The sequence below is a fragment of the Chryseobacterium sp. SIMBA_038 genome, assembly GCF_046535115.1.
GTDB lineage: Bacteria > Bacteroidota > Bacteroidia > Flavobacteriales > Weeksellaceae > Chryseobacterium.
In genome coordinates this window covers 115,344-173,014 of the sequence record NZ_JAWRXH010000002.1, presented here as the reverse complement: position 1 = coordinate 173,014, position 57,671 = coordinate 115,344, and the positions used below count along the sequence as shown (strand labels likewise).

The 57,671-nt window shown below is 34.1% G+C and carries 45 protein-coding genes and 2 riboswitches (2 of these 47 cut by a window edge); of the genes, 28 read left to right on the top strand and 17 right to left on the bottom strand.

The window, feature by feature from the left end:
• The 13 genes from SB689_RS06970 to SB689_RS06910 all read right to left on the bottom strand — a co-directional run.
• Positions 1-318, bottom strand: partial view of a glycosyltransferase family 2 protein gene (locus SB689_RS06970; protein ID WP_410691413.1) — the 5' end (the start) only. It extends 708 nt beyond the left edge of the window; 318 of the gene's 1,026 nt are visible here — the first part of the coding sequence; it begins with the start codon at positions 316-318; its stop codon lies beyond the left edge, outside the window.
• Between the two features lie 3 nt (positions 319-321).
• Positions 322-1,221, bottom strand: a complete 900-nt coding sequence (locus SB689_RS06965; RefSeq protein WP_410691412.1) for a glycosyltransferase family 2 protein — start codon at positions 1,219-1,221, stop codon at positions 322-324.
• Between the two features lie 8 nt (positions 1,222-1,229).
• A complete protein-coding gene (locus SB689_RS06960) occupies positions 1,230-2,330 on the bottom strand; it encodes a DegT/DnrJ/EryC1/StrS family aminotransferase (RefSeq protein WP_410691411.1) in 1,101 nt (366 codons plus the stop codon).
• A gap of 45 nt (positions 2,331-2,375) precedes the next feature.
• Complete coding sequence (locus SB689_RS06955; RefSeq protein ID WP_410691410.1) at positions 2,376-3,881, bottom strand: hypothetical protein; 1,506 nt, start codon at positions 3,879-3,881, stop codon at positions 2,376-2,378.
• A 23-nt stretch (positions 3,882-3,904) separates the two neighbouring features.
• Positions 3,905-4,843, bottom strand: coding sequence for a glycosyltransferase (locus tag SB689_RS06950; protein ID WP_410691409.1), 939 nt, complete (start codon positions 4,841-4,843; stop codon positions 3,905-3,907).
• A 21-nt stretch (positions 4,844-4,864) separates the two neighbouring features.
• Positions 4,865-5,425, bottom strand: coding sequence for an acyltransferase (locus SB689_RS06945; protein WP_410691408.1), 561 nt, complete (start codon positions 5,423-5,425; stop codon positions 4,865-4,867).
• Entirely contained in the window at positions 5,415-5,837 is a 423-nt protein-coding gene (locus tag SB689_RS06940; RefSeq protein WP_410691407.1) for a sugar 3,4-ketoisomerase, read from the bottom strand. Before SB689_RS06940 ends, SB689_RS06945 begins: the two co-directional genes overlap by 11 nt.
• Positions 5,827-6,228: a sugar 3,4-ketoisomerase gene (locus SB689_RS06935; RefSeq protein WP_410691406.1), complete on the bottom strand. Its 402-nt coding sequence runs from the start codon at positions 6,226-6,228 to the stop codon at positions 5,827-5,829. The genes SB689_RS06940 and SB689_RS06935 overlap by 11 nt, the downstream gene beginning before the upstream one ends.
• A 1-nt stretch (position 6,229) precedes the next feature.
• Positions 6,230-7,483: a polysaccharide ABC transporter ATP-binding protein gene (locus tag SB689_RS06930; protein WP_410691405.1), complete on the bottom strand. Its 1,254-nt coding sequence runs from the start codon at positions 7,481-7,483 to the stop codon at positions 6,230-6,232.
• 40 nt (positions 7,484-7,523) lie between these two features.
• Entirely contained in the window at positions 7,524-8,372 is an 849-nt protein-coding gene (locus tag SB689_RS06925; protein WP_410691404.1) for an ABC transporter permease, read from the bottom strand.
• A gap of 175 nt (positions 8,373-8,547) precedes the next feature.
• Positions 8,548-9,408, bottom strand: a complete 861-nt coding sequence (rfbA, locus tag SB689_RS06920; protein ID WP_410691403.1) for a glucose-1-phosphate thymidylyltransferase RfbA — start codon at positions 9,406-9,408, stop codon at positions 8,548-8,550.
• 9 nt (positions 9,409-9,417) lie between these two features.
• The gene (gene rfbB, locus SB689_RS06915) at positions 9,418-10,497 is read right to left on the bottom strand and encodes a dTDP-glucose 4,6-dehydratase (protein ID WP_410691402.1); all 1,080 of its coding nucleotides are present in this window, start codon (positions 10,495-10,497) and stop codon (positions 9,418-9,420) included.
• Between the two features lie 4 nt (positions 10,498-10,501).
• Positions 10,502-11,815 (bottom strand): UDP-glucose dehydrogenase family protein, encoded by a 1,314-nt coding sequence (locus SB689_RS06910; RefSeq protein ID WP_410691401.1) that lies wholly within the window; start codon positions 11,813-11,815, stop codon positions 10,502-10,504.
• A 217-nt stretch (positions 11,816-12,032) separates the two neighbouring features.
• Here SB689_RS06910 and rimP point away from each other — a divergent pair, with 217 nt between their 5' ends.
• The 11 genes from rimP (at position 12,033) to pckA (ending at position 30,906) form a co-directional block, all read left to right on the top strand.
• On the top strand, positions 12,033-12,500 hold the full coding sequence (gene rimP, locus SB689_RS06905; RefSeq protein WP_410691400.1) for a ribosome assembly cofactor RimP: 468 nt from the start codon (positions 12,033-12,035) through the stop codon (positions 12,498-12,500).
• A gap of 16 nt (positions 12,501-12,516) precedes the next feature.
• Positions 12,517-13,752, top strand: coding sequence for a transcription termination factor NusA (nusA, locus tag SB689_RS06900; RefSeq protein ID WP_066753336.1), 1,236 nt, complete (start codon positions 12,517-12,519; stop codon positions 13,750-13,752).
• 78 nt (positions 13,753-13,830) lie between these two features.
• On the top strand, positions 13,831-16,848 hold the full coding sequence (gene infB, locus SB689_RS06895) for a translation initiation factor IF-2 (RefSeq protein ID WP_410691399.1): 3,018 nt from the start codon (positions 13,831-13,833) through the stop codon (positions 16,846-16,848).
• A gap of 307 nt (positions 16,849-17,155) precedes the next feature.
• Positions 17,156-20,020 carry a SusC/RagA family TonB-linked outer membrane protein gene (locus SB689_RS06890; protein ID WP_410691398.1) on the top strand — a complete coding sequence of 955 codons (2,865 nt, stop codon included), beginning with the start codon at positions 17,156-17,158 and terminating at the stop codon, positions 20,018-20,020.
• A gap of 29 nt (positions 20,021-20,049) precedes the next feature.
• Positions 20,050-21,618 carry a RagB/SusD family nutrient uptake outer membrane protein gene (locus tag SB689_RS06885; protein WP_410691397.1) on the top strand — a complete coding sequence of 523 codons (1,569 nt, stop codon included), beginning with the start codon at positions 20,050-20,052 and terminating at the stop codon, positions 21,616-21,618.
• Between the two features lie 137 nt (positions 21,619-21,755).
• Positions 21,756-23,693, top strand: coding sequence for a putative porin (locus SB689_RS06880; RefSeq protein ID WP_410691396.1), 1,938 nt, complete (start codon positions 21,756-21,758; stop codon positions 23,691-23,693).
• 15 nt (positions 23,694-23,708) lie between these two features.
• Positions 23,709-25,295: a bacillithiol biosynthesis cysteine-adding enzyme BshC gene (gene bshC / locus SB689_RS06875; RefSeq protein WP_410691395.1), complete on the top strand. Its 1,587-nt coding sequence runs from the start codon at positions 23,709-23,711 to the stop codon at positions 25,293-25,295.
• Positions 25,296-25,333: 38 nt separating this feature from the next.
• Entirely contained in the window at positions 25,334-27,292 is a 1,959-nt protein-coding gene (locus tag SB689_RS06870) for a LysM peptidoglycan-binding domain-containing protein (RefSeq protein ID WP_410691394.1), read from the top strand.
• A 70-nt stretch (positions 27,293-27,362) separates the two neighbouring features.
• Positions 27,363-28,238 (top strand): ACP S-malonyltransferase, encoded by an 876-nt coding sequence (gene fabD / locus SB689_RS06865; protein WP_410691393.1) that lies wholly within the window; start codon positions 27,363-27,365, stop codon positions 28,236-28,238.
• Between the two features lie 15 nt (positions 28,239-28,253).
• Positions 28,254-29,159, top strand: coding sequence for a GYDIA family GHMP kinase (locus tag SB689_RS06860; protein ID WP_410691392.1), 906 nt, complete (start codon positions 28,254-28,256; stop codon positions 29,157-29,159).
• A 127-nt stretch (positions 29,160-29,286) separates the two neighbouring features.
• The gene (pckA, locus tag SB689_RS06855; protein ID WP_410691391.1) at positions 29,287-30,906 is read left to right on the top strand and encodes a phosphoenolpyruvate carboxykinase (ATP); all 1,620 of its coding nucleotides are present in this window, start codon (positions 29,287-29,289) and stop codon (positions 30,904-30,906) included.
• 171 nt (positions 30,907-31,077) lie between these two features.
• Here the strand turns inward: pckA and SB689_RS06850 are convergent, their stop codons facing one another.
• Positions 31,078-31,485, bottom strand: coding sequence for a type II 3-dehydroquinate dehydratase (locus tag SB689_RS06850; RefSeq protein ID WP_410691390.1), 408 nt, complete (start codon positions 31,483-31,485; stop codon positions 31,078-31,080).
• A 242-nt stretch (positions 31,486-31,727) separates the two neighbouring features.
• Positions 31,728-31,824, top strand: a riboswitch (SAM riboswitch).
• Between the two features lie 83 nt (positions 31,825-31,907).
• Between SB689_RS06850 and SB689_RS06845 the strand changes: the two genes are divergently transcribed.
• Together SB689_RS06845 and SB689_RS06840 are read left to right on the top strand one after the other, a co-directional pair.
• Positions 31,908-34,817 carry a SusC/RagA family TonB-linked outer membrane protein gene (locus SB689_RS06845; protein WP_410691389.1) on the top strand — a complete coding sequence of 970 codons (2,910 nt, stop codon included), beginning with the start codon at positions 31,908-31,910 and terminating at the stop codon, positions 34,815-34,817.
• A gap of 18 nt (positions 34,818-34,835) precedes the next feature.
• Complete coding sequence (locus SB689_RS06840; protein WP_410691388.1) at positions 34,836-36,329, top strand: RagB/SusD family nutrient uptake outer membrane protein; 1,494 nt, start codon at positions 34,836-34,838, stop codon at positions 36,327-36,329.
• 151 nt (positions 36,330-36,480) lie between these two features.
• On the opposite strand, the gene SB689_RS06835 is transcribed toward SB689_RS06840, so the two are convergent.
• The 3 genes from SB689_RS06835 to SB689_RS06825 form a co-directional block, all read right to left on the bottom strand.
• The gene (locus tag SB689_RS06835) at positions 36,481-38,076 is read right to left on the bottom strand and encodes a T9SS type A sorting domain-containing protein (protein WP_410691387.1); all 1,596 of its coding nucleotides are present in this window, start codon (positions 38,074-38,076) and stop codon (positions 36,481-36,483) included.
• A gap of 32 nt (positions 38,077-38,108) precedes the next feature.
• Positions 38,109-38,960, bottom strand: coding sequence for a cell wall anchor protein (locus SB689_RS06830; RefSeq protein WP_410691386.1), 852 nt, complete (start codon positions 38,958-38,960; stop codon positions 38,109-38,111).
• Positions 38,961-39,120: 160 nt separating this feature from the next.
• A complete protein-coding gene (locus SB689_RS06825) occupies positions 39,121-40,344 on the bottom strand; it encodes a protein O-mannosyl-transferase family (protein WP_410691385.1) in 1,224 nt (407 codons plus the stop codon).
• Positions 40,345-40,546: 202 nt separating this feature from the next.
• Here SB689_RS06825 and SB689_RS06820 point away from each other — a divergent pair, with 202 nt between their 5' ends.
• The 15 genes from SB689_RS06820 to SB689_RS06750 form a co-directional block, all read left to right on the top strand.
• Positions 40,547-40,870 (top strand): DUF6660 family protein, encoded by a 324-nt coding sequence (locus SB689_RS06820; RefSeq protein ID WP_410691384.1) that lies wholly within the window; start codon positions 40,547-40,549, stop codon positions 40,868-40,870.
• Between the two features lie 257 nt (positions 40,871-41,127).
• Complete coding sequence (locus SB689_RS06815) at positions 41,128-45,492, top strand: CusA/CzcA family heavy metal efflux RND transporter (protein WP_410691383.1); 4,365 nt, start codon at positions 41,128-41,130, stop codon at positions 45,490-45,492.
• A 1-nt stretch (position 45,493) separates the two neighbouring features.
• Positions 45,494-46,717 (top strand): efflux RND transporter periplasmic adaptor subunit, encoded by a 1,224-nt coding sequence (locus SB689_RS06810; protein ID WP_410691382.1) that lies wholly within the window; start codon positions 45,494-45,496, stop codon positions 46,715-46,717.
• A gap of 12 nt (positions 46,718-46,729) precedes the next feature.
• The gene (locus SB689_RS06805) at positions 46,730-47,149 is read left to right on the top strand and encodes a Fur family transcriptional regulator (RefSeq protein WP_073296074.1); all 420 of its coding nucleotides are present in this window, start codon (positions 46,730-46,732) and stop codon (positions 47,147-47,149) included.
• 45 nt (positions 47,150-47,194) lie between these two features.
• The gene (locus SB689_RS06800; RefSeq protein WP_410691381.1) at positions 47,195-49,147 is read left to right on the top strand and encodes a heavy metal translocating P-type ATPase; all 1,953 of its coding nucleotides are present in this window, start codon (positions 47,195-47,197) and stop codon (positions 49,145-49,147) included.
• Positions 49,148-49,373: 226 nt separating this feature from the next.
• The gene (locus SB689_RS06795) at positions 49,374-49,736 is read left to right on the top strand and encodes a hypothetical protein (RefSeq protein WP_410691380.1); all 363 of its coding nucleotides are present in this window, start codon (positions 49,374-49,376) and stop codon (positions 49,734-49,736) included.
• A gap of 206 nt (positions 49,737-49,942) precedes the next feature.
• Entirely contained in the window at positions 49,943-50,218 is a 276-nt protein-coding gene (locus SB689_RS06790; protein WP_410691379.1) for a YHS domain-containing protein, read from the top strand.
• Positions 50,205-50,888, top strand: coding sequence for an SCO family protein (locus SB689_RS06785; protein WP_410691378.1), 684 nt, complete (start codon positions 50,205-50,207; stop codon positions 50,886-50,888). The genes SB689_RS06790 and SB689_RS06785 overlap by 14 nt, the downstream gene beginning before the upstream one ends.
• Before the next feature lie 119 nt (positions 50,889-51,007).
• Entirely contained in the window at positions 51,008-51,682 is a 675-nt protein-coding gene (locus SB689_RS06780) for a superoxide dismutase (protein ID WP_072407306.1), read from the top strand.
• A gap of 3 nt (positions 51,683-51,685) precedes the next feature.
• On the top strand, positions 51,686-52,054 hold the full coding sequence (locus tag SB689_RS06775) for a hypothetical protein (RefSeq protein WP_410691377.1): 369 nt from the start codon (positions 51,686-51,688) through the stop codon (positions 52,052-52,054).
• Positions 52,055-52,306: 252 nt separating this feature from the next.
• A complete protein-coding gene (locus tag SB689_RS06770; RefSeq protein ID WP_410691376.1) occupies positions 52,307-53,131 on the top strand; it encodes an MbnP family protein in 825 nt (274 codons plus the stop codon).
• Positions 53,124-54,167, top strand: a complete 1,044-nt coding sequence (locus SB689_RS06765; protein WP_410691375.1) for a cytochrome-c peroxidase — start codon at positions 53,124-53,126, stop codon at positions 54,165-54,167. The genes SB689_RS06770 and SB689_RS06765 overlap by 8 nt, the downstream gene beginning before the upstream one ends.
• Positions 54,168-54,169: 2 nt before the next feature.
• Positions 54,170-55,111 carry a transporter gene (locus SB689_RS06760; protein ID WP_410691374.1) on the top strand — a complete coding sequence of 314 codons (942 nt, stop codon included), beginning with the start codon at positions 54,170-54,172 and terminating at the stop codon, positions 55,109-55,111.
• Between the two features lie 99 nt (positions 55,112-55,210).
• Positions 55,211-55,397: riboswitch (cobalamin riboswitch) on the top strand.
• A 165-nt stretch (positions 55,398-55,562) separates the two neighbouring features.
• Positions 55,563-57,527 carry a TonB-dependent receptor gene (locus SB689_RS06755; protein WP_410691373.1) on the top strand — a complete coding sequence of 655 codons (1,965 nt, stop codon included), beginning with the start codon at positions 55,563-55,565 and terminating at the stop codon, positions 57,525-57,527.
• On the top strand, positions 57,524-57,671 hold the 5' portion of the coding sequence (locus SB689_RS06750) for a YncE family protein (RefSeq protein ID WP_410691372.1). 986 nt of this gene lie beyond the right edge of the window; the window shows 148 of its 1,134 coding nt (coding positions 1-148); its start codon is at positions 57,524-57,526; its stop codon lies off the right edge, out of view. The genes SB689_RS06755 and SB689_RS06750 overlap by 4 nt, the downstream gene beginning before the upstream one ends.

Below are 57,671 nucleotides of genomic sequence, written 5' to 3'. Positions count from 1 at the left end.
AGAAATAAAGGTTTGAATAGCCTGATTGTTTGTTAAATGATCATCAGAATCCAAAAAGAATAAATATTCTCCCTTTGAAATTTTCATTCCTGCATTTCTTGCGGAAGATAAACCTCCATTTTCTTTATAAAGATATTGAAAACGGCTATCTTTTTCTACCCATATTTTTGCAACAGCTTCTGTATTATCTTTAGATCCGTCATTTACAATAATACATTCCCAGTCCTGAAAAGTTTGTTCAAGAACCGTCTGCAAACATTTATCAAGAAATGAAGATTGATTATAGCAAGGGACAATGATGGAAACTTTTGTACTCATTTTTTAAAATATTTTATTTAAAAATTTATACAATGAGACCGGAAGATGATATTTTAATGCAAAACCAAGTCTTTTTATATGAAAAGGATAGTTGTTATATAATTTCACATATTCTTTAGGAAGCTTACTCCCTGAAAAATATTGCCTTTGTGTACGGTCATTAATTCTAGACTTTGCAACTCCTTCTTTATCAAATTCTATTTGAAGTGTAAGTGTTTCAAATTCTATTCTTTCTGATTTTGCTTTTGAAATATTTGAAGAATGTATTCTATAGTAGGTAAGTTTTTCCGAAATATAGGCTATTAAATATTTTTCATTTATTTTCAACCATCTTTGATAATCTTCTACAAGAACTTTTGCATCATACTTTCCGGTTTCCTGTAAAGCTTTTGTTCGCATCAAAACAGTTAATGCAGCAATACGGTTTCCTTTGATAAGTTCTGTCCTGAAAGCTAAAGAGTCCATATTGCCCGTTGTTTCATAATCAGCAATATCAGCAATAATATTTGAGTTGTCATCAATAGCGTAAGTGTCTGTGAAAGCCATTCCATACTCGTCCCCTAAGTCTTCTAGTTTTGTGACACACTTTTCTATAGATTCGGGATGAAGAAAATCATCGGCTGCAATAATTTTCACATATTTACCTTCTACAAGTTCAATACATTCATTAAGAACAGTTGCCAGTCCTGTGTTTTTTTGATGAAAATGGGTAATAGCAGGATAATTGTTTTCTGTCAACCAATTTTTAAAAACATCAACTGAATTATCTGGCGAAGCATCATCAGCAACAATTAACTGAATATTAGGGTAGGTCTGCGACTTAATACTATCAAGGCATTCCTCGATATATTTTCCTTGATTGTAGCTACAAACGATTATACTTACTAAGTCTTTTTTTTCCAAAATATTGATTAAAAATTATTTAAAACATCTATAACTTTTGAGACTTCCTCCAAAGTCATTACCGGAGATATAGGTAAACTTAAAACTTCGTCATGGATTTTCTCGCTAATAGGAAAAGAAAGTGCATTCCATTCTTTATATGCTTCTTGTTTGTGGGGTGGAATAGGATAATGAATAATTGTTTGTATTCCGTTCTCCGTAAGATATTTTTGAAGTATATCCCGCTTTTTACTTCTGATAACGAAAACATGCCACACGTGCTCTTCTTCACTTTCAGGATACTCAGGAAGTATTATTTCGGGATTAGTGATTTCACTGATAAAACGTTTGGCGATAAGCCTTCTTGTTTCATTTTCTGTATCGATATATTTTAATTTTACATCCAATACAGCAGCCTGAATTTCATCTAATCTTGAATTCAAGCCTTTATAAATGTTGACATATTTTTGGCTAGAACCATAATTTGCTAAAGTTCTAATCGCTTTTGCCAACTCATCATCGTTAGTTGTTACAGCTCCTGCATCGCCTAAGGCTCCTAAATTTTTACCAGGATAAAAACTAAAACCTGCTGCATCTCCTAAGTTTCCAGATCTTATGCCATTCCATTTTGCTCCGATGGTTTGTGCATTATCTTCAATGATTTTTAAATTATGTTTTTGCGCTATTTCTTTCAATTCATTAGAAAAAACAATTCTTCCTTGAAGGTGTACAATAAGAATACCTTTAGTTTTAGAAGTTGTTTTTTCTTCTATTTTAGCGATGTCTATATTATATGTATTGATATCCGGTTCTACTAAAACGGGAACTAAACCATTGTCGGAAATTGCCAATATAGAAGCAATATATGTATTTGAAGGCACAATTATTTCGTCTCCGACATTCATGACTCCCATCTCAATATATGCTCTTAAAATAAGGCGTAATGCGTCTAGACCATTAGCAACACCAATAGCGTGCTTAGCTCCAATATAGTTGGAAAGATTTTTTTCAAAGTTTGCCAGTCTTTCTCCCATAAGATACCATCCGGAACGGAAAACTTCTAGAAGTTGGGTTTCAATTTCTTGTTGATATTGTAAATTTATTTTTTGTAAGTCAAGAAACTTTATCATTTGATGTATTTTTATTTAGTTTAAAAGTGTTTATAAATATATAAATTATTCAGAATCCTTAATCATAGTAATATTTTGGGGCTCGACAAGATAAAGCTTTAATATTTTTCTAAATATGATATAAGTAATTAATAAAATCCCGCCGTATATCATTGAATTATTCGTTGATAGCCAAGGCCCCTGGAATTGGAAATATCGCTGTGAGGGAAATTCTAAGAAATTTGGCCCAGGAAAAGCGTTGTTTAAAAAACCTTCTGGAGAATTAATAGTGTACCAAAAACGTGACCAGACCAATTGAAATGCAAATATGCCTATCAGTAATTTGATGTTAAATTTATATTCTTTAATAGAGTCTAAAAATAAAATAACAACAAAAGGGTATAGCTGTAAAAATTGTCTAGTTTCTGTTCCTAAAGAGAAAAGAATGAATATAATTAGTATAATTTTTTGAAAAGAATCTGTTTTTCTCATGTAGGAAAAAAAGATTCGGTGAAAGTATAGGATAAAAATTATAAAGATTCCATAGTATATAAAGTGGGTTATTAAAAACTTTAAGGGAAATGAGGTCGCCTGTTGTGCTATATTAAATAAGAATTTTTCTAACGAAAGTGTATTTTGCCCATGGAAATTAAAACTTAAATATTTACTAACTAGGAAATAGGTAACTAATATACCAACAGGGAAAATAAACATTGAAGAGGAGTAACCTTTTAAATTTAAATAGATTTTATCTAATAAAGGTAAAATATATTTCAGCGCGAGAAAAATAAAACCACCCAGTAAGAATATTGTAATTGGGATTAGTCCTGCTGCAGACTGTATACTGAAATCAGATGCCGTTTTTAGAATCAACAGGTCATAATTATGGTAATAAAAGTATAGTAATGATAAAATAATAGGAATAAATATAACTAGCCTATAAGTTTTGATATGTTTTTTAATTTCAATACCTTTTTCATTAAAAACAATAAAATTAGCCGTAATTAGAGCCAAAACAATAAGAATTGTTGTTGGAAAAATAAACATGAAAATCAATAAGGAAGTATAAAACTTAACCTTATTTTTAGCGAGATAGTAATAATATAATATTAAGCCGGATGTGAAGCCAAAAACATCCATTAAAATTGGATAAAAATTAGAAAATTTTAAAATAAAAAAATTAACAAATAAAAAGCAGAAACCAAGAATAGTCGTGCTTTGCGAATATTTTTTTATTTGAGCTATTTTAAAATAATAATAAATTGCAACTATAATACTTAAAAAATTTAATGCTAAAAATACAGCTTCAATATTAGTTAAAGTATATTCAATATTTAAAATCCGGAATAGACAATGACCTATTGTAGGAATTAATAGTCTTGAATTGTAATACGGTGTAAAAGTTTGAGAACGAAGAAGATGAGAGAAGTTTTTTACGATCGCGACGTAATTTTTTTCATCAAAAATGTCGGCATATTTAAAGGGAAGAGTGTCCATACTTATAAAAGCATATAATAAGCTTAATAAGAAAATGGATAACAGATAATGAATGGGTTTTATATTTTTCAACATTATTAATTAGAATTAAAAAGATGCTATTTATTTTTAATAATGTATCCTGGACGATTTTTCACTTCTTCAAAAATTCTCCAAATATATTCTGCAATAATTCCTAATGAAAATAGAATTAATCCTCCAAAAAATGAGATGAAAAGTATAATGCTTGTCCATCCTTTTGGCAGCATATCTCCCCAATAAGGATCTCCAAATAATTTCATGTAGGAATAAAAAATGATCAATAAAAATGAGATCAAAGAGACCCAGAGTCCAAGGTTAAAAATAAATTTGATAGGAAATGATGAAGATGAAAAAAAAGTATCTTTTGCTAGTCTTATTTTTTTCTTCAACGTCCAACGAGACTTTTCGTTGACTCCCAAAGGTCTGTGATATCCATAAAAATAGGGATTAAAACCTAACCTTAAAATTTCAATAACCGTTGATGTGTTTATGGGATGGATCTTTTTATTAAGTATATCAATAATTTCTCTGTCAATAAAAAATAGATCAGCACCTCCGGTAGGAAATTGAACCTCCGTTAATTGATTCATTATTTTGTAGTATGTTTCAGAAAAGAGACTGCTTTTCCAATCATCATCTCGAGTAATCCTGTGAGGAATAATGATTTTTTCTCCTTTTAACCATAGATTGTACATGTCTACGATAGTATCATAAGGCTGTTGCTCATCATCTACAATAGGCAATGCACACGCACCTTCACAAATAGAAAGTCCTGCGAAAATTGAATAATGACTTGTATAGTTTTTACTCAATTGAAAAGCCTTTACATTGGGCTCTTGCTTTTCTAAATCTAAAGCTACTTGATATGAATTATCTTTAGAACCATCATCAACTATAATAAACTCGAATGGTATATTGTGTTCGTTCAGTAATTTTTTAATATTACTATAAACTCCCAGAATTCGGTGTTCACTATAATAAGAAAGCAGAATTAAAGATAATTTTTTTGATTCCATTTGTGTAATATTAAATAGTCTTTATATGCCGGGATTTTTCACAACTAATTGTGTGTCTTCAAAAATATATTCTTTTCCTGATTCGTCCTTTAAATCTAGATTTAAAAGAACTCCTTCTTTAGTTATAAAACCTCGGTGTTTAGCAGGATTTCCATACCATACAGTGTTTGCAGGTATATCTTTTGTGATAACACTTCCTGCACCAATTAAAGCACTTTCTCCAATAGTATTTCCTGCGATAATGGTAGAGTTTGCTCCAATTGAAGCTCCTTTCTTTACCAAAGTTTTGCTAAATTCTAATGGATATTGCTTAGATCGAGGGATTAAATCATTAGTAAAGGTAACATTGGGGCCAATAAATACATTGTCTTCTAATGTTACTCCATCCCAAACCTGTACTCCTGGTTTTATGGTAACATTATTTCCTATAACTACGTCATTTTCAATAAGGACGTTACAGTTAATATTACAATTATTACCAATTTTAGCACCTTTTAAAACAACGCAGAACTGCCAAATCATGGTTTCTTCACCTATGTTTTCTGTTTGCACATCTGCTAAATCATGAATTTTATTTTTCATTTTGTAAGCTTAAGAAAGTTGAATAATCTCTTACATAATCTGCTTCATTGTATTGATGAGAAGCTAAAACAAGGCAAATAGCTCCGGAAGAAAAATTAATTTCTGAAGCCCATATTCCTGGAGGAATGTGTAATCCTAAATCGGGGCGATTAAGAAAAATCTGTCTTTTGAATTTTCCATCATCCAATGAAACTTCAAAACTTCCGCTTGCGGCAATTAGAAACTGATGACATTCTTTGTGAGAATGAGCTCCTCTGCTTTCTCCGCCTGCGATATCATATAAATAAAAAATTCTTTTTATGTTGAATGGAAATCCAGAGTTATTCTCAACGACTGTAAGATTACCTTCGTCAAAATTAATTTTGCCTAAATCTATAGTGCTGCAGTCAAATACAGAAAGGTTATTTTTCATTTGCCAATTTTTTAAATTCATCAAAATCTCTGATATAATCACTCTCATTATAAGTCTTATCTGAAACTATCAGTGCTAACGAATTGGTAGAAAAATTTTCTAATTTGCGCCAATACATTTTCGGAACATATAGCCCGTAATAAGATCTGTTTAGAGAAAATGATTTTTCTTCTTTTCCGTCATGTATTATTACATCAAAACTTCCTGAGAGTGCAATGATAAATTCTTGCTGTTCTTTGAATGCATGACTTCCTCTGACCTCGCCGCCCGGTACATCATAAATCCAATATGTTCTTTCTATCTGAAAGGGTAATTGATTAGGATGTTCAAAAAAAGAGAGATTTCCTCGTTTATCTAAAATTTTCGGTAGATTTATTATTTTTGGATCCATGTTAGAAGATTTTAAAATCTAATTGTGGTCTTATGATTCCCGGAAGGAGATTCAAATTTTGCCCTAATTTTACGTTTTCAACTTCAAAACCAATAAGGTTTGGAGCAACATATAGCGGAATTCTCTGATCTTCTCCGAAAATAAGTTTAAAGTAATAATTTCCTGCATTGAGAAGGTTTTTTGGAAGAGTAAATTCTACAGAATATTCCTTAGCTTTAGAATTATTGTTCGTAGAAATCAAAGTTCCGGTATGGAAAATAGCTACTTCTTCATAAGTTCTTAATTCAAAAGTAGTATCTAAATTTATTCCTGCTTTATAATTAAAAAACCTTAGTTTTATTCGTACACCAGATTCTATATCAATCAATGATCCTTCGTTTGGTTCTGCGGAGAATTCTAAAATTCTGATATTTTCATTTCCCGGAGCGGTTTCTAAAGGACCTTCATGTAAAAAGTGTGAGCTTTGCTCGTTATTTTTTTGATATTCAGTAATCGTATTAATGATATTACCAGAATATACCAGTTGTCCTTGATTAAGTAAAATTCCTTTTGTACAAAGCTCTTTTATAGCAGTCATATTATGACTTACAAATAAAATCGTTCTTCCTTCTCCTTTTGTAACGTCTCCCATCTTTCCAAGACATTTTTTTTGGAAATCTGCATCACCTACTGCTAAAACTTCATCTACGATTAAAATTTCAGATTCCAAATGAGCTGCAACAGCAAATGCCAAACGTACATACATTCCTGAAGAGTATCTTTTTACGGGAGTATCGATATATCTTTCTACGCCTGAAAAGGCAACAATTTCGTCAAATTTTCTTGTGATTTCTTTTCTTGTCATCCCGAGGATTGCTCCATTAAGATAAACATTTTCGCGCCCTGTCATTTCAGGGTGAAAACCTGTACCTACTTCCAACAAAGAAGCAATTCTTCCATTCGTATGAATTGTTCCGGTAGTGGGCTTTGTAACTTTGCTTAAAAGTTTTAGTAAAGTTGATTTTCCAGCACCATTTCTTCCAATAATTCCTACGGCATCACCTTGTTGAATTTCAAAATCAATGTCGCGAAGAGACCAAACGTATTCAGAATTCCCTTTGGAAGTTCTGTCGTTAGCTTCTCCAATTTTTAAATAAGGGTCTTCTTTTCCCCTTACTTTATGCCAAAATCTATTAAGATCATGAGAAAGAGTACCTGTTCCCACCTGTCCTAAACGATATTGTTTTGATATGTTTTCTGCTTTTAAAGCTAGCATGTTTTTAAATTTTAATTTTTATCAAGTGTTTTTAGCTCAATTATACTGTATCCATAAAGGTTTTCTCTACTTTATTGAAGGTAACAATACCTATAAATAGAAGAATGATCGTTATAATTGTACTTACTATTAACATTGTAGGTGAAAAATCCCCAACACCAAGCCAGCCATATTTGAAGCATTCAAAAATACCGGTTAGCGGATTAAACTTAGCTAAATTTTTAAAATATCCAGGGAGCATAGATACAGGATAGATAACGGGCGTTGCATACATATATAAGCTTATACCGAAACCTAGTAACATACTTAGATCTTTGTATTTGGTAGTAAGTGCAGAGAATATCATTCCGACACCTAAAGCAAATAAAGCCATGAGAATAAATAGAAAAGGTGTTGCCAATATCCACCAATTTGGAGTGATTTCTTTATTAGCAAGATAATAAATCCAAGCAACTATAAATAAAATAAACTGAACGCCAAGACGCATCAGGTTTGAAATTACAATTGAAATGGGGGTAACCAACCTTGGAAAATAAACTTTTCCGAAAATATTGGCATTTCCTGTAAACGTACTGGATGTTCCTAATAAAGATCCGGAAAAATAATTCCATAAAGTAACGCCTGCAAGATAAAATAATATACCTGGAGCCCCGTCAGTAGGAAGTTTAGCAAATCTTCCAAAAATAATTAAATAGGTAATTGTCGTAAAAATGGGATTAACAAAAAACCAAATCGGACCTAAAATAGTTTGCTTGAAACTTGATATGAAATCTCGTTTTACAAACATATAAATAAGGTCTTTGTACCTCCAGACTTCTTTTAATTGTAAATCAAATAAAGAATGGTTGGAACCTATCGTTTCTGTCCACTTTTGTTGTGGTTCATTCATCTGTGTAGAAATTTATGCAAATTTATAATAATTAATTTATCTTAAAATTTTTAGATTATGAATTATTCTTCATATTGACCTAAAAATAACAACTAATGTATTGAAAAATATCGTTATGAGCAAAAACTATCGACCATAAGGCCAATAGTTTTCTTAATTATTAATATTGTTCGGATTATTTTACCAGTTGCTTAAGATATTCGCCATATCCACTTTTACCATATTTTACGGCAGTTTCTAATAGCTTTTCTTCGTTGATAAATTTATTTCTGAAAGCAATTTCTTCGATGCAGCCTATCTTGAAGCCTTGTCTTTTTTCGATAACACTTACAAATTCTGATGCGTCATGAAGAGAGTCGAATGTTCCTGTGTCCAACCAAGCTGTTCCTCTGTCAAGAACGCCTACTTCAAGCTTATTTTTGCTTAGATAAACATTATTTATATCAGTTATTTCAAGTTCTCCTCTTGGTGAAGGCTGTATGTTTTTTGCAATTTCTACAACATTATTATCATAAAAATATAGGCCGGGAACGGCGTAGTTTGATTTTGGGTTTGTAGGTTTTTCCTCTATAGAAACAGCCTTGAAATCTTTGTCAAATTCTACAACACCATACCTCTCAGGATCTGATACGTGATAAGCGAAGACAACACCACCATCAGGATTTGTTTTATCTCTTAATAAAGCTCCCATTCCGGAACCATAAAAGATATTATCTCCCAAAACTAGTGCAGCAGAATCATTACCGATGAATTTATCACCTAAAATAAAGGCTTGCGCTAAACCATCCGGACTAGGCTGAACAATATATTCTATATTACATCCGATTTGTGAACCATCACCTAAAAGCTTGATAAATCCTGCTTGATCGTGTGGAGTTGTGATTATTAAAATGTCTTTAATTCCTGCTAATAACAACGTTGAAAGCGGATAGTAGATCATCGGTTTGTCATAAACAGGCATCAGTTGCTTGCTTACGGCGATTGTAAGAGGGTAAAGTCTTGTGCCGGAACCTCCGGCTAATATTATTCCTTTCATTTTGTGTTTTTAATTGTATTGATTATCGTAATATTTCTGATAATCTCCGTTGGTGATATTCTCTAACCATTCTTTGTTTCCAAGATACCAGTCGATTGTTTTTCCTAAACCTTCTTCAAAAGTTACAGACGGTTTCCATCCAAGATCTGCATTAAGTTTAGTAGCATCGATAGCATAACGTTTGTCGTGCCCTGGTCTGTCTTTTACAAAAGTGATTAATTTTTCAGAATGGCCTTCAGGTTTCCCTAATTTAGCATCCATTTGCTTAATTAATTCTTTCACCAAGTCGATATTTTGCCACTCGTTGAAACCTCCAATGTTGTAAGTTTCTCCAGTTTTAGCTTCATTAAAGATTTGATGAATACCTTTTGCGTGATCAATCACATATAACCAGTCTCTTGTATATTTTCCGTCACCATAGATTGGTAAAGGTCTTTCATTGATAATATTTGAAATACAAAGTGGAATTAACTTTTCAGGGAAATGGTTCGGACCATAATTGTTTGAACAATTTGATACGATAAAAGGCATTCCGTAAGTGTTTCCATACGCTCTAACCAAATGATCAGAAGCAGCTTTTGAAGCTGAATATGGAGATTGTGGATCGTAAGCTGTTGTTTCTAGAAAAAATCCTGTTTCTCCTAAACTTCCGTATACTTCATCGGTTGACACGTGATAGAATAAGTTTTGTCTTTTTTCATCAGGGAATCTTCCGTGCGTATGATCTGGGTTTAATGTCCAGAATTCTTTGCAAAGATTAAGAAGATTGGCAGTTCCGTTTACATTCGTATTAATAAATGCCATAGGATCTGTAATACTTCTGTCAACATGACTTTCTGCTGCCAAATGAACTACAGCGTCAGGATTGTATTTTTCGAATACTTTTCTTAATTCTTCCGGATTTGTGATATCTGCTTTTTCGAAAACGTAATTAGGTTCGTTTTCGATGTCTTTTAAATTTTCCAGATTTCCGGCATAAGTAAGAGCATCAAGATTAATGATGGTTGTATTTGGATTGTTTTTCACAAATTCTCTTACAACGTGGGATCCTATAAATCCTGCTCCTCCAGTAATAATTATATTTTTCATCTGATTATTTTGAAATTGTCTTTCTTCCTATACTTTTATAATGGAATCCGTTTTGTTCCGGGATTTCCAATGGATACATGTTTCTTCCGTCAAAAATAACTTTATTTTTCATTTTTTTAGCCATTAGTTCAAAGTTTGGATTCTTAAACTCAGGCCATTCTGTAGCGATAAATAAAGCATCAACACCTTCTAAGGCATCGTACATTCCTTTGGCATATTCTATTTTGTCACCAAGGATTTTTTTAACGTTATTTTCAGCAACAGCATCGTATGCAACAATTTTCGCGCCTTTTTTTAATAAAAGATCGATATTGTCTAACGAAGAAGCTTCACGAATGTCATCTGTATTGGCTTTAAAAGCTAATCCCCACATGGCAATTGTTTTTCCTTCAACACTTCCTCCAAAATATTTTTCAATTTCTGAAACTAAAATTACTTTTTGAGCAATATTTACATTTTCAGTCGCTTCCAATATTTGGAAATTGAAATCTTCCTGCTTTCCAGATCTTATTAATGCTTTTACATCTTTAGGAAAACAACTTCCACCATATCCGATTCCAGGGAATAAGAATCTGTGACCGATTCTGTCGTCACTTCCCATTCCTAATCTTACTTTATCAACGTCTGCACCTACTTTTTCACAATAGTTTGCAATTTCGTTCATAAATGTGATTTTCACAGCTAGGAAAGAATTGGCAGCATATTTAGTTAATTCAGATGATTTCTCATCCATAAATATAATAGGAATACCAGTGTTGGTAAATGGCTGATAAATTTTAGCCATAATATCTTTCGCCTTTTCAGAACTAGATCCTACAACTACTCTTGCGGGATTCATTGAGTCTTCAACAGCAAAGCCTTCTCTTAAAAATTCAGGATTAGAAACTACGTCGAAAGGGATGTTTGTTTTTGAAGCAATTACTTCGCTTACTCGATCTGCAGTACCAACGGGAACAGTACTTTTATTAACAACAACTTTATATTCTGTCATTAATTCACCGATATCGTTTGCAACCTTCAAAACGTAAGAAAGATCTGCAGAACCATCTTCTCCAGGTGGAGTAGGTAATGCAAGATATACCACTTCGCTTTTGTCTAAAGCTTCTTTTAAATTGGTAGTGAAAAATAATCTCTCAGATTGAATGTTTCTAAGAAACATTTCCTCAAGGTTCGGCTCATAGATGGGAACTACGCCGTTTTTCATACCTTCTACTTTTTTTTCATCAATATCTACACAGTATACTGAATTGCCAAGTTCTGCTAGGGTAGTTCCTGTGACTAATCCTACATAACCTGTACCTACAATCGTTATATTCAAAATGTATGTTTTTAAAAATTCAGGACAAAAATAGTAAAAATACTTTCATCACGTCTCTTAATTTAATGTAAATCTATATTAACTTACCTGCTTGATTATAAGAGATTTTGCTTTTTTAGAAAAAATTTGTATATTTGCATTGGATTTACGGAAAAAAATGAGAAGGCTTCGGAAGAAAGCCTTTTTTCGTACAGGTAAACCAAGGTTAATATTATTTATGGAGTTTAGAAAAAAAATTGAAGAATTATTAAATGAATTCCTTGACACAAGAAAAGATTTATTTCTTATTGATTTAAAATTTTCGGCAGGGGATGATATTACGGTGATTTTGGATGGAGACAGCGGAGTTACTTTGCAAGACTGCCTTGATGCGAGTCGTGCAATAGAATTCAATATGGATCGCGAAGAACATGATTTCAGCTTACAGGTGATGTCTGCGGGATTAAGCGAACCATTGGCAACTCCAAGACAATTCAATAAAAATCTAGGAAGAGACATCGAAGTTTTACTTACAGATTCTTCTGAGATTGAGGGTGAACTGTCTAAAGTAGACAACGAAAAGATCACTCTTATTTTACGTTACCGAAAACCGAAAGAAGTAGGTAAAGGTAAAGTAGATGTGGAGGAGGAAAGAGAAATTCCTTACTCTGAGATTAAGAAAGCATTAGTAGCAATTAAATTTTAAAAAGAAAAAAGAATAAATGGATAATATAGCGTTGATTGAATCCTTTGGTGATTTTAAAGACGAAAAAGGGATCAGTAAGATTGATCTTATGGCGATTATTGAAGATTCACTGAAGACTCTTTTGAGAAAAAGATTTGATTCAGATGATCATTTTGATGTAATTGTGAACCCGGATAAAGGAGATTTTCAGATATTTTTAAATAAAACGATTGTAGAGGACGAAATGTCGGAAGACGATGATTTGGAAATCGAAATCTCTGAGGCGAAGAAAATAGACCCTACTTTCGAAGTGGGTGAGGATTTTACGATGGAAATTCCTGTTGCTCAGTTAGGAAGAAGAAACATCCTTACTTTGAAGCAGATTTTAGCGACTAAATTGCAGGAGCACAACAACGCAATGTTGTACGAGCAGTTTAGAGACAGAATCGGTGAGATCGTAATTGGAGAAATTCACCACATCCGTCACAAACATGTGATCTTGTTGGATGATGAAGAGAATGAATTTATTTTGCCAAAAGAAAATCAGATCAGTTCCGATTTCTTTAAAAAAGGTGAAAATATCAGAGCTATTGTAGAATCAGTAGATTTTAAAGGTTCAAAACCTCAGATTATTATTTCCAGAACTGCACCTAAATTCCTAGAGAAGTTATTAGAGCTGGAAATTCCTGAGATCCAAGACGGTACTATTATGTTGAAAAAGGTAGTAAGAATTCCTGGTGAAAAGGCGAAGATCGCAGTAGATGCTTATGATGACAGAATAGATCCGGTTGGTGCCTGTGTAGGTGTGAAAGGATCAAGAATTCACGGAGTTGTAAGAGAGTTGAGAAATGAAAACATCGATGTTATTCAGTGGTCTAAAAACCCTGAGATTTTAGTGAAGAGAGCTTTAGGAAATGTTACCATCAATAAAATTGACATCAACGAGGAAACCAATTATGCTTTGGTTTATACCCCGGTTGAAGAGATTTCTAAAGTTATCGGTAAGCAAGGGCAGAATATCAGACTGGCTTCTTGGTTAACGGGATATGAAATTGATGTATTTAGAGAGTCTAGCGAAGATGATGATGTTGAATTGAGAGAATTTAATGACGATATCGAACAGTGGATTCTGGATGAATTTAAGAAAGTAGGTCTTACTACTGCGAAATCAGTATTAGATAAAGATACGGAAAGTCTTATTAAAATGGTTGACTTGGAAGAGGAGACGATTGAAGATGTTAAACGTATTCTAAGAGAAGAATTTGAAAGTTAAGATTTTTAAATAAATTTTAATAATCAGTAAAAAGAAATACTTTAATTTTAAGAATTAAAAAAATAGTAAATATAATAGATGCCAAAAATAAGATTAAATAAAGCGGTTAAGGAATTCAATATTTCGATGTCCAGATTAGTAGAATTTTTACAGGCTAAGGGTATCGAGGTTGAAAGCAATCCTAACGCTCAATTAGAAGAAGCGGCATATTCTGCATTGGAAGCTGAGTTTGCCAAAGATGGCGAGCAACGTAAGGCTTCCCATGAGGTGGTGATCACAAAAGTTCCGGAAGAAAAACTGGAAATTGAAGAAAAGAAAACCCCTGAAGTAATAAGAGCTAAAGCTAATAAACCGGAAACTAAGATTTTAGGTAAAATAGACCTGGAGCCTAAAAAGCCTGAAGTTGAAGAAGTTCCTGTTGCTCCCGCAGCAGTAGCACCGGTAGTGGTAGAAGAAAAGAAAGTTGAAGTAGTAGTAGTGCCACAAACCCCAATACCAACGCCAACACCTGAACCAGAAGTGAAGGCAGCTCCTGAAAAAGAAAAACAGGAATTCAAAGTTCTGGATAAAATAGACTTGTCTCAGATAGAATCTAGAAATAGACCTGTAAAAAAAGATAAACCTAAAGTGGAAGATAAAAAAGCGGAGGAAAAACCAGTTGAGCCTGTGAAACAAGCTCCAAAACCCGTTGTAGAGCCCGTAGCTAAACCTGTTGAGGTAAAAGCTGAGCCTAAAATAGTAGAAGCTGAACAACCTCAAGAGTCTCAAAAAATTGAAACGGTTTATCAAAAACTTGATGGACCTAAAATTGTTGGTGAAAAAATTGACCTAAGTCAGTTTGCACCAAAACCAAATTCTGGGGCTAAAAAGAAAAGAAAAAGGATTGAAAAACCTGGTGGCCCTAATCAGCCAAACACAGGAAACAATCAACAAGGAGGAAATAATAACAACCAAGGCGGTCCTCAAGGAAACCGTCCTCCAGGGCAAGGTAACAGCCAACAAGGTGGGAACCGTCCTCCAGGACAAGGTGGTCAAGGAAACCGTCCACCGGGACAAGGTGGTCAAGGTGGTCCTCGTTTTGGAAATAACCAAGGTAACCGTCCTCCTGGACAAGGTGGTGGTTTCAAAAAAGGCCCAGGTGGTCCAGGAAACAACAACAGACCTGGTCAAAGAACGATGCCTGTTGAATTAACTGACGAGCAAGTTAAAAACCAGATCAAGGAAACCCTTGAAAAATTAACCAACAAAGGAGGTAAATCTAAATCTGCTAAACACAGAAAAGATAAAAGAACTTACCGTAGAGAACAAGATGAGCGTCAGCAGGAAGCAGATGCAAGAGATACTTCACTAAAAGTTACAGAATTCATCACTGTCGGAGAATTGGCAAGTTTGATGGATGTAAGTGCAACAGAAGTAATTTCTGCATGTTTCTCTCTAGGAGTAATGGTAACAATGAACCAAAGACTGGAAGCTGATACTTTATTATTAGTTGCAGATGAATTTGGTTATAAAATAGAATTCTCGGATGCTGACCTTGAAGAGGTAGAATCTGAAGAGGATATGGATACTGAGGAGGATCTTTCTCCAAGAGCTCCAATCGTTACAGTAATGGGTCACGTTGACCACGGTAAAACTTCATTACTTGACTACATCAGAAAAACAAATGTTATCGCTGGTGAATCTGGAGGAATTACACAGCATATTGGTGCTTACAACGTGAAATTGGAAAATGGTCAGAGAATTACATTCTTAGATACACCAGGTCACGAAGCTTTTACAGCAATGAGAGCCAGAGGTGCTCAGGTTACAGATATTGCAATTATTGTAATTGCAGCAGATGATGATGTGATGCCTCAAACGAGAGAAGCAATTTCTCACGCACAGGCTGCAGGTGTACCAATGATTATTGCATTGAATAAAGTGGATAGACCGAGCGCAAATCCTGATAACATTCGTCAACAACTTTCTGGAATGAATATTTTAGTTGAAGAATGGGGAGGAAATGTTCAGGCGCAAGAGATTTCTGCGAAATTTGGTAATAACATGGATGTTTTATTAGAAAAAGTATTACTTCAGGCAGAAATGCTTGATTTAAAGGCTAATCCAGATAGAAATGCTCAAGGTGTTGTTATTGAAGCTTCATTAGATAAAGGAAGAGGATATGTTGCTACCATTTTAGTACAAACAGGTACTTTAAAAGTTGGTGATTATGTTGTTGCAGGTAAAAACCACGGTAAGGTAAAAGCAATGCTTGATGAAAGAGGTAGAAACCTTAAGGAAGCAGGACCATCTATTCCGGTAACTATTTTAGGTTTAGACGGAGCTCCAACAGCTGGTGATAAGTTTAAAGTATATGAAGATGAAGGTGAAGCTAAAACTATTGCTAACAAAAGAGAGCAGCTTCAGAGAGAACTTTCTATCAGAACTAAGAAACATACAACACTTGAAGAACTTGGTAGAAGAATTGCTCTAGGTGAATTCAAGGAATTGAATATTATCCTGAAAGGTGACGTTGATGGTTCAGTTGAAGCATTATCAGATCAATTACAGAGATTATCTACAGCCGAGATCAATGTAAACATTCTTCATAAAGGTGTTGGACAGATCACTGAGTCTGATGTTAACCTAGCAACTGCTTCAGATGCAATTATTATCGGATTTAATGTAAGAGCCGGTGGTAATGCTAAAGAATTGGCAGATAGAGAAGAAATCGAGATCAGAACATACTCTGTAATTTATGCTGCTATTGACGAAGTTAAAGAAGCAATGGAAGGTATGCTTTCTCCTGAAATTAAAGAGCAGGTAATTGGTAATGTTGAGATTAGAGAAGTCTTCAAGATTTCTAAAGTTGGAACAATTGCAGGTTGTATGGTTCTTTCAGGAAAAGTAACGAGACAGTCTAAAGTAAGAGTACTTCGTGACGGTATTGTGAAATTCGATGGCGAGCTAGAAAGCTTAAAACGTTTCAAAGATGACGTAAAAGAAGTAACAAAAGGTTACGAGTGCGGATTGAACTTAAAAGGTTATAATGACATCGAAAACGGTGATATTCTTGAGGTTTATGAAGAAGTAGCTGTTAAGAAGAAATTGAAATAAATAGTTTTTAACTATATGAAAACCACTTTTTTATAAAGTGGTTTTTTTTATTTCTTAAATGATTTTAATTTATAATAGTTCTAAATAATATTTGAAATTTTGAAAAAAATATGTTAAATGTTTTTTTTGATATGAAAAAAATACATTTTATGAAATAATAACTGCCTATTATTGTTGAATCCTATTTATTTTATAGGAAATTTAGAGTTTCCATTAAAAAAAACTAACACATATATAGTTAAAAAACTTGCAAGTGTTAATATTTATTAACATATTTGCCCATTAAAATATATTAAAATTTGTTAATATGAATGTTAAACTACGTGTATTAAGTGCGGGAGCTTTGTTTTTCTTAGGACAGGCTGCTTTTGCGCAAAAAACTAAGAAGGATACTACTTCTAAAGAAACTAGAATTGAAGAGGTTGTAGTTTTGGGATATAGTAAAACAGCAACTAAGGCTAAATCTACTGCTGCATCAACTACAATTAGTTCTGAAACACTTGAAAATCGTCCTAACTCAACTTTCTTGAACTCAATTCAAGGGACGGCTCCAGGATTATCTGTAAACTCTAATTCAGGATCTCCGGGTTCTGGTAAGATTGATATCTTGATTCGTGGTCTAGGTTCTTTGAATGCAAGTGCTGACCCATTATATGTTATTGATGGACTTTCAACTTCTGCAACTCAATTTAGAAACTTAAATCCTAATGATATTGAAAGTTTAAGTATCTTGAGAGATGCACAAGCAACTTCAATTTATGGTAACAGAGGAGCGAATGGAGTTATTGTAATTAATACGAAAACTGGTAAATTCAATTCTGGACTTAGATTGTCATATGATGCTTTGACGTCGTTCTCGACTTATCCGAAGACTGACTATAATATGGCAAATGGAACGCAGTTCATGCAAATAATCCATAATTATGATGATACTCTGATTTCTCAAGATGAAGTTAATGCTAATACTACAAATACAGACTGGAGTAAGGAGTTTATGAGAACTGGTATTAGCCAGCAACATAACTTAGCAATTCAGGCTGGTGGCGAAAATGTTTCACTATATTCATCTTTAGGATATTTAAATAACGAAGGTGTTATTAAAGGAACTGATTTTCAAAGGTTTACTTTTAGAAATAACATTACTGGTCAATCTAAGAATAAAAAATTTACGTATGCTGCAATGCTAAACGTAGCATATTCAAAAAGACATCAGTTAGACGAGGAAGAGAACTCTGGTATTTCTGCTAACTCTGTTCAAAATGTATTGTTTGGAACGTTATTATCAGATCCTTCTTTAGGACCATACCCATTTAATAATGGTAAAGAAATGTATGCTGCTGTTGGAGGAGCTAGTTCAGGGGTTAGACCTTGGGTTCTTTATGATAACTTAATCGGTGGTGTACAGAATAAATATGAAGAGACTACAATTAATGGTAATTTCAAAACTTCATATAAATTAACAGATTATTTAACGGTAGGAAACAGAACAGGTATCGACTATAGAATGTCTGATAGAAGTTTTGCTAGATCTCCACTAGGTTATTTATCAAATGCAGTAGCTGTTCCAACAGGTGCCGCATTCGGAGGTTCAGAAACTCTTAATAATATTAAGGATTTTAACTTTAATACTGTTACCAACGTTACTTATAATCAGCAATTTGGAGAACATGATATTACTGTTGGTGTGTATATGGATTATATGAAATCTCATTATATAACAAAACAGCAAACTCAAAATGGATTAGATCCACTTCTATGGAAATTAGGAGCTGGTACAGGATATATTCCATTTAGTTCAGATACTCCTTCATTCTATGCTCCTTCAATAAATGCTTCTAAAATTTCAGGAGGTACTTTAGCCTATTTTGCTACTGTGGATTATGATTATGCAGGTAAATATGGTGTAAGTGGTGTTGTAAGAAGAGATGCTAGTTATAGATTTAGTGGAGAAAATAAATGGGAAACATTTTGGTCAGTAGGAGGTAGATGGAATATTGATAAAGAAGCCTTTATGGGAGATACTAAGTTTAGAATGTTAAAACTTAGAGCTTCATACGGTACTCAGGGTAACCAAAACTTAGGGTCAGCTGTTAATAACCAAAATCCAATGTTCTTATTTCCAAACTATTACATTGATATAATAAATGCTACTGCAGCAGGTACTGGTGGATACCAGAATACTTATGGATATCTATATAGATTAGGAAATCCTTATTTACAGTGGGAGAAGCAGGCTATGGCCAATGTTGGTTTAGATTTTAACTACAATGGAGTAATTGAAGGTACATTTGATGTATATAGAAAATTAACTTCAAATCTATTCAATGGAACTACTGTTTCTGCTGGAGTTGGTTCATCTACTTTCTATACTGTTAACGGTAATAATGGAGAGATGGAAAATAAAGGTATTGAAGCTAGTTTAAAAGGAAATATCATCAGAAAACAAGATTTTAGATTATCTGTATTCGCAAATGCTGGATATAATAAGAATAAAATTAAATCATTACCTAATGAGAGTTTAGTAGATGATAACGTAAATGCAATAGGAGGACCTGCTTATCAGTGGCAACTTTATCACTATGTAGGAGTAAATCCTGAGACTGGTGAGATGCAATTCCTAGATAAAAATGGAAATATTACTGAAGCTCCAACAGCAAATGACAGAGTTTTAACAGGTAAATCTATTTACGCTAAAGTTAATGGAGGTTTTGGGTTTGATGTAGATTACAAAGGTTTCTTTGCTAATGCATTATTCTCTTTCCAAGCTGGTGGATGGCAGTATGACAATTTACATGCTTGGACAATGGATCCATCATATGCAGCGGCAGGATTGAACGTTTCTGCAGATTTGCTAAATGCTTGGACTCCTGAAAATACAGGATCTGACGTACCAAGTGTTACAGCGCTAAATACTGGAACGGATGGTTCATCTGATAGATTCTTATATAAAACAGATTTCGTTAGATTGAAGAATGTATCTCTAGGATATAGTTTTACTAAAAATCAACTTCAAAATCTTCCAATTAGATCACTTAAATTATTTGTTCAGGCAGAAAATTTATATACATGGACAAAATGGAAAGGATATGATCCTGAGCCAGTAGCACAGTATTCGTTAGGGGTATATCCAAACCCTAAAACAATTTCTGTGGGTGTAAATGTTGAATTCTAATTAAATCTTTTATTCTAAATTAAATTAAAATGAAAAAAAATATAATAAAAATACTTTTTATTAGTGCTTCAATGCTAACGGGTGGGTTAGTTATGAATAGCTGCCAGGATAGTATTGATATCGTCCAAGAGGGTGAAGCGTATGAAAGTCAGATTACTACTGTAAGCCAGTTAACAAGTTATTTAACAGGATCAGTATATAATTTACTTGAACCAACTAATGCTAACTATCTTACTGCTGTTTTAACAGACGAAGTAGCTCCAGGTATTGGTAGTGGAGGTCAAGAGTTTCAACTTCACAGATTCTTTTTAGATAGCAATGACACTTATACTTCAAATATTTGGGCTAATAACTATTTAGTAATTAATAGAGTTAACCACCTATTAGAGGTTGCAAAACACGTAACGCCTGCAGTTGGAGCAGAAACAACTACATATAATAAGGCGATAGCTCAGGCAAGAGCGATTAGAGCATATTGTTATTTGCAATTAGAAACTTATTTTTCTACAGATATGAAAAATGAGAATGCTTTAGGAGTAATGTGGTTAGAAGGTGTTCCTCCAGATATATTTAATTTCTCATCACCTCGTCTTACTAATAAAGCTATCTATGATCTAGTAAAGGCTGATCTAGACTATGCAAGATCTGTTTTACCATATATGAGTGCTGATACAGGAGCTCTAAGTTCGAATACAAGATTTTATGCAAGTAAAGATTTTGTTAATGCTGTTGCTGCTAGATATAACTTATATAGTGGTAAATATGCACTAGCTAAGCAATATGCACAGGATGTTGTTACAAATGTTAGTTTTGCACTAACATTAGCTACACCAATGACAAGTACTGCTGCTCCTACAATTGGAAATGCTGCTTGGAATTCCGCTTGGTATAATGCATCAACTGCATTTAATCCATATAGAAGAATGTGGGGTGATTTAGATAGAGGTGAAGTTATTTTCTCTCTTAACAGATTAGCTACAGGAGCTGGTGGCGCTATTGGTACTTTCTATAATACAAATAGTTCAGCTATCACGGGTAATCCAATGTGGTTTTGGGGTAAAAATCTTTACGATCAATTTAATGTAGCTGGTGATGTAAGAAAGTATGCATATGTTGATCCATCAGCTAATCCATATTTATCATTAAACTATTTTGTTATTGATAAGTTTCCTGGTAAACCAGGTTCTCCAACTAGAAATGATGTAAAAGTTTTTAGATTATCAGAAATGTATTTTATTTTGGCAGAAGCCGCAGTTGAAGAAGGTGATTTTACTCAAGCAGCAACTTATATCAACAATGTAAGAACAGCTAGAAGATACACTGGTACCCCAACAACACCAGTATATACTAATAAACAAACTGCTTATGCAGATATCTTAAAAGAAAGAAGAATCGAGTTGGCATTAGAAGGTCACCGTTATATCGATCTTAAGAGATTGGCTACAATAGCAGGTGTAGCAATGGATAGAAATCCGGCAGATGATAATGTAGCGGTATCCAATTTACCTAATGGAAGTTATAAATATACTTTACCTATTCCATTGGCAGAGATTACTGGTAACCCAGGAATGGCTGGACAACAAAACCCTGGTTATTAATCAAACAATAATCATATAATTTAAACCCTGCTCTAAGCAGGGTTTTTTATTTCCTTTTATTTCTTATTTTTGCTGTACAAAATTTGATGTGGGAACTTCATGTTGCATGTGACTTTTTGAATAATATAAACGAACATATGAAGTATATACTTTTTATAATAATCTTCTTCAGCCTTATTTCTAAAGCTCAGGTTGTTAATAAAACAGATTCTAATAAACTTAAAGAAAATCCTTCGGATACCTTAGTGGTTGACTCTGGAACAAAAGATTCCTTAAAAATATTTAAGCCTACCATTAATGATTATCTACATCAAACACAGTTTTCTGAAAAAAAGGTGTTTGATACGGTTATGACTTTTGAAAAGACTTATATTTTTTCGCAGTATAATAACAAAGATAATTTTGGGAGAGTACAGTTTGCTAATATCGGAGCTGGCTTTAATCCGTTATCTTATGAAGTGAACGCTGAACAAAATTTGGCTTTATTACCAGAGAATAAATCGTATGGAATTATAGGCATCAATGATGTTCAGTATTACGATGTAAAAACACCAACGGCTACATTTGTCTACCATAATGCAATGAAGAATGGAGCAGCGCTGAAATCAACCTACACTCAAAACATAGGTAAAAGATTCAATTTTGCTTTGGAATATACAGGATTGCGTTCACAGGGTATGTACAGAAACTTTTTGGCTGCCAATAATAACACTTTATTTTCCGGACACTATGTTTCTAAAAGCGGAAATTATGAATTGTTTGCCCATTATTTACACCAAAATGTAAACAATCAGGAAAATGGTGGAATCATTGAAGATGATCTTTTCCAAAGTGGTGACAGTGATTACAAGAACAGGCAAAATGCTCAGGTTAATTTAGCGTCTTCAAGCTCGCAATATTCGTATAGAAGATACTATTTAAGTCATCAGTTTTCGCCTTTCAACTCAGAGAAATACCCTTTTAGAATCAGACACACGATTTCTCATCAAGGGAACAAATATTATTATGCTCAGGGATCTTTGGAACCTTATTGGTACGATGCCCCACAGGAAATCGTTGCAGGTTTTCCTCTTTCAACAAAGAAATATTCGGATAACTTAAGTAATACGGTTAGTTTGGTTTGGGATAATGAAAAGTTCAAACTTGATGCAGGAGTACGTTATCAAATGTTGAAGTTTGGAGCAACTCCGATTATGCTTCCAATCCTAGAAATTCCAAATGAGATCAAAGAAAATAGAATTGGAGCGGTAGGAAATCTTCAGGTAAAACTTTTAGATAAGATACAGTTGAATTCATTCCTTGAATTTTCAAACGGAAGCCAATTCGGGACCTATTTAAAGACAACAAATAACCTTAAGTTTGAACCGATAAAAGACTATTTCGTAAATGCTAAGGTTAATTTCCAGAGCGTTTATCCGTCATTCAATTATCTTTTAAATACATCGAGTTATAATAATTTCAATTATTATCTTCAAAATGCGAAAAATCAGGCAATCACTGAAATAGGAGGAAATGTAAATTTAAAATGGTTCAAAACAGAACTATTTGTCAACTATTTCAGAATTGATAACTATACCTATTTCGATCAGTTTGCAGCGCCTAGACAAAGCGATAGCTCATTGAATATTTCTCAAATAGGAGGTGACGCTACCTTCACTTACGGACGTTTTCATCTGAATACAAGAGTTCAGTTCCAAAACGCCTTAACGAATAAAGAATTGCTTCCAATGCCAAGCTTTATTGGTAGAGCGAATATTTTTTATCAGTCTAAAGCTTTCAAAAATGCTGCAGAAATTCAGGCTGGAATCAAAGTATATTATTTCTCAAAATTTGCATCAAGAGATTATTTCCCGATACTTAACGAATATCTTTTACCCAACTCAAGTTCATTTTCAATTGGCGGACAGCCGATCGCGGACGTTTATTTCAATATGAAGGTTAAAAAAATGTTCTTCTTTGTTGAAGGTCAGCAGATCGGGACACTTATTGCACACAATCAAGCCTATGCATTTCCACATTATCCGGTCTATGATTTTAGACTGAATCTTGGAATTGTTTGGTATTTGTTCAACTAATATTATACATCAAAGTTGAAAACAATTAATAAAATATCATTTAACGATATAGAGAGCATTCCTCAATTAATCAAAGATTTTTTGAGTCATAAAATTGAAGGTTTCGAGGGAAATACATTTTCTTTTGATAATTTTAAAAAGCAGATTCATCTAAAACAGGATTCTTTTTCGCAAGACCAGAGAAACGTTTTATTTGATGCACTTGAAGATCAATTAAAAGATCTAAAACTTTCATCAAAGCAAAAGGAAAATTTAGATAATTTAAAACAGCCAAATACTTTTACAATCACAACGGGTCATCAGTTGAATCTGTTTTCAGGTCCCGTTTTCTTTGTGTATAAAATATTGCAGACGATTAAAACTTGTACTTATTTAAAAGAAAACTTCCCTGATTTTAATTTTGTTCCTGTATATTGGATGGCTTCGGAAGATCATGATTTTGCCGAAATCAACCATTTTAAAACCGAGAATAATTATTACGAAATCAATGAAAAGTCAGGCGGGCCGGTTGGAAGAATAAAGATCAACGATACATTTTTTATTTCTGAATTTGAAAAAGAATTTAAAGATTCTGTTTTTGGTACTGAATTGATTTTGATGTTGAAAGAAGCCTATAAAGTTGGAAATACCTTAACTGAAGCCATCAAAACTTTAGTTAATAGACTTTTTTCGGATTTGGGATTACTGATTGTCGATGGAGATTCTAAAGAGCTTAAAACGCAGCTTAAAGATGTTTTTAAAGATGAACTTCTTAATTTCAGCTTACATGAAACATCAAAAGATAAAGTTGAATTTCTGACTGAAAAATACGGTAAGGTTCAGGTAAATCCTCGTGAAATTAATTTGTTCTATTTTTCAGAAACGAGAGACAGAATTGAATTTGACGGGCAGAAATATATCGTTGTAGATAAAAATATTCAATTTACTCAAGAAGAAATTCTGAATGAATTGGAAAATCATCCTGAAAAATTTAGCCCGAATGCTTTGATGCGTCCGGTTTATCAGGAAAAAGTGCTGCCGAATTTGGCTTATATCGGAGGGAATGCCGAGATCATGTATTGGCTGGAATTGAAAGATTATTTCGCCAAGATCAACATTCCGTTTCCTGTTTTGATTCCAAGAAATTCAATGTTATTTTTAAAGGAGAAAACAATCGGGAAAGTTGAAAAATTAGATCTAAAGATTGAAGATTTTTTTCAAAACTTTACGACAATTACTAATAATAAAATTTTAAGCAATAATACTATTTTAGAATTATTAGAAAAGAAGGAAAATATATTAACAAATAATTTCTCTGAATTAAAATCAATAGCAGAAACCACAGAAAAATCCTTTGGGAATATGGTAAAAGCTGAAGAAACAAGACAGTTGAAATCATTCAAAAGGATGAAAAAACGCCTTCTTCACGCGGAAAAAATCAAACAAAGCGAATTGTTAGAAAGACTGGAAAAACTATTTTTAGATGTACATCCTTCTAAGACTTGGCAGGAAAGGGTTTATAATTTTAGTGTAATCTTTGCAGATTATGGATATTCGTGGCTTGAAACTTGTTTGGAAGAAATGGTGGTTGAAGAATCCAAATTAATAATTCTTGCCATTTAATTTTAAAGAAGTATTTTTGTAAATTATAATTATCGACTATGATAAAGAGGTTTTTTATTCTATCCAGTTTATGTATGTTTTTGGGCGCGTCTGCTCAGAAATCTCACACCGTTGTAAAAGGGGACAACCCTTACAATATTGCAAAAAAATACGGAATAACTGTAGATGAATTGCTAAAACTAAATCCAAAGTTTAAAGATGGCAAACTAGCGATCGGAGATGTTGTTACGGTTAAATCGGATAAAACAACTGCCCCTTCAATTCCTAAAACAACTGCGGCTGTTGTAGAAAAAGCTAAGCCTAATTCTCAAACTGGCAGAATTATTTTACAGCCTAAACAAACCGTTTACGGCATCACAAAACAATACCGAATCTCAGAAACTGATTTGAGAAAATTAAATCCAGAATTGGATTCTCATTTAAAGATCGGTGACGAGATCACATTACCTCTTGACAGCATCAAAAAGTATGGTGGTGAGCAGGCTCAAGTTACGACTACGACTCATACGGAGGTAAAACCTGCAGAGAAAATTACGACTATTGATACTTCTAATGTTCCTGCTGAGAATAATATTTTGTATGTTGTTCAGGCAAAAGATAATTATTACAGAATTTCAAAACAGTTTAATGTCACCAAAGAAGAACTTTTTGCCTTAAATCCAGGTTTGGAGGAAAAAGGTTTAAAGCCAGGTGAGTCTATTAAAATTAGAAAATCAAATACAGCTGTTGCTGAACCGGTAGCGAACACAAAAGCTACAATGGATTCAGGAAGTGAAAAATCTTCTTCAAATTCATCAAATACTAGCGTTGCTTCAGATGATGAATATGTAACGTATACAGTTGTTCAGGGAGATACGGTTTTCTCCATTGTAAATAAATTCGGAGTTTCGATTGATGAGCTTATTGCCCTAAATCCAGATTTATCTCACGGATTAAAAACAGGAATGGTTTTAAAGATTAAAAAACTAGATCCTGCATATATTAAGAAAAATGGCGATGCGTTGAGCGTAGTTTTAATGCTTCCTTTCGGTTACAGCACCAACGAAACTCAATACAGAACAATGGCTTTGGATTTCCTTACAGGCGCTAAATTAGCGATCGAAAGAAATGCAAGAAACGGCCAGAAATTAGATATTAAAATCGTTGATTCAGGAAATGAAGCGTCATTTAAAAACTCAATGACTCAGATCAATCCTAACAATACGGATTTAATTATCGGTCCATTCTTTAAGTCTAACGTTATAGATGTGCTAGACTTTACTAAAAATCAAAAAATCCCGGTTGTTGCACCATTTGCCAACTCTCCGGAATTATATAATTACAGCAATTTAATTATTGTTGAAACAAATGATCAGACATACGCTGATAAAATTATTGAGGAGGTAAAAGGTGTTTATTCTGACCAAAAAATTTATGTAGTTGCAGATGCTAAAAAAGACAATGCGAATTACATTAAAGCAGGTTTGGAAAAGGCGGTTAAAAATCCTAATGTAATTATCGTAAACTCTCCTGCAGATATTCAGGTTGACCAAAATATGATGACGGGACAATCTGCGCCGGTTATTGCGATCTTAGCTAATGATAATGACGCTTTAGGTGATGCTTTTGCGAATAGAGTTATTGCTTTGTCTAAAGAAGTTCAGGGAGTAAAAGCTTTCAGTATGTACTATTCTCCAGTTTTTGAAAAGAAAGTGGATGATTTGAGTCAGGCTAATTTGGTGTATTTAATGGATAGAAAGATCAATGCCGATGGTGGTTTTGAAAAAGAAATCCTTGCAGCATATAAAAGTAAATATTGCAAAACTCCACCTAAATATGCAATCGTAGGTTTTGATGTCGTAAATGATATGTTGACCAGAGAAAACAAAAAAGGAGAGATTTTCAAGCAAATGAATAAAGTTCAGACTCAATTGGCAACAAAATTTGAGTTTGTAAAATCTAAAGCAAACGGAGCTTATGTAAATACAGGTTATCGTGTGATTAGATTGGTTCCATAAATGATTTGAATCAATTTAATGAAAAACGTTAACATTATATTTATATTTGCATAATATTTTAAATCAATACATGAAAGCACTTGTATTTCCTGGGCAGGGTTCTCAGTTCGTAGGAATGGGAAAAGAATTGTACGATTCTAGAAAAGACATAAAAGATCTGATGGAATCTGCCAACGAAATTTTAGGGTTTGATATCCTTTCCATTATGTTTAATGGAGCAGATGAAGATCTTAAGAAAACGGAGGTTACCCAGCCTTCAATTTTTATACATTCAGTCGCTGCGTTGAAAGCAGTGAACGGTCTTGGAGCCGAAATGGTTGCAGGACATTCTTTAGGAGAATTTTCAGCACTAGTTGCCAACGGAGTCTTATCTTTTGATGACGGTCTGAAATTAGTTTCTGAAAGAGCAAAAGCAATGCAGGACGCTTGCAACGCAAATCCAAGCTCAATGGCAGCAATTTTAGGATTGGAAGATGCTAAAGTTGAAGAAATCTGCGCGCAAATCAGCGGAATTGTTGTTCCTGCAAATTACAACTGTCCCGGACAATTGGTAATTTCTGGCGAAACAGCAGCTGTTGAAGAAGCTTGTATTAAACTGAAAGAAGCTGGAGCAAAAAGAGCTTTATTGTTACCTGTGAATGGTGCATTCCATTCTCCATTGATGCAGCCGGCGCAAGAAAGATTGGCAGCAGCAATTGAAAAGACAAAATTCAGAAACGCAACGATTCCAGTTTATCAGAACATCACAACGACAGCGGTGACAAACCCTGACGAGATCAAACAAAACTTGATTGCACAATTGACAGGTCCCGTAAAATGGACGCAGTCAGTTCAAAATATGATTAAAGACGGTGCAACTAATTTTATTGAAGTTGGACCAGGAAAAACGCTTCAAGGGCTAATCAAGAAAATTGATGGTTCTGTAGACGTTGCTTCTGCAATTTAATCAAATAAAAAAATTATGGGCGAGATATTTTCACCGGGAAAGCTAATGCTTACTTCAGAATATTTCGCGATAGACGGAGCTCTTGTCTTAGCGGTACCCACCAAGCTAGGACAAGAGTTTTTCTTTGATGAAAATCCGGATGGGAAATTTTTGATCATTTGGGAAGCTTATCATCAAAACAAATTATGGTTAAAAGCTGTCATCGATTACGAAAATTGGCAGATCTTAGAAACCAACATTACTTCTAGTGCTGAATTTATCCTTAAAACCTTAAAAAACGTTCAGAGTCTTTCTGAAACCAAATTCAAAAGCACACATTCTTATTATTTAAAAACAAACCTTCAGTTTCCTGCAGATTATGGTCTTGGAAGTAGCTCTACTTTGATGAATAATCTCGGAGAATGGGCTGAAATTGATCCTTTTCATTTAAATTCTATCAGTTTGGGTGGAAGCGGTTACGATATTGCCGTGGCAAAAGAGAAATCTGCCGTCCTTTTTCAAAGCAAACCTGAGATCAAATATGAAAGGGTAAATTTTGATCCTTCTTTTAAAAATGAGCTTATTTTTATTCACCTAAATCAGAAGCAGGATAGCCGTGAAGGAATCAATTTTTACAAGTCTAAAATTAAGTCTCAAAAACTGGTCGATGAATTTTCGAATCTTACAAGAAATATTTTACTATGTAACGAATTGGAAAATTTTTCCGAACTAATGTTAGTTCATGAGCAAAAAATATCAGATTTTCTTGAAATTCCCACAGTTAAACAAAAGTTTTTCGCCGATTGCCCTTCATTTGTTAAAAGTTTGGGTGCTTGGGGTGGAGATTTTGTCATGAGTGCCAAATTTGATGGCTTTAAGGACTATTTTTGGGGAAAAGGTTTTACTACTGTTTTTGAATGGTCTGATATAATTAATTTATAATCAGCATTTTACAAAGTCCTATTTTTATTTGCCAATCTGACTTATATCATTATATTTAAACCACCTTTAACAATTAATTAATATTAATTTTGTTGAACCCAAAAAAGAAATAGAAAATATAAGTAAAATGAAACACGCTAAAATCATCCAAGATTTAGAAAAATTAGGGATTAAAGGAGACTATGAAATTCAATATAATCCTTCTTATGAAGAGTTGTATCAAGCTGAAATTTCTCCTGAAAACCAAGGCTTTGAGAAAGCAGAGCTTACAGAATCTGGTGCGGTATCAGTAAAAACAGGAATTTTCACAGGTCGTTCTCCTAAAGATAGATACATTGTACAGGATGATGTTACAAAAGACACAATTTTCTGGGATGGTAAAGTTAATTTACCGACTTCTTCAGAAATTTTCCAGTCTTGTAAGGAATTAGTGTTGAACCAACTTTCAACTTCTAAGAAAATTTATGTTGTAGATGCTTTTTGTGGAACAAATACAGATACAAGACTTAAAGTAAGATTCATCGTTGAAGTTGCATGGCAGGCGCATTTCGTTACTAATATGTTTATCCGTCCTTCTCACTACGAGCTGGAAAACTTCGGAGAGCCTGATTTCACAGTAATCAACGGTTCTAAAACGACAAACCCGAATTGGGAAGCACAAGGATTAAATTCTGAAAACTTCGTAATGTTCAACCTTACTGAAAAACTTCAGATCATTGGAGGAACCTGGTACGGTGGAGAAATGAAAAAAGGAATGTTCGCAATGATGAATTATTACCTTCCATTAAAAGGAATGGCATCAATGCACTGTTCTGCAAACGTAGGTGAAGAAGGAGATGTTGCTCTTTTCTTCGGACTTTCTGGAACAGGAAAAACAACTTTATCTGCAGATCCGAAAAGATATTTGATCGGTGATGACGAACATGGTTGGGATAACAACGGTGTATTTAACTACGAAGGTGGTTGTTATGCAAAAGTAATCGATCTTTCTGAAGAAAAAGAACCGGATATTTTCAGAGCAATTAAAAGAGATGCACTTCTTGAAAACGTTGTCGTAAACAACGGAGTTTCTGATTATACTGACGGATCAATCACAGAAAACACGAGAGTTTCTTATCCGATTTATCATATTAATAAAATTGTTTTACCTTCAAAAGCAGGTCACGCAAGCAAGATTGTTTACCTTTCTGCTGATGCGTTCGGAGTATTGCCTCCGGTTTCTGTTTTGGATGAAAACCAAGCTCAATATCACTTCCTTTGCGGTTATACTTCAAAATTAGCCGGAACTGAAAGAGGAATCACTGAACCTGAACCATCTTTCTCACCAGCATTTGGTGAAGCGTTCTTAACATTACATCCAACAATGTATTCTAAAACATTGATCGGAAAAATGAAAGAACATGGTGCAAAAGCTTATTTGGTAAACACAGGTTGGAATGGTACCGGAAAGAGAATTTCTTTAAAAGATACAAGAGCAATTATTGATGCGATCATTGATGGATCTATCGAGAATGCTCCAAAAACTAGAATTCCAATTATGAATTTGGAGATTCCTACTGAATTACCAAACGTTTCTGAAGGTATTTTAGATCCTAGAAATACATACAGCGAAGTTACTGAGTGGGAAGAAAAAGCAAAAGATCTTGCTGCAAAATATATCAAAAATTTTGATCAGTATTGTAATACAGAAGAAGGGAAAAAGCTTATCGCTTCCGGACCTCAATTACAACAACAGACAACAAACTAAAAATAGAAATCCTCATCAAACGATGAGGATTTTTCTGTATATAATATTTAGATGCTTCGACTCCGCTCAGCATGACATCGCTAAAAATGTGCTGTTAAATGTGACAGTTAGTATTAGAACTGTCATGCTGAGCGGAGTCGAAGCATCTCTTATTTTCAATCTTAATAAAATTTATTTCAAACTCAAAATGGCAAGCCTGTATCCATCCATCCCAAAACCGGATAAAACCGCATCACTATTCGCTGCCGTCACAGATTTTTGTCGAAATTCTTCTCTTTTGTAAATATTACTAATATGAACTTCTACTTTCTGCTTCTGAATATTTTTTAAACAATCCGCAATCGCATAAGAATAATGCGTAAAAGCTCCCGGATTAATCACCAACGCATCAAAATCATCTTCCTGAAGTCTGTTAATTAACTCACCTTCAATATTTGATTGATAATATTGTATTTCATAAGAAGGAAATTCAGATTGCAAATTTTCCAAATAATCTTCCATAGAAACTGTTCCGTAAATTTCTGGTTCTCTTGTGCCTAACAAGTTCAAATTAGGACCATTGATGATTAAAATTTTCATTCTATAAAATTAAAAACTTTTTTCAATTAAGGCTTAAATATTTCATTTTTGGTGAAAATACTCTTTTGCATTATTTTTAATGATATTTCTCATATTTGAAAATTTAACATTTTGTATAAGTGTCTATTTTAGTGATTTTTAAGTTTAAATTAACTTAATTTTCATAAAATTATAATTAAAAATTTTAAAGTCTACTTGTTTTGTAGACTATTTGTTTTTAGCTTTGCATTCATATTTCGATCGGCTTATAAAGAAAGATGGAGGGAACTGACCCTATGAAATCTTAACAACCTGCTCTTGGCAAGGTGTTACATTCAGCCTTTAAAGGAACAATAAGCATTTGGTTAATCGTATTTATCGATACCCTTTGCTGTCTTTTCTGCAAAGGGTAAATTTTTAATATTTGATAAATAAAATTGATTATGATTAGCAAAGATTTAATTAATTCTAAAATTTGGATTCCACCTGTTGCTGTATTTTTCTTAGGAATTATCAGTGTACACGGTCAGGAAACAAAAAAAGATACACTTCGTGAGAAAGAAATAGATGAAGTTGTCGTAGTAGCTTACGGAAAAGCTAAAAAAACAAGTTATACAGGTTCGGTAGCAACGATTTCAAGTGAAAAAATCAATACCAGACCGGTTACAAACATCACAAAAGCATTAGAAGGACAAGTTTCTGGGCTTCAGGCGGTAAGCTCTTCTGGACAGCCGGGTTCTACAGCTTCTATCAGAATTCGTGGAATTGGTTCGGTAAGTGCTTCAAGCAATCCATTGTTTGTCGTTGACGGAATTCCTTTTGATGGAAATATCAACTCGATCAGTCCAAACGATATTGAATCAATCAGTGTTTTGAAAGATGCAACGGCAAGTTCGTTGTATGGTTCAAGAGGAGCTAACGGAATTATCATTATCACGACAAAATCTGGTAAAAAAGGGGAGGCTAGAGTGAATTTTAATATCAGTCAGGGTTTTTCTAGCAGAGCAGTAAAAGATTATGAACAGGTATCAACCGATCAATATTACGAATTATATTGGGAAGCACTGAGGAATGGGTATAAATCAAGTCAGGTTTCTTCCCAGCAGGCAGCGCAAATGGCAACTGATAATTTGGTGAATGCTTTGGGAATTAATCCTTATGGAGCAAGCTATCCCAATCCTGTAGGAACAGACGGGAAACTTTTGACAGGTGCAACCGCGTTATGGAATGACAATTGGAAAGATATTTTGCAAAGAACAGCTTCAAGAAACCAGGTTGACTTAGATTTCAGCGGAGGAAATGAAAAAAGCAATTATTTTTTCTCTTTAGGATATTTGGATGATAAAGGAATTGCGATAGAATCTGGTTTTAAAAAATATAGCACAAGATTAAAGATCAACTCTGAAGTCAAAAAATGGTTGAATGTTGGAGCAAATTTAGCGTATACAAACAGTCTTCAGGAAGCACCGCCATCATCAGATTCAAGAACGGATAATGTGATCAATGCAGCGAGAGTGATTCCGTCTTTTTATCCTTATTATGAAAGAAATGCAGACGGAAGTTATAAGTTGGATTCCAACGGAAATTACATTTACGATTTCGGAAAATATAGACCAACAAGTGCTTTGCAGAATGAAAATGCAGCCGCAACGTTGCCTTTAGATAAAAATGAAAACAGAGAAGATAACTTTTCAGGAAAGGGTTTTGCAGAATTTACTTTCTTGCCGGAGCTTAAATTCAGAACAAGTTTCTCTGTTGATTTAGTGAATTATAACGGTCATTATTACACCAATCCATTATTGGGAGAGGGTGCAGAAATTGGAGGATCGGTGACGAAAACCAATTCTAGAACGCTTTCTTACACGACGAGTAATATTTTGACTTACGATAAGAAATTCGGACAGCACCACATTAATATTTTGGGTGGTCAGGAATTTTATCATTATGAATATCAGACGATTTCAGGAAGCAGAAGTCAATTTTCACTTCCATATTATTATGAGCCGGATGCTGCTGCGTTGTTAGGTGGTTTCAGTGGAAGCAGTGATAAATTAGGATTATTGAGTTTCTTAGGAAAAGCAGAATATGATTATCAGAATAAATATTTCCTTTCGGGATCAGTAAGATCGGACGGGTCTTCAAGATTCTCTCCTGAAAATAGATGGGGAACGTTTTGGTCTGTGGGAGGTTCTTGGAAAGCATCCAACGAAACTTTTATTAAAGACTTAAATCTCTTCAACCAATTGACGCTTCGTGCAAGTTATGGTGGACAAGGAAATGATAAATTAAGCACCTATTATGCTTACCAAAGTTTGTATACTTTTTACAATAATTTAGGTGAAGGAGGAACGGTTGCAAGTAAATTGCCAACTCCTGATTTGAAATGGGAAACCAATCTTAACTTAAATGTAGGTTTGGAATTTGCGATTTTGAAAAACAGAATTAAAGGTAATGTAGAATATTTCCAACGTCAAAGTAAGGATCTTTTATTTGGAATGCCTTTAGCGCCGTCACTTGGTTTCACTGATTATCAGGCGAATATTGGTGAATTAAAAAATACAGGTTTTGAGTTTTCATTGTTCACAACACCCATTAAAACAAGCGATTTTGAATGGAATGTTGATCTTAATTTAAGCACTTTAAAAAATGAAATCACGAAACTTCCAAAAGGTTCAATCGTAAGTGGAACAAAACTGTTACAGGTTGGAGGATCAATTTACGATTTCTTCATTCCTGAATGGGTTGGGGTAGATCCAAGCAACGGAAATCCGCTTTGGAAAACAGTTACAACCGATGCCAACGGAAATACCGTGGAAGGAACAACTTCGGAATACGCAAAAGCTACAAAAACATTGCAGGGATCATCCCTTCCGAAAGTGATGGGAGGTTTGACGACAAGTTTAGCGTATAAAAACTTCGATTTCTCAACATTGGTGACTTTCAGCATTGGAGGAAAAATTTTAGATACGGATTACACCATGTTAATGCACAACGGAAGCTCGGGAGGACGAGCTTGGAGCGCAGAAATGTTAAACAGATGGACTCCCGAAAATACAAACACAGACGTTCCGATTTTAAGCACAACAACCAATAACTGGACTTCAACTTCATCAAGATTCTTATACTCAGGAACGTATGCGAGGATTAAAAATGTGAGTTTGGGTTACACACTTCCATCAGATTATTTTGGAAAATTAGGGTTGAAAAAATTCAGAGTGTATGTTCAGGCTGAAAACCTTTTGACGTTCTACAAGCATAAAGGAATGGATCCGGAACAAACTTTAGACGGAACAACCTATTACAGATATCCTGCGATGAGAACGATAACTTTCGGTTTACAGGCCACTCTTTAAACATTTAAAATTAAAACAATGAAAAATTTAAAATATCTATCTTTTGCTTTAATCACGTTATTTTCATTCATAAGCTGTGAAAATGATCTGGAAACGGCTCCGACCAATCAAGCTGATGAAGCGGAGGTTTTCAAGACGGCAGAAAGTGCAGAAACAGTAATTAACGGAACTTGGGCAAAATTCAATGATGACGGACCAACGTACGCTAATATTGGGTATTCAACGGTGTTGAGAACAAGTGATGCGATGGGAAGTGATGTTGCGGTTTTGACCAACAAATACGGTTTTCCCGGAGCGTATGCTTTCACAGATTTGGTGAATAATACAGGCAGCCGACCTCTTTATATCTGGAATTCTTTATATTCTGTGATCAATAATATGAACAATGTGATCGCCAAAATTGATGCTGCAGAAGGAAGTCAGGACAAGAAAAATCAGGTGAAAGGTCAGGCAAAAGCTTTGAGAGCATTTTGTTATTTTAACTTGGCGAGTTTTTATCAGTTCAGTTATTTGAAAGATAAAAATGCATTGACGGCTCCGATTTATACAGAACCAACAACGACGAGCTCAGTCGGAAAGAAAAAAGCAAGTCTGGAAGAAATTTATACGTTGATTAAAAGTGATTTAACAGACGCAGACAATTTACTTCAAAATTATACAAGAAATAATAAAGATAAAATCGACAGATCAATTGTAAACGGTTTGTTGGCAAGAGTTTATTTAAATACAGGCGATTGGACGAAAGCTGTAGCTTCTGCAAAAATTGCCAGAAACGGATACGCTTTAATGACTGCCGAAAAATATAAAGACGGTTTCAACGACATCAGCAACGGAGAATGGATTTGGGGACACGGGCAAACGCAGGAACAATCCGGTGAAAGTTATGCTTTCCACTTTTTGGATGTTTCGTCTTCTGGAAGTTATTATTACAGCTTCATGGCAGATCCTTATTTCAAAGATTTGTTTGATACGAATGATATCCGTTATTCTTTATTTTCATGGGATGGAAATCCAGGAAGAGAAGGGCTTTTGAGATATGCAAAGTTTAAATTTAAAGCTAATTTAATTGCAGACATCGTTTTCATGAGAGCAGCAGAAATGTATTTAATTGAAGCTGAAGCCGAAGCCAGAAATGGAAAAGTGACTAATGCAGTAACAGTTTTAAATCAATTAAAATCTGCAAGAAATGCTAATGTTTACAGCGGATCTTTAGCACAAAATGATGTGATTAAAGAAGTTTTAATTGAAAGAAGAAAAGAATTATTCGGAGAAGGATTCTCTTTATCAGATATTATCAGAACGCAGGGGACTGTTGTGAGAAAGTCTTATACAAATTCAAACGGACAAGCGATTCCGGTGCAAATTACAACGCCGGATGGAGTAGTGAAAACCGTCAACGGAAGAGGGCATACGATCTTTGCTTTCCCTGATCAATCGGCATTTGTAGCGAACAGTAGATATTATTTGTTTTCAATTCCACAAAAGGAGATTGAGAATAATCCTAACCTTTAAATATTAGATTTGATTTTTTTAAGAGCCACTGCATTATGCGGTGGCTTTTTTATTTTAATTAAAACAATAAATCAGGCGCATAAAAAATCCGAAGAAAAATTCTTTCTCCGGATTTAAATATTGCTGAATTATCAGCTTATTTAATTGTAACTTATTTTACAAGTATTTTCTTAGAAACCTTGTTACCATTGGTTAGGTTGATGATTAACAAATAATTAGTCTTTGGTAGGTTTTCAACTAAAACTTTAGTGTCATTACCTTTCAACATAACTTTGCCTGACATATCATACACCATCCAATTATTAATTTCTTCTTTTTTCAAATCAATATTAATAACTGTAGAAGAAGGATTGGGATAAATTTTAACATCTTTAGTGCTTGTTTTTATCTCTTCCGTTAATTTATCTTGCTTCGCTAACTGGTTAATGTTATTTGTTTTCATTGCTTTAGGCAAAACCGTATTGTCTGCATAGGCATAAAAATTTTCATAATCAATTTTTGTGTCCTGTGTAATAAGTAAATATCCGTTACCCTCGACTTTTATACCATTCCATGCGGCATGGTTTACGGCACTTACATCTGCTCCTGTCATTACAAAGTTGCTTCCATCTCTTACAATGATTCTGCTTTCAGGCGCCATGATTAAGTTACATGTAGCCAATAAACTGGAATTATTATCAATGTCAACATTAGAATAAGTCCTCATGTTCACATCCCAGGTTTGGCTGTTAGTTATATTGATATCAGCATTTTTAAATGAATCCTGAGTAAAGTATTGCCTCACACTCGACACTGAAGCAGATCTATACATATCCGAGATATTCTGAATGCTAAAATAATCATGATTTCCCGCATCATAGCTCATAATATTTGATCCGCAATCAGAATGAGATAAGCTTAGGTTGTGTCCCAATTCGTGAGGAAAACTATTGTATCCCATTCCGGTGTACCACTCACGAACTGTCGGCCAAGTCGGCGATCCCCAAGTTGGGTTACCTACAACAAAATTCTTCATCTGAATATACTTATTAAATAAATTAGGCCAAAACTGTCTTAACTTTCTATTTAAAGTATAGTAATAAGGAAATTCTGAAGCAGCCCATCCATCAATCAAAGGAACGCTGTAATTACCGCTCATCAGCTCATTATATATTTGTCCATTATTAGAAAAAATACAGTTGATTCCTTGAGGAATAGTTGGATCATTATCATAATAGTTATAATAATAATTATCTGATGGCGGATATAACGGCGCTGTTCCTCCCAATGGACCTTGAGAAGGATTATATCCTGTATACAAGAAATCCCATGCAGGATCTGCCTTCCAGATTTTATTAACAATAACTCTAATTCTTGTATCTGTAAAGTTATTGGCTCCATAACCATCACAACCCACTACTGGCTGTCCCATATTCCCTAGCCTGTAATTCATTCTGGCTACAATATCATCTATAACTTGATTGTGTTCAGGGTTATTTTGTTCAAAATTTCCTGTTCCGTCCGGTTTTGTAAGGAATATGAAATTAAGTTTTATATAAATGATTTCATCTGAAGCACTGGGTGTATATAAATTACTATTAGAAAAATAAGGAGAATTATTACCACAGTTTGTGGAAGGAGTAACGCTTTTATTTACCGGCGCCTCCATTTTGTCATCCATCACACATTCCACTTTATCCCAAGTCTGAGTTTGAGATTTTAGGAATGAGAGCGCGGATAAACAACTTAAAAATAGCAGTTTTTTCATAGTTGAAATTTAGTTTTTTAAGTTATCCGGGATTATTTTTTATCAGAAAGTAATTGTTGTAATTGCTTTTCCAGTTTTTCAATTTTCTCCGACTGATTTTGTAATTTTTTATTTTGCTCAATAGAATAAAGAGTTAATTCTTCGATTTTTTCAAGAAGCTTTGCATCCATTTCTCCAAGATTAATTCCATCTTTTTCAACCTCAGCAGTTGATGGAATATTAGGTAAGTGTCCTTTCTCCTGAATATGCTTTTCCACTTCTTCTAAAGTTCTAAGTTTGTAATCTTTTTTGAATACATAATCTGCCCAACCGTTTACTGAAGGGTTTTCAACTTTTATCTGTTCAGCCTTAATACCTTTTCTTACATATAACATGAAGTTAGGATCATTGTCATATTGATCTGTACCGATTGTTACTTTTCCGGTATTGAATATTACTAAGCTGTTTTTGTGAACTGCATCAGAAAATCTTATTCTTGTAACTCCTGAAGAATTTGGAGTACTTGTGTCCGTATTAGGATCTTCAGAATTATTGTTCCCCATTAAAAAGTTCAGGTCTCTCATTTCTCTGGTTTTTACAACGAAATCACGTTGCTGAGCCCAGCTGGCACCACAACCTGAACACTGAACACTTACAAGTTCCAATCTTGTTCCTGCAGGTGTTCCTGCAGCACTTTGGTTTCCTATTACAACTCCATTTACATAAGGACCTCCAAAAATTCTCATTCTTTCAGTATTATTTGTCTTAAATACAACATCCTGATCATCGGTTGTACCTATAAAGTTGTTCGTAGGAGTTGTTCCTGAATTTCCTGTTAATCCCCATGATTGAGCAAATGAGAATGACCCTGCCAATAAGGCAAGTGCAAGTAATGATGTTTTCATAAGTTAAAAAGTTTTTTAAAAATTTAAGTCACAAATGTAATTAAAATTCACAGTGTGTGGATTAAAAATAAATTAATTTTAGGTAAATATTAATTGTTGAGAACAATAAAAATAAAAACCACTTGTAGTTGCAAGTGGTTCTTTAGTATGTTTTTTTAACTTAATAATTATTTTTCTTTTTAATTTCTTCCCATTGAATAATAAGAGGATACATTTCTTTTACACCATATTTTTCATATAATGAATCTTTTTCATAATTTTTTAAAAGAGAATTCAGATCTGGATTTTGATTTAATGGTGGAAATAGCATATATCTTGTTCCTCCTTTAAACCCTTTTTCTTTCTCAAAATTCTTTCCGATAGAAGTTTTCTGTACAATTTTAAAAGATGCAAAATAAAATATAGGAAGTATAACAGGCAGTATTAATGGTATTTTAGGAAATCTATCCAATCCTTGCCCTATGAGGATAATAATAAATATGTAAGGAACGAGCTGGAAGACATGAACATCTGATACATTATGTTTGATACAGAAAAAGAGAAAAGGAAGAGCCCCGAAAAGAATATAGTTCAGATATTTTTTATTTTTTACTCCCAAAAAAATAAATACACTGAAAAATAAGAAATTGTATCCCAAGATGCCAAGATTCTTCATAATACTTTTAAATAGAGTTGAAGGATCATAATCAAAAAGAGAGTTTTCATATGCATTATCGGTAAATATCGCTACTAATGAATGGCGTCCAAGTGCTACGGGAAGTAATAGAATTGAAAATAAAAGAAGCGTAATAAGACCTCCATAAATAATGTGTTTTTTTAGAAGTTTAAAGTTTTTGAAGAGTAAAAAACAATAAAACGGACCAAAAAGTATAGTCTGAATATGTATTAAAAAAAGAATTCCTAAAAATATAGACAGATAATAAAAATATTTAATCTCTTTTTCTTTGAGAAATTTGAATACATTAATTAAAAATAAAATAACAAACAGTAAATAGAATGTATATACTTCTGTAATGACGGCTTGCCTCCAAAACGTAAACGAAAACCCGAAAAGCATAATGCACATCAGAGATGATTTTTCAGAAACTTCTAGTAAGAGCAATAATTTCCTTAAATAAAATAAAGCCAATAGTCCTGAAATAATACAAATGCTGACAAAAAGAATATGTACATTCATAAATGGCAGAATCTTATGAGCCAAGCCTAAAACATTGGAAAACAAGAAGTGATTTGTTGCATTCGATTCAAATGCAAATCCATAATAACCTTGTATAGTAAAGCCTAAAGTATCTCCCAAAGCAGGATCTTTTCCAATGGATAAAAAGTAGATAATACCCAATATTAAAAGGAAAATATAGGTGTAAGAGGAGTATTTATTTTGCATTGCTTGAATGGGTAAATGTGTGTTTTTACAAATTTAATAAATAGTCACAGTAATTTAGATTTAAAAACAATATTCTTTGTTTTCAATGACGATTCATGATCTTATTTTTTACTAAAAAGTCATAATTTTCTTAAGTGATAAAACATCACAATCATAAAGTAAATGACTTTTTCATTGATAAAAAATCTCTACCTTTGTCATAATGAACCTATTCAGATTGATTTTAGCGATGTATTTCGTGGTGTTATCCTTAATACCATGCGAAGACATACATAAAGAATCGGGTTCCAGCAAGACAGAATTGTCATTAAATATCGACGAATCTCATTCAAAAGACAAAGGAGATATTTGTTCTCCGTTGTGCGTTTGTAATTGCTGTCAGATTACGGTGACCGCTTTTAAGATGGATGTTTCAATGAACATTCCTCAAAAGATTCAAGCTTATTTTTCCAAGAAAATTCTATTTCAGAAAAACAATTTTGCCTATCAGGTGTACGACCATATCTGGCAACCTCCTAAGATTTAATCTATTTATTTTAAATATTCCATGAAACTTTGCAATATCGTTGCAGAGGTATTCATGATATTTTTGTATCTCATTTTTAAATGAAATGTAAAATATTCTCAATTAAAATTAATCGATTGCCTGTCTTTGCATCTTTGCTAAGTAAAACGCCTTTGCGAACTTAAAAACAGTTAGTTTGTCAAAGAAACTTAGCGCTCTTTGCGTTAAAAAATTAAGCAGCATTAAAAAACAGACAATCACAAATTAAATCTCAATTTGTGTTAGATAAAATCATAAAATTTAGTATTCAAAACAAGATCATTATTGGTTTAATGACCTTACTTTTGATCATTTGGGGAGGGTGGAGTGCCACCAGATTACCCATTGATGCCGTGCCCGATATTACCAATAATCAGGTACAGATTATTACTGTTTGTCCCACGTTGGCAGGCCAGGAAGTAGAACAATTAGTCACTTTTCCCATTGAGCAAAGTATTGCGACGGTTCCGGATATAGAAGAAACCCGAAGTATTTCAAGATTCGGATTATCGGTGATTACGGTTGTATTTAAAGATAAAGTAGACATTTATTTTGCCCGTCAATTAATCAATGAAAGATTGAAACAGGCGGAAGAAAATATCCCTAAAGGAATTGGAACTCCCGAATTAGCACCTGTGAGTACAGGTTTGGGAGAAGTATATCAATATATTTTGCATCCCAAAAAAGGAAGTGAAAAAAAATACAATGCTAAAGATCTGCGTACGATGCAGGATTGGATTGTTTCCCGACAGTTATATGGAACAGAAGGCGTAGCTGAGGTCAATAGCTTTGGAGGCGAGTTGAAACAATATGAAGTGGCAGTCAATCCCAATCGTCTAAAAGCAATGGGAGTAAGCGTTGCCGATATTTTCACGGCTCTTGAAAAAAACAATCAGAATACGGGCGGAGCTTATATTGATAAAAAGCCGAATGCTTATTTCATTCGTGGAATTGGGTTAGCAACTTCAATTGAAGATGTTAAAAATATTGCGGTAAAAAATATAGGGAATATTCCTGTTTTTATTAAAGATGTCGCAGATGTTCGTTTTGGGCATGCAACGCGTTACGGAGCGATGACATATAACGGACAAACCGATGCGGTTGGTGGAGTAGTTATGATGTTGAAAGGTGCGAATAGCAATGATGTTGTCAACAGAATTAAAGAAAAAATTCCGACCATTCAGAAATCGTTGCCGGCAGATATTGTGATCGAACCATTTTTAGACAGAACAGATTTAGTAGATCGGGCAATCAGTACAGTTGAAAAGAATTTGATTGAAGGAGCACTGATCGTCATTTTTGTTTTAGTTGTATTTCTGGGCAATTTCAGAGCAGGATTAATTGTGGCTTCGGCAATTCCTTTGTCCTTGTTATTTGCTTTGGGAATGATGAATGTTTTTGGAGTAAGTGCCAATTTAATGAGTTTGGGAGCGATCGATTTTGGATTGATTGTAGACGGAGCAGTAATTATTGTTGAAGCTACTTTACATCATTTAGAATTAAGAAAATCGGTTCAGAGATTAACGCAAAGCGAAATGGATGAAGAGGTTTTTCTATCAGCTTCAAAAATCCGTGGAAGTGCTGCTTTTGGAGAAATTATCATTCTGATTGTATACATTCCGATTCTTACGTTGGTAGGAATTGAAGGCAAAATGTTTTCACCAATGGCTAAAACAGTAGGTTTTGCAATTTTGGGAGCATTGATTCTTTCACTGACTTACATTCCGATGATGTGCGCACTTTTCCTTTCAAAGAAAACATCTCACAAAGAAAATTTTTCGGATAAAATGATGAATTGGCTGCAAAAGATTTATCAACCTTTATTACAGAAAGCCATTAAAATTAAATATGTGATTGTTGGGCTTACCGTTGTGTTATTCTCAATTTCAGCATTGATTTTTAGCAGAATGGGTGGGGAATTTATTCCACAGTTGCAGGAAGGAGACTTTGCCTTTCATTGTATTTTACCTCAGGGAAGTTCATTAAGCCAAAGTATCGAAACTTCCATGCAGGCTTCCCGAATTATTAAACAATTTGATGAGGTGAAAATGGTGGTTGGAAAAACAGGTTCGGCTGAGGTTCCTACAGATCCGATGCCACCAGAAGCGACCGATTTAATTATTGTCTTGAAACCTCAAAAAGAATGGAAATCCAAAAAATCATACACTGAATTATCAGATGAAATTACAGAAAAGCTGGAAGTAATTCCCGGAGTTTTCTTTGAAGCAAATCAGCCGATTCAAATGCGTTTTAATGAATTAATGACAGGAATCCGACAAGATGTTGCGGTAAAGATTTTTGGTGAAAATATGGATACACTTTCTATTTATGCCGATAAAGTGAGCAAAGTCATTCAAAATGTTGAGGGTGCAACTTCTCCGCAGGTAGAAAGAGTGGGTGGACTTCCACAAATCAATGTTACGTACGACAGAACAAGAATTGCCAATTACGGATTGAATGTTGAAGATGTCAACAATGTTTTAAGTACGGCATTTGCAGGTAAAACTGCCGGTCAGATCTTTGAGAATGAAAGACGTTTTGATTTGGTGGTAAGATTAGACAGCGTGTATTGCACAGATATTGACGATGTGAGTAATTTAATGGTTCCAACCAATACCGGAACTCAGGTTCCATTATCTCAGGTAGCGAATATTGAATATAAATTGGGCCCTGCACAAATTAGTCGTGAAGCTGGAAAACGTAGAATTGTCATTGGTTTTAATGTCAAAGGAAGAGATGTAGAAAGCGTTGTGAAAGATATTCAGGGGAAACTCACAAAAGAGGTAAAACTTCCATCAGGATATTATTTCACGTACGGTGGCCAGTTTGAAAACTTAAAAGAAGCAAGTCAGCGACTTATGATTGCTGTTCCGGTATCGCTTCTACTAATCTTTATGTTGCTGTATTTTACATTTCATTCTTTCAAACAGGCAACTTTGATATTTACGGCGATTCCGATGAGTGCGATCGGTGGTATTTTCGCTCTTTTGTTAAGAGGAATGCCTTTCAGTATCAGTGCAGGAATTGGTTTTATCGCATTGTTCGGAGTGGCAGTTCTTAACGGAATTGTATTAATCGGAACATTCAATCAATTAGAAAAAGATGGCGTTACCGATGTGTTTAAAAGAGTAATTGACGGAACGAAAACCAGATTAAGACCCGTTTTAATGACGGCAACGGTAGCCTCTTTCGGATTTTTACCGATGGCAATAAGTACAAGCGCGGGAGCAGAAGTTCAGAAACCTTTAGCGACGGTTGTTATTGGAGGATTACTCTCCGCAACTTTCCTTACTTTATTTGTATTGCCGATGTTATATATTATTTTTAATTCTAAAATTAATATTAAAGATAAATTGCTGAAAAAGCCTTTAACGGTAATTATTTTAATAGGAACTTTGTTTTTAGGTCAAAATTTAAAAGCACAAAATTCAAGAGAAATTTCTTTGAATCAGGCGATAGAATTGTTACAGGAAAATAACCCTTCCATAAAAGCCAAGGATTTAAGTGTTCAGTCTTCTGAGGCATTGAAGCCAACCGCAAAAGAAATTCCTAAATTGGATTTCAGTGCACAGCTCGGACAATACAACAGCCCGAAATTTGACCAGTCTTTTTCTATTTCCCAAACGATTCCGTTTCCCACTTTGTTTAAAGCCAGAAAGGAATTAATTCAGGAAGAAATTAAAACCAAGAAGATTGAAAAACAGGTTACTGAAAATGAATTGATCAAACAGCTAAGATCTTATTTTTATCAGATTGAATATTTGCAGTACAATCAATCAAAATTGCAATACCTCGATAGTTTGTATGGCGATTTCATCAGAATTGCGACGGTGAGATTTAAAGCAGGAGATATTAAAAAAATAGAAATCAACACCGCGGAAACACAGAAAGGAGAGATCAATCTTTTGTTTCAGCAGAATAAGGTGTATCTGAATAATGCCTATAAAAATTTAAAGACCTTATTAAATACAGATGAAGATATTTCCATTTCGGATTCTCAAAAATATGAACCTTTAAAAGTTGAATATCTTTTAGACAATTCAACAGTGGAAAATCACCCGTCGATCCAGATTTTTAAACAGAATATGGAAGTGCTGGAAAAGAATAAAAATGTTGAAAAGGCGCAGGGATTACCGGATTTTAGTATTGGATATACCAATCAGTCCTTGATAGGTTTCCACACCTTAAATGGACAGGAAAAATACTATGGATCTGAGAATAGGTTTAATGCAGTGACGGTTGGAGTAGCTATTCCATTGACTTTCGGTGCTACAAAAGCAAGAATAAAATCGTTGGATTACCAAAAGCAGATGGAAGAAAAGAACGCGAAGTTTCAGCAGCAACAGCTGGATACTCAACTAAAAAATTCGTTCAGTCAATATCAGCAAGATCTTCAACAATATCAATATTATACAGATCAGGCGGTTCCTAATGCGAAAAGTATTGTAAAAGCCGCTCAGTTAGGCTATAAAACAGGAGAGATCTCTTATGTAGAATATTTGTTTGCGCTTCAGACAGCAACCAATATCGAACTGAAATATTTGCAATCTATTCAGCAGGTAAATCAAACTGTTGTCAATATTAATTCTTTAATCAACAAATAAAATGAAATTCAAATTTAATATCATCATACTTATTCTTCTGTCATTATTTCTAACGAGTTGTGGGAAATCTGAAAAAGCTGAAGAACCAAAACAAAAAACCGAAGAACATTCAGAACATGAAAGTTCGGAGTTTGCAGAACTAACGCAAGAGCAAATGACTGCGGTGGGGATTTCGTTAGGACAAATTGAAATGAAGGAGCTTACTTCTGTCGTTAAAGCCAACGGAGGATTGAGTGTTCCCAATAATAATAAAGCCAGTGCAACTTCTTTATATGGAGGCGTCATTAAGACATTGAATGTTCAGGTGGGAGATTTTGTAAAAAAAGGACAGGTAATTGCTACGATTGCCAACCCTGAGTTTATTCAATTGCAGGAAGATTATTTGACAACAGGAAGCAGGATTACTTTTGCAGAACAGGAATACAGAAGACAGAGAGAACTTTTCGATAATGATGCCGGAGCGAAAAAAAATCTACAAAATGCCGATGCCGAATTAAAAACTTTAAGAACAAAAAGAGCTTCTTTGCAAAGACAGATTCAGATGATGGGAATCAGTCCAGGAAATGTTTCCAACCAAAATTTAAGAACCGGACTTGCCGTTACAGCACCAATTAGCGGGACAATAAGTAATATTTTATTACAGATCGGAAGTTATATTGATGTTTCATCGCCTGTTGCAGAAATTGTTGATAACAGTTCTTTGCATCTTGATTTACAGGTTTTTGAAAAAGATTTACCATCAATAAAAGTGGGGCAGAAAATTCATTTTACATTAACCAATAATCCGGTGGAAGAATATGACGCTGAGGTCTACAGCATTGGAACAGCTTTTGAAAATCAAAGTAAAACCATTCCGATTCATTGTAAAGTAAAAGGAAATAAAAACGGTTTGATTGATGGAATGAATGCCACTGCGGTGATAAGTTTAGATAATAAATTAATGCCTGCAGTTCCGAACACGGCCATCACAAGTGCTGATGGCAAAGATTATATTTTTCTTGTAAATGATAAAAAAACCGAAGATCATAAAGATGAAAAATCTCAGGAGAAACACAATGAAAAAACCGTTAACTTTGAGAGGATAGAAGTGGTGAAAGGGACTTCAGAAATGGGTTATACAGCCATTACACCTGTGAAATCTATTCCGGAAGGAACAAAAATAGCAACAAAAGGAGCATTTTTTATTAATGCTAAGCTCACAAACTCTGGAGAACACGAACATTAATTTTCAAATATTATGAAAAAAGACATTGAAAATAAATTAATAGATAAAAATACCAAGCCTACAAGCATGAGGATTTTGGTGTATGATTTTTTGAGTTCTCAGGAAGCAGCTTTGTCATTGTCAGAAATTGAAAATTATTTTGATAATGCCGACCGAACCACAATCTATCGAACATTAAAAACTTTTGAGGAAAAAGGAATTGTTCACAGCATACAGGAAAATACCACGACAAAATATAAACTTTGCCACGATGGATGTGATGAAAGTACGCATAAAGACTGGCATCTTCATTTCTACTGTAAGATCTGTAAACAGACCACCTGTAAAGAAGATATTTCTTTTCCTGAGAATGTTCAGACGAATTTCAGGATTGATGAAATCAGGCTTTTCGCCAAAGGAATCTGTGAAAATTGTTTGGAAAGTTTGCAATAGTATTGCATTAAGTTTACACCTAATTTTGATTAAAATTATTCAGTTATGGAAGAATGTTGCAGTACAAAACCAAAAAAAGAGCATAATCATAGTCATGAAGGTCACGACCACGACCATTCTCATGATACAGGAGATCAATCTACGTTTCAGATGTTCCTTCCTGCGATCATCTCTTTTTCTTTGTTATTAATAGGAATAGCTTTAGATAATTATATTAAAACCAATTGGTTTACAGGCTGGGTTCGCTTAGTTTGGTACCTGATTGCTTATATTCCGGTAGGACTTCCTGTGTTAAAAGAAGCGTACGAAAGCATCACTAAAGGCGATGTTTTTTCAGAGTTTTTCTTAATGGGAATTGCAACCGTTGGTGCTTTTTCAATAGGAGAATATCCGGAAGGAGTTGCTGTAATGCTTTTCTATTCTGTGGGCGAAGTTCTTCAGGCGATGGCGGTGACCAGGGCAAAAAGTAATATCAAATCTTTACTCGATCAGCGTCCCGATGAGGTTACGATTTTGAAAGATGGAAAACCTGAAACTGTAAAAGCAGAAAAGGTAAATATTGGAGAAATCATTCAGTTAAAATCTGGAGAAAAATTAGGATTAGACGGTGAATTGCTGTCTGAAAAAGCCTCATTCAATACTTCTGCGCTTACCGGAGAAAGTAAACCGGATACCAAAATAAAAGGAGAAACGGTATTAGCGGGAATGATCAATCTCAATACGGTGAGCCAGGTAAAAGTAACAACGGCGTATAAAGATAGTAAACTGAGCAAAATTTTGGAGATGGTTCAAAATGCGACCGCTCAAAAAGCTCCGACCGAATTATTTATAAGAAAATTCGCCAAAGTGTATACACCAATTGTGGTGTTTTTGGCGATTGGAATTACGTTGTTACCTTACTTTTTTGTAGCCGATTATCAGTTTAGAGATTGGTTGTACAGAGCATTGGTATTCTTGGTGATTTCTTGTCCGTGTGCTTTGGTGATCTCCATTCCATTAGGATATTTTGGTGGAATTGGAGCGGGCAGCCGAAACGGGATTTTATTTAAAGGAAGTAACTTTTTAGATGTTCTGGCGAATGTTCAAAATGTAGTGATGGACAAAACCGGAACTATGACGGAAGGTGTTTTTAAAGTGCAGGAAGTTGATTTTAAAACTGAATTCAATAAAGATGAAATCCTAAAATTTGTCAATGCCTTAGAAAGTAAAAGTTCTCACCCTGTTGCAACAGCTATTCATGATTTTGTAGGAGAGATTGATCACTCTATTCAATTGGAAAATGTGGAAGAAATTGCGGGGCATGGCTTAAAAGCAACGATCGACGGGAAAGATTTATTGGTGGGAAACTTTAAGTTATTGGATAAATTCAATATCAAATATGACATCCAACCTGAAAATATTGTGTACACCTTGATTGCCATTGCTTACGATAAACAATTTGTAGGTTATCTTACGATTGCAGATTCCATCAAAGCAGATGCTCAATTAACGATCAATAAATTAAAGGCATTAAATGTACAAACCACCATGTTGAGTGGAGACAAAACTTCCGTAGTAAAATATGTAGCAGATCAATTGGGGATTCAAAATGCTTTTGGAGACTTACTTCCCGAAGATAAGGTGAATAAAGTCAAAGAAATCAAAGCTAAAAATCAAACTGTAGCCTTTGTGGGTGACGGCGTAAATGATGCACCGGTTGTTGCTTTAAGCGACGTAGGAATTGCGATGGGCGGATTGGGAAGTGATGCGACTATTGAAACTGCTGATGTTGTAATCCAAGACGATATGCCAAGCAAAATCCCGATGGCCATCAATATCGGAAAGCAAACAAAGAAAATTGTTTGGCAGAATATCATTCTTGCATTTGCAGTAAAAGCTGTTGTTTTAATACTTGGAGCAGGAGGTTTAGCCACCATGTGGGAAGCTGTTTTTGCGGATGTTGGAGTTGCTTTACTCGCTATTTTAAATGCTGTTAGAATTCAGAAAATGAAATTTTAAAAATTATCTCCCACGGATTACACAGATTTGCACAGATGATTGCGCATAATTAAGTTTAATTAAATAAAAATATACATAAACATCTGTGTAAATCTGTGTAATCCGTGGGGAAATAAAATCCAAATTCTTTCATCAACAAACAATCACCAACCAGAAAAATGACTTTCATCATATATCAATCATAAAAACAAATTTGAGTAGTATATTTGTAGAACAGAATTAATTATTGAAGTTTTTCATTTCCATATTTGTTATTTTCACCATTGCATTACGACCTGTTTTGCCATTGCTGAATTATGCGATAAATTATGATTACATTGTAAAAAATCTTTGTGAAAACAGAAACGTTCCACAATCTACATGTAAAGGAAAATGTTATGTTGAAAAAGAATTAGCAAAGACAGAAAAGCAGTCCAACAACAATCAAAATGTGAAAATTGCGGGATTAGATGTTTTCTTATCCAACGAAATATTTTCATTTTCAAATAAAAACCTGTCAGATATTTTAATAAAAAATCCTGATTCGGATTATCATAATTTCCATATCTCAGAATATTCATCCCGAATATTTCGTCCTCCTTTAGTTTAATTTTTTTTAAACTGAATTCTTAGTTGAATTTAATATTGAAATAAACTTAGCTATCAATTGCTGAGTGTAACGCCCTTGCGAACGTATCAGTGTGAGATTTGTAAAAAACTTGCAAACCTTGCGTTTAAAATAATTCAACATTAAATTTAGTTTAAATCTCAATCAATTTCATTCAATACTAACATTAATTTCAATTTTAAATTAAAATGAAATCAAAAATTATTTTAACAGCATTATTGTCTGTTTCATTAATGGCTTGTGCTCAGGAAACGCCTAAAGTAAAGCATAAAAAGAGTTCTGCGTCTTCAAAATCAAATACAACAAAAGTAAAATTTGCCAACGTTGAAGACCCGATTTGCCACATGCCAACAGAAGCAAATATGAAAGATACAGCAGTCTATAAAAATAAAACGTACGGTTTTTGCAGTGCTTACTGTAAGGACGAGTTCAAAAAAAATCCAGAGAAGTATGTCCAAAAATAATAAGACCAATAAAAGTGCAAAGCGCAAAGTAATAATTCCGCTTGCTGTTATTGCTTTACTTTTCTTGGGAATCGGGGTAGGAATGAGTTATTTTAAAAAGAGCCTTTATACAGTAATGAAGGTTCCGAATTTTGAACTGACCGATCAAAACAACAAGAAAATCACGAATAAAGATATGCTTGGAAAAGTATATTTGGTAGAGTTTTTCTTCAGCAGATGTCCGACAATTTGCCCTGTGATGAACAGCAATATGAGAGCGATTGAAGATGAGATCAATAATCCTGATTTTGGAATCATTTCCATAAGTATAGATCCGGAAAATGATACTCCTGAATTATTGAAACAACATGCAAAAAGAATTGGAGTAAAATCTCCCAACTGGCATTTCTTAACAGGAAATAGAGATTATATCGGAAAGGTCGCAGATCAGTTCGATATTTATGTAGGTGATAAAGAAGATGAAAGCGAAAATCTCAACCACAGCGGAATGATTGCTCTTGTAGATCAAGAAGGTAATATTCGATGCAGATACAATAAGGATAATATGCCGATTTTATATTATTCTGGTTTAAATTACGAAGATGCAGAAGGAAAAGTCCCAAAATTAACGGGTAAATATCACCCTGACAGAGAAATTTTAATTGAGGATATTAAGAAATTATTGAAGTAAAGGTAGGAAGTTAGATGTAGGAAGAGGGAAGTTGTAGCAGTTAGTATATAACTTCCAGCCTCCATCTCCCATCTTCCAACCTAGAAAATAATATTGTTTAACCACAAAAACAAAACGTTATGAAGATTATGAAAATAGCTGCTCTAAGTGCAGTTTTTGCGGCGCAGTTTGCGTTTGCACAGTTTAAGCAGACGCCTTTACCGTATGCATACAATGCGTTGGAAGGTTCTATCGATGCTCAGACAATGGAGATCCATTATTCAAAACATGCAGCAGCGTATGTAGCTAATTTGAATAAAGCAATTGCGGGAACTCCACAGGAAAAACAAACCTTATTTCAGATTCTTTCTCAGGTTTCGAAATCGACTCCTGCTGTAAGAAACAATGCGGGCGGACATTATAACCACGAGCTTTTCTGGACAATGCTTACTCCGGAAAAAAATACACAGCCTTCAGCAAAATTAGCGAAAGCAATTACTGAAAGCTTCGGAAGTATGGATGCATTCAAAGAAAAAATGGGTAAGGCGGGAGCAGACCGTTTTGGCTCAGGTTGGGCTTGGCTTTCGGTGGATAAAAACGGAAAATTATTCGTTTCATCAACGCCAAATCAGGACAACCCGTTAATGGATGTTGTAGAAGAAAAAGGAACTCCAATTTTGGGAATTGACGTTTGGGAGCATGCTTATTATTTGAAATATCAAAACAAAAGAGCAGATTATCTTGCCGCGATCTGGAATGTGCTCAACTGGAAATCAGTGAGCCAAAGATATGAAGATGCAGTAAGCAAGAAATAATTCATGAACTTAATTTGCAGCATATTTCTCACTTTATTTGTGGTATTCAGGCCTCTGGTACCATTGGTGGAGTATGCTGTAAATTATAATTATATCGCGAATGTTTTATGTATCAACAAAAGCAAACCCGAGCTTCATTGTAACGGAAAATGTTACTTGGGCAAAGAGCTTGCAAAAACCAATGATACCGATTCTTCGCCCTTAAACAAAACAAAAAATTCAGGACAGAAATTATTGGATATTTACATTCTTCCTGAGATTGCAGAAATCCAAAACACAGAAAAAATATCTCTCTTTAATTTCAAATTTTCATACAAAGCAGATTATTCTTTTCTGTTTTTACCCTCTATTTTCAGACCTCCGGTTTTTTAAGTTAATTTTTTCAAATCTTATTTTAACCACAAAAGTTACAAAAGCTTCTGTTTAAATCTTACGTAAAATAAGTGCACATAAGATGAAAATCAAAGATTTTCTCAAAACTTAAGTGTTCTATTAAAGCGTTAATTATTCACTTTAAAATTCTAAAGTGTTAAAGCTTTTGTGTCTTTTGTGGTTAGAAAAAATTGAATGTTATTTCATTCAACTCATATTTCTATTTTAAAAATTCAACTTAAAAAATCAACAATGAAAATTTATAAATTTTTATCATTATTCTGTATTGCCATTACTTTATTCGCTTTAAGCTCTTGTCGAAATAATGATGATGATTCAACCAATGAAACACCGGGAAATCTTCAGATAAAATTTGAAAACGGGTTTAATAATCTGGGAGATATTGTTTTAAATCAAACTACTCAAACCTCTTCACAAGGACAAAAGCATCAGCTTTCTGCACTAAAATATGTGGTGAGTAATATCAGTTTATTTGATGAAAACGGGAACGAATTTAAATACAATGAAAATAATCCTGACAAAGGCGCTTTTATCATTGATCAAGCGGATGCCGTGGCCGGAATTATTTATCTTAACTTAAATGGAATTCCAAAAAACAATTATAAAAAAATAAAATTCGGATTGGGAATCAGTCAAAATGCTTATCTGCTGGGGCAAGACGGGCAGGCAGAATTTTGGAATAAAGCCAAGCAAAAAGGCATGTCATGGTCTTGGGCAGCCGGTTATGTTTTCGTAAAACTGGAAGGGAAATATGGAACAAGTTCTCCTGCTACAGAATTCATGAATCACACCGGAAACATGGGAAATACCACAGCCAATAATACTCCAGATCTTTACCGAGAAGTTACGTTGAATCTTCCGACTACGGCAAGAGTTACCGCAACAATTACTCCATCCATTCACATTTTAGCAGATCTTAATCAGTATTTGAGTGGAGAAAATCCGCTTACTTTGACGTCTACCAATGACATGATGATGGGCTCTAGTCAACACTTGGTTAATGTAACCAATAACTTAACGAAGATGTTTAAAGTAGACCACGTTCACAATGATTAAAATAATTAAAACAGGAATTATTCTTTTCTCTTTTCTAAGTTTTGCATCGTGTTCTGATGAGGTGATTGAGCCGTTGGAAAAAGATGAAGCCTACAATCTTGAATTTCCTTCCTATTTTTCTGGAATGACTTTCGATCAATCCGGAAATCCTATTACCAAAAATGGAGTAGAGTTGGGAAGAAAATTATTCTATGAAGGTAAGCTTTCACGGAATAATACCATCTCATGTGGCTTTTGCCATATTCAAGAAAATGCATTTACTCATCACGGTCATACTGTAAGTCATGGCGTTGATGATAGAATTGGAATCAGAAACGCTCCACCGATTCAAAACATGGCATTTCTAAAACGATATATGTGGGATGGTGTAATTCATAATTTAAATGAACAGCCAATAATTCCAATAACCAACGAAGATGAAATGGATAGTTCGATGCCTGAAGTGATTTCAAAATTAAGTGCAGATTCGAAATATAAAAAATTATTCAAATCAGCGTATGGCGATGAAAGTATCACGGGAGAAAGAGTGTTGAAAGCGTTGTCACAATTTATGGCGACAATGATCTCGGCAGATTCAAAATATGACAGATTTAAACAGGGAAAAGAAAATTTTACTTCAGACGAAGCACAGGGAATGAATTTATTTCAACAAAAATGTGCTTCATGCCACAGCGGAGCATTATTTACAGATGAAAGTTTCAGAAATACAGGAATGTACTACAATACGCAGTTCAAAGACGCGGGACGATATCGGGTAACGCTTGATCAAAACGACTGGATGAAATTCCGGGTTCCGAGTTTAAGAAATATTGAATATACTGCGCCTTACATGCATGACGGGAGATTTTATACCTTAAATGCAGTACTTAATTTCTATTCAGATAATGTGGAAGATCAACCCAATCTTGATCCTCAATTAAAACAAAACGGACACATCGGAATTGCAATGAACGATCAGGAGAAGCAGTTTATTATTGCCTTTCTAAAAACATTGTCTGATAAAAACTTTATTTCAAATCCAAAATTTGCTGAGTAAACATGAAAAGAATACTATTAATAATAAGCTTGATTTTATGTAATTTATTTCAGGCGAACACAATCGGTGACAGTCTTTATATTCCAACTGATTTTCATGCAATGGTTTTTGATGATTGTGATGCTTGCGGATGTGCTGCAGGAAACGGTTCTTCTGGTTTTGAATCTTTATTGAATCCACAATTTATCGGAATTAAATATTTTGCGCAGCATTATAAAGCAAAAGAAAATCTATTTGTAAAGGATTTAACGCAGGATCAATATTTCAATACCATTCAGCTTTGGGGTAAAATTCCTTTAACTAAAAAACTAAGTGTGTATGCGAGTTTGCCATTTCATTTTCATGAAAAGAAAACAATGCAGGGTGATATTAAGATCAATGGAATTGGAGATTTGAACTTGATGGGAATCTATCAATTGATCAACTCAAAGGATAATATTCATCAATTAAATGGAGGAGTTGGAGTGAAAGTTCCCTTAGGAAAGTTTGACGAGAAAGGAATCACAGGCGTTAATCCGAGTTTTCAGCTAGGAACAGGAAGCTGGGATTATCAGATGGTTTTGAATTATAAATTTCAGAAAAATAAAGTTGCAGTTCTTTTAAATACAGATTATACGATTAAAATAGAGAACAAAAAGCATTATGATTTTGGAAACCAATGGAATTATTCAGCCACCGGATTCTATCAATTTATTTCCAATGAAAAAGTAATTTTTTCAGGAAAAGCAGGAATGCAGGGAGAAGTGTATGACCGAAATAAGCAGTTTCGCGAAGATTTACCCAATACCGCAGGAAGTGCTTTGTATGGGAAATTGGGTTTTGAAGCATCTTATAAAAAGTTTAGTTTGGGAAGTGAAGTAATGCTTCCCGCTTATTCTAATTTAGCAGGAGGAGATATTGAAGCGAAATCCCGATTGAGTGTTTTTATCAACTTTGGAATTTAACATAATTATTTGCATCCCGTTAAAATTTTAACGGGATGTTTTTGTTATTTAACTGAAAATCATTTAATTAATCAAAATATTGTATCTGCCGATAATTTTCTATCTTTGCCGAAATCTGGTGAGCCCTAAAAAGCGCTTAAAAGGGAATTCGGTGTAAATCCGGAACAGACCCGCTGCTGTAAGCTCCACAAAAAAGTTTTTGAAAATTATATCCACTGTTTTTTTAATGGGAAGGATTTCAAAAATGGAGTAAGTCAGAAGACCTGCCAGAAGATTTAACGTTTGACGCTTTCGTGGAATAAAGCTTAGGACAACAATGATTCTGTGCAGTTATTGCTGTGCTTTTCATTGCTGCTTTCTTATATCCATTAGCGTTATTATTTTCAAAGAGCTAATGGTATCAAAATTTACTTCTGGATGTTATAAAGTTATTATCACAATTTTTGTGCTAATGGCTCAATTATACTTTTCTCAAACCAGAAAAGACAGTATAAAAGAGAAATCGATTAAAGCTGTTAACATTTACAAAAAGAATTTTAAAGAGATTCTTCCTGCGCAGACCCTTTCAGGAGAACAATTAGAAAGACTGAACAGCCAGTCGGTTGCAGATGCATTGCGATATTTTTCCGGAGTTCAGATTAAAGATTACGGTGGGATTGGCGGAATGAAAACCATCAACATTCGAAGTTTAGGAAGCCAGCATGTCGGAGTTTTTTATGATGGAATTCAGTTAGGAAATGCCCAAAACGGATTAGTAGATCTTGGCCGTTTTTCACTAGATGACATTGAGGAAATTTCACTGTATAACGGACAGAAAAGCGAAATTTTTCAACCTGCAAAAGACTTTGGATCGTCAGGTTCAATTTATCTTCAGCCTAAAACTCCAAGCTTTAAAGGAAATCAGAAAACAAATTTCGTTGTCAGATTAAAAAACAGTTCTATCGATCTTTTTAATCCGTCATTTCGTTTAGAACAGAAAATTTCGGATAAAGTTTCTGCAAGTTTTAGTTCAGAATTTATGCAGAGTGATGGTGTTTATAAATATAGATATTCGCGGAAATATCCTGACGGAGCAGTTGCTTATGATACGATTTTTAAAAGATTTGATTCTGATATCAAAGCAAAACGTTTTGAGACGAGCGTTAACGGAACTTTAAGTAACGGAAGCTGGAATGTAAGAGGTTACGGCTATTTATCAAACCGAGGAATTCCCGGAGCTATTGTAAACAACCGTTTTGATGCAAGAGGGCAAAGAATGGTTGATGAAAATTATTTCGTTCAGGCTAATTTCAGAAAAAAGATCTTTCCAAAATTTGAAACACAGTTCAAAGCTAAATTTGCATACGATTATACTAAATATGTAGATACGGTTTCTTCAATTAAGATTCAGAATCAATATATCCAGAAGGAGCTATATCTTTCTTCTTCCAATCTGTATTCTATTACCCCGAATTGGGATGTGAGTGCTAGTGTAGACTTTCAGTATAATACGCTGGATGCCGATTTGAGGCAGTTTTCTTATCCTACCCGTTATACTTCGCTTGTGGCTTTTGCAACAACTTATCAATGGAACAGATTCAAATTTTTAGGAAGTGTTTTGGGAACTTTTGTTCATGAAAAAGTAGAGCTTAACACCAAAGCTCCCGACAAAACAGAATGGACGCCGGCCGCATTTTTAAGCTATCAGCCTTTTGATTCTAAAGATTTTACGGTACGAAGTTTCTATAAACGTATTTTCAGGATGCCTACTTTCAATGATTTGTATTACACTTTAATCGGAAGCTCTTCTTTAAGACCCGAATTTACGGAGCAATACGATCTTGGTTTTACCTATCAAAAATTTTACGATAATAATAACTTTTTTAAAGGCTTTTATGTAAAAGTGGACGGATATTTCAATCAGGTGAAGGATAAAATTATTGCTTCTCCTAATGGAAGTATGTTCCGATGGACAATGCAGAATCTTGATTATGTTGAAATTTTGGGTGCAGATGTCAATATTCAGGCAGAATTGCAGGTCGGAAAAGTAAAAATCAAACCATTATTAAGCTACACTTATCAAAGTGCAAGAGATTTTTCCGACAGGGAAGAGTCTTTCTTTGGAGATCAAATCCCTTACACACCTTGGCACAGCGGAACATTTACTTTAATGGCGGATTATAAGGATTGGGCTTTCAATTACAGTTTCATTTATGTAGGAGAGCGTTACGATATCAATCAGAACAATATTGCTGTTAATCATATACAGCCTTGGTATACGCATGATCTATCGATACAGAAAAAATTCAATTGGAAATCTCATCAGTTTAAAGCAAGTTTTGAAGTGAATAATGTTCTGAATCAATACTATGAAGTTGTCTTGAGTTACCCGATGCCGGGAAGATTTTTTAAACTTATTCTAAGTTATACATTATGAAAAAATTAAACTTTTCTCTGCTGTTGTTTGTATTTGTCTTTCTGGTTTCATGCCGTACAGACGAATATATCATCCCTGAAGAGCGGGAAAATCTGGCTCAGCCGGAAAATACTGCGATCAAAGGTTTTTATCTTTTGAACGAAG

Excerpts from the sequence above, each read along its gene's own strand:
- SB689_RS06960 (WP_410691411.1), bottom strand. The coding sequence starts at position 2,330 with ATGATAAAGTTTCTTGACTTACAAAAAATAAATTTACAATATCAACAA.
- SB689_RS06955 (WP_410691410.1), bottom strand. The coding sequence starts at position 3,881 with ATGTTGAAAAATATAAAACCCATTCATTATCTGTTATCCATTTTCTTA.
- SB689_RS06950 (WP_410691409.1), bottom strand. The coding sequence starts at position 4,843 with ATGGAATCAAAAAAATTATCTTTAATTCTGCTTTCTTATTATAGTGAA.
- SB689_RS06945 (WP_410691408.1), bottom strand. The coding sequence starts at position 5,425 with ATGAAAAATAAAATTCATGATTTAGCAGATGTGCAAACAGAAAACATA.
- SB689_RS06940 (WP_410691407.1), bottom strand. The coding sequence starts at position 5,837 with ATGAAAAATAACCTTTCTGTATTTGACTGCAGCACTATAGATTTAGGC.
- SB689_RS06935 (WP_410691406.1), bottom strand. The coding sequence starts at position 6,228 with ATGGATCCAAAAATAATAAATCTACCGAAAATTTTAGATAAACGAGGA.
- SB689_RS06930 (WP_410691405.1), bottom strand. The coding sequence starts at position 7,483 with ATGCTAGCTTTAAAAGCAGAAAACATATCAAAACAATATCGTTTAGGA.
- SB689_RS06925 (WP_410691404.1), bottom strand. The coding sequence starts at position 8,372 with ATGAATGAACCACAACAAAAGTGGACAGAAACGATAGGTTCCAACCAT.
- rfbA (WP_410691403.1), bottom strand. The coding sequence starts at position 9,408 with ATGAAAGGAATAATATTAGCCGGAGGTTCCGGCACAAGACTTTACCCT.
- rfbB (WP_410691402.1), bottom strand. The coding sequence starts at position 10,497 with ATGAAAAATATAATTATTACTGGAGGAGCAGGATTTATAGGATCCCAC.
- rimP (WP_410691400.1), top strand. The coding sequence starts at position 12,033 with ATGGAGTTTAGAAAAAAAATTGAAGAATTATTAAATGAATTCCTTGAC.
- nusA (WP_066753336.1), top strand. The coding sequence starts at position 12,517 with ATGGATAATATAGCGTTGATTGAATCCTTTGGTGATTTTAAAGACGAA.
- infB (WP_410691399.1), top strand. The coding sequence starts at position 13,831 with ATGCCAAAAATAAGATTAAATAAAGCGGTTAAGGAATTCAATATTTCG.
- SB689_RS06890 (WP_410691398.1), top strand. The coding sequence starts at position 17,156 with ATGAATGTTAAACTACGTGTATTAAGTGCGGGAGCTTTGTTTTTCTTA.
- SB689_RS06885 (WP_410691397.1), top strand. The coding sequence starts at position 20,050 with ATGAAAAAAAATATAATAAAAATACTTTTTATTAGTGCTTCAATGCTA.
- SB689_RS06880 (WP_410691396.1), top strand. The coding sequence starts at position 21,756 with ATGAAGTATATACTTTTTATAATAATCTTCTTCAGCCTTATTTCTAAA.
- SB689_RS06870 (WP_410691394.1), top strand. The coding sequence starts at position 25,334 with ATGATAAAGAGGTTTTTTATTCTATCCAGTTTATGTATGTTTTTGGGC.
- fabD (WP_410691393.1), top strand. The coding sequence starts at position 27,363 with ATGAAAGCACTTGTATTTCCTGGGCAGGGTTCTCAGTTCGTAGGAATG.
- SB689_RS06860 (WP_410691392.1), top strand. The coding sequence starts at position 28,254 with ATGGGCGAGATATTTTCACCGGGAAAGCTAATGCTTACTTCAGAATAT.
- pckA (WP_410691391.1), top strand. The coding sequence starts at position 29,287 with ATGAAACACGCTAAAATCATCCAAGATTTAGAAAAATTAGGGATTAAA.
- SB689_RS06850 (WP_410691390.1), bottom strand. The coding sequence starts at position 31,485 with ATGAAAATTTTAATCATCAATGGTCCTAATTTGAACTTGTTAGGCACA.
- SB689_RS06845 (WP_410691389.1), top strand. The coding sequence starts at position 31,908 with ATGATTAGCAAAGATTTAATTAATTCTAAAATTTGGATTCCACCTGTT.
- SB689_RS06840 (WP_410691388.1), top strand. The coding sequence starts at position 34,836 with ATGAAAAATTTAAAATATCTATCTTTTGCTTTAATCACGTTATTTTCA.
- SB689_RS06835 (WP_410691387.1), bottom strand. The coding sequence starts at position 38,076 with ATGAAAAAACTGCTATTTTTAAGTTGTTTATCCGCGCTCTCATTCCTA.
- SB689_RS06830 (WP_410691386.1), bottom strand. The coding sequence starts at position 38,960 with ATGAAAACATCATTACTTGCACTTGCCTTATTGGCAGGGTCATTCTCA.
- SB689_RS06825 (WP_410691385.1), bottom strand. The coding sequence starts at position 40,344 with ATGCAAAATAAATACTCCTCTTACACCTATATTTTCCTTTTAATATTG.
- SB689_RS06820 (WP_410691384.1), top strand. The coding sequence starts at position 40,547 with ATGAACCTATTCAGATTGATTTTAGCGATGTATTTCGTGGTGTTATCC.
- SB689_RS06810 (WP_410691382.1), top strand. The coding sequence starts at position 45,494 with ATGAAATTCAAATTTAATATCATCATACTTATTCTTCTGTCATTATTT.
- SB689_RS06805 (WP_073296074.1), top strand. The coding sequence starts at position 46,730 with ATGAAAAAAGACATTGAAAATAAATTAATAGATAAAAATACCAAGCCT.
- SB689_RS06800 (WP_410691381.1), top strand. The coding sequence starts at position 47,195 with ATGGAAGAATGTTGCAGTACAAAACCAAAAAAAGAGCATAATCATAGT.
- SB689_RS06790 (WP_410691379.1), top strand. The coding sequence starts at position 49,943 with ATGAAATCAAAAATTATTTTAACAGCATTATTGTCTGTTTCATTAATG.
- SB689_RS06785 (WP_410691378.1), top strand. The coding sequence starts at position 50,205 with ATGTCCAAAAATAATAAGACCAATAAAAGTGCAAAGCGCAAAGTAATA.
- SB689_RS06780 (WP_072407306.1), top strand. The coding sequence starts at position 51,008 with ATGAAGATTATGAAAATAGCTGCTCTAAGTGCAGTTTTTGCGGCGCAG.
- SB689_RS06775 (WP_410691377.1), top strand. The coding sequence starts at position 51,686 with ATGAACTTAATTTGCAGCATATTTCTCACTTTATTTGTGGTATTCAGG.
- SB689_RS06770 (WP_410691376.1), top strand. The coding sequence starts at position 52,307 with ATGAAAATTTATAAATTTTTATCATTATTCTGTATTGCCATTACTTTA.
- SB689_RS06765 (WP_410691375.1), top strand. The coding sequence starts at position 53,124 with ATGATTAAAATAATTAAAACAGGAATTATTCTTTTCTCTTTTCTAAGT.
- SB689_RS06760 (WP_410691374.1), top strand. The coding sequence starts at position 54,170 with ATGAAAAGAATACTATTAATAATAAGCTTGATTTTATGTAATTTATTT.
- SB689_RS06755 (WP_410691373.1), top strand. The coding sequence starts at position 55,563 with ATGGCTCAATTATACTTTTCTCAAACCAGAAAAGACAGTATAAAAGAG.